The 55,191-nt window shown below is 71.7% G+C and carries 58 protein-coding genes, 2 tRNA genes, 1 pseudogene and 1 riboswitch (2 of these 62 only partly in view); of the genes and pseudogenes, 38 read left to right on the forward strand and 23 right to left on the reverse strand.

All coding sequences use genetic code 11. The features are described 5' to 3' along the window. From ABZ810_RS10575 to ABZ810_RS10605, 7 genes are all read left to right on the forward strand, one after another. On the forward strand, window positions 1–677 hold the 3' portion of the coding sequence (locus tag ABZ810_RS10575; protein ID WP_358401815.1) for an ABC transporter ATP-binding protein. 103 nt of this gene lie to the left of the window's left edge; 677 of the gene's 780 nt are visible here — the last part of the coding sequence; its start codon lies beyond the left edge, outside the window; it ends in the stop codon at window positions 675–677. Continuing rightward, window positions 674–3,337, forward strand: a complete 2,664-nt coding sequence (locus tag ABZ810_RS10580; protein ID WP_358401816.1) for an FtsX-like permease family protein — start codon at window positions 674–676, stop codon at window positions 3,335–3,337. Before ABZ810_RS10575 ends, ABZ810_RS10580 begins: the two co-directional genes overlap by 4 nt. Window positions 3,338–3,384: 47 nt before the next feature. Beyond that, entirely contained in the window at window positions 3,385–4,983 is a 1,599-nt protein-coding gene (locus ABZ810_RS10585) for a DUF2079 domain-containing protein (protein ID WP_358401818.1), read from the forward strand. A 366-nt stretch (window positions 4,984–5,349) separates the two neighbouring features. After that, a complete protein-coding gene (locus tag ABZ810_RS10590; protein WP_358401820.1) occupies window positions 5,350–5,985 on the forward strand; it encodes a hypothetical protein in 636 nt (211 codons plus the stop codon). Window positions 5,986–6,199: 214 nt separating this feature from the next. Then, on the forward strand, window positions 6,200–7,789 hold the full coding sequence (gene serA, locus ABZ810_RS10595) for a phosphoglycerate dehydrogenase (RefSeq protein ID WP_358401822.1): 1,590 nt from the start codon (window positions 6,200–6,202) through the stop codon (window positions 7,787–7,789). A gap of 317 nt (window positions 7,790–8,106) precedes the next feature. After that, window positions 8,107–8,235, forward strand: a complete 129-nt coding sequence (locus ABZ810_RS10600) for a hypothetical protein (protein WP_358401824.1) — start codon at window positions 8,107–8,109, stop codon at window positions 8,233–8,235. Between the two features lie 169 nt (window positions 8,236–8,404). After that, complete coding sequence (locus tag ABZ810_RS10605; protein ID WP_358401826.1) at window positions 8,405–9,082, forward strand: (2Fe-2S)-binding protein; 678 nt, start codon at window positions 8,405–8,407, stop codon at window positions 9,080–9,082. Between the two features lie 7 nt (window positions 9,083–9,089). Here the strand turns inward: ABZ810_RS10605 and ABZ810_RS10610 are convergent, their stop codons facing one another. Together ABZ810_RS10610 and ABZ810_RS10615 are read right to left on the reverse strand one after the other, a co-directional pair. Then, window positions 9,090–9,857: a CbtA family protein gene (locus ABZ810_RS10610; protein ID WP_358401828.1), complete on the reverse strand. Its 768-nt coding sequence runs from the start codon at window positions 9,855–9,857 to the stop codon at window positions 9,090–9,092. Beyond that, entirely contained in the window at window positions 9,857–10,081 is a 225-nt protein-coding gene (locus ABZ810_RS10615; RefSeq protein WP_358401829.1) for a CbtB domain-containing protein, read from the reverse strand. The genes ABZ810_RS10610 and ABZ810_RS10615 overlap by 1 nt, the downstream gene beginning before the upstream one ends. A 29-nt stretch (window positions 10,082–10,110) precedes the next feature. Next, window positions 10,111–10,254: riboswitch (cobalamin riboswitch) on the reverse strand. 164 nt (window positions 10,255–10,418) lie between these two features. Here ABZ810_RS10615 and ABZ810_RS10620 point away from each other — a divergent pair. From ABZ810_RS10620 to ABZ810_RS10635, 4 genes and pseudogenes are all read left to right on the forward strand, one after another. Next, a complete protein-coding gene (locus tag ABZ810_RS10620; protein ID WP_358401831.1) occupies window positions 10,419–11,489 on the forward strand; it encodes a 3-isopropylmalate dehydrogenase in 1,071 nt (356 codons plus the stop codon). 174 nt (window positions 11,490–11,663) lie between these two features. Next, the gene (locus ABZ810_RS10625; RefSeq protein WP_358401833.1) at window positions 11,664–12,767 is read left to right on the forward strand and encodes a branched-chain amino acid aminotransferase; all 1,104 of its coding nucleotides are present in this window, start codon (window positions 11,664–11,666) and stop codon (window positions 12,765–12,767) included. A 258-nt stretch (window positions 12,768–13,025) separates the two neighbouring features. Then, entirely contained in the window at window positions 13,026–14,603 is a 1,578-nt protein-coding gene (gene cimA / locus ABZ810_RS10630; protein WP_358401835.1) for a citramalate synthase, read from the forward strand. Window positions 14,604–14,636: 33 nt separating this feature from the next. Further along, a pseudogene (locus tag ABZ810_RS10635) lies at window positions 14,637–14,936 on the forward strand (GNAT family N-acetyltransferase); the annotation flags it as partial. 118 nt (window positions 14,937–15,054) lie between these two features. On the opposite strand, the gene ABZ810_RS10640 reads toward ABZ810_RS10635, so the two are convergent. Both ABZ810_RS10640 and ABZ810_RS10645 read right to left on the reverse strand, forming a co-directional pair. Then, window positions 15,055–15,441, reverse strand: coding sequence for an antibiotic biosynthesis monooxygenase (locus tag ABZ810_RS10640; protein ID WP_358401837.1), 387 nt, complete (start codon window positions 15,439–15,441; stop codon window positions 15,055–15,057). A gap of 86 nt (window positions 15,442–15,527) precedes the next feature. Continuing rightward, window positions 15,528–17,300, reverse strand: coding sequence for a cyclic nucleotide-binding domain-containing protein (locus ABZ810_RS10645; protein ID WP_358401839.1), 1,773 nt, complete (start codon window positions 17,298–17,300; stop codon window positions 15,528–15,530). Window positions 17,301–17,547: 247 nt separating this feature from the next. Here ABZ810_RS10645 and ABZ810_RS10650 point away from each other — a divergent pair, with 247 nt between their 5' ends. After that, a complete protein-coding gene (locus ABZ810_RS10650; protein ID WP_358401840.1) occupies window positions 17,548–17,847 on the forward strand; it encodes a hypothetical protein in 300 nt (99 codons plus the stop codon). Between the two features lie 9 nt (window positions 17,848–17,856). On the opposite strand, the gene ABZ810_RS10655 is transcribed toward ABZ810_RS10650, so the two are convergent. Further along, a complete protein-coding gene (locus tag ABZ810_RS10655) occupies window positions 17,857–18,588 on the reverse strand; it encodes a GNAT family N-acetyltransferase (RefSeq protein WP_358401842.1) in 732 nt (243 codons plus the stop codon). 257 nt (window positions 18,589–18,845) lie between these two features. Then, window positions 18,846–19,781, reverse strand: a complete 936-nt coding sequence (locus ABZ810_RS10660) for a GntR family transcriptional regulator (protein ID WP_358401844.1) — start codon at window positions 19,779–19,781, stop codon at window positions 18,846–18,848. A 339-nt stretch (window positions 19,782–20,120) separates the two neighbouring features. Between ABZ810_RS10660 and ABZ810_RS10665 the strand changes: the two genes are divergently transcribed. The 4 genes from ABZ810_RS10665 (at window position 20,121) to ABZ810_RS10680 (ending at window position 23,455) form a co-directional block, all read left to right on the forward strand. Further along, entirely contained in the window at window positions 20,121–20,477 is a 357-nt protein-coding gene (locus tag ABZ810_RS10665; protein ID WP_358401846.1) for a hypothetical protein, read from the forward strand. A gap of 334 nt (window positions 20,478–20,811) precedes the next feature. Continuing rightward, entirely contained in the window at window positions 20,812–21,213 is a 402-nt protein-coding gene (locus ABZ810_RS10670) for a hypothetical protein (RefSeq protein WP_358401848.1), read from the forward strand. Window positions 21,214–21,441: 228 nt separating this feature from the next. After that, complete coding sequence (locus ABZ810_RS10675; RefSeq protein WP_358401850.1) at window positions 21,442–21,828, forward strand: hypothetical protein; 387 nt, start codon at window positions 21,442–21,444, stop codon at window positions 21,826–21,828. A gap of 85 nt (window positions 21,829–21,913) precedes the next feature. After that, window positions 21,914–23,455 (forward strand): cellulose binding domain-containing protein, encoded by a 1,542-nt coding sequence (locus ABZ810_RS10680; RefSeq protein ID WP_358401852.1) that lies wholly within the window; start codon window positions 21,914–21,916, stop codon window positions 23,453–23,455. Here the strand turns inward: ABZ810_RS10680 and ABZ810_RS10685 are convergent. Continuing rightward, on the reverse strand, window positions 23,452–23,898 hold the full coding sequence (locus tag ABZ810_RS10685; RefSeq protein WP_358401854.1) for a hypothetical protein: 447 nt from the start codon (window positions 23,896–23,898) through the stop codon (window positions 23,452–23,454). The genes ABZ810_RS10680 and ABZ810_RS10685 overlap by 4 nt on opposite strands. A gap of 143 nt (window positions 23,899–24,041) precedes the next feature. Here ABZ810_RS10685 and ABZ810_RS10690 point away from each other — a divergent pair, with 143 nt between their 5' ends. From ABZ810_RS10690 to ABZ810_RS10705, 4 genes are all read left to right on the forward strand, one after another. Further along, the gene (locus tag ABZ810_RS10690; RefSeq protein ID WP_358401856.1) at window positions 24,042–24,806 is read left to right on the forward strand and encodes a fumarylacetoacetate hydrolase family protein; all 765 of its coding nucleotides are present in this window, start codon (window positions 24,042–24,044) and stop codon (window positions 24,804–24,806) included. Beyond that, window positions 24,806–25,441: a DUF2461 domain-containing protein gene (locus ABZ810_RS10695; RefSeq protein WP_358401858.1), complete on the forward strand. Its 636-nt coding sequence runs from the start codon at window positions 24,806–24,808 to the stop codon at window positions 25,439–25,441. Before ABZ810_RS10690 ends, ABZ810_RS10695 begins: the two co-directional genes overlap by 1 nt. Window positions 25,442–25,563: 122 nt before the next feature. Then, a tRNA-Gln gene (locus ABZ810_RS10700) sits at window positions 25,564–25,635 on the forward strand. Between the two features lie 140 nt (window positions 25,636–25,775). Next, window positions 25,776–25,848: transfer RNA gene (locus tag ABZ810_RS10705), tRNA-Glu, on the forward strand. 212 nt (window positions 25,849–26,060) lie between these two features. Here ABZ810_RS10705 and ABZ810_RS10710 read toward each other — a convergent pair. After that, a complete protein-coding gene (locus ABZ810_RS10710; protein ID WP_358401860.1) occupies window positions 26,061–26,462 on the reverse strand; it encodes a MerR family transcriptional regulator in 402 nt (133 codons plus the stop codon). A 59-nt stretch (window positions 26,463–26,521) separates the two neighbouring features. Between ABZ810_RS10710 and ABZ810_RS10715 the strand changes: the two genes are divergently transcribed. From ABZ810_RS10715 to ABZ810_RS10735, 5 genes are all read left to right on the forward strand, one after another. Beyond that, entirely contained in the window at window positions 26,522–27,337 is an 816-nt protein-coding gene (locus tag ABZ810_RS10715) for an MBL fold metallo-hydrolase (RefSeq protein ID WP_358401862.1), read from the forward strand. Window positions 27,338–27,686: 349 nt separating this feature from the next. Then, window positions 27,687–27,974 carry a hypothetical protein gene (locus tag ABZ810_RS10720; protein WP_358401864.1) on the forward strand — a complete coding sequence of 96 codons (288 nt, stop codon included), beginning with the start codon at window positions 27,687–27,689 and terminating at the stop codon, window positions 27,972–27,974. 119 nt (window positions 27,975–28,093) lie between these two features. Continuing rightward, entirely contained in the window at window positions 28,094–28,270 is a 177-nt protein-coding gene (locus tag ABZ810_RS10725; protein ID WP_358401866.1) for a hypothetical protein, read from the forward strand. 403 nt (window positions 28,271–28,673) lie between these two features. Further along, a complete protein-coding gene (locus ABZ810_RS10730) occupies window positions 28,674–29,465 on the forward strand; it encodes a GAF and ANTAR domain-containing protein (RefSeq protein ID WP_358401868.1) in 792 nt (263 codons plus the stop codon). Between the two features lie 30 nt (window positions 29,466–29,495). Further along, window positions 29,496–30,242, forward strand: a complete 747-nt coding sequence (locus tag ABZ810_RS10735; RefSeq protein WP_358401870.1) for a GAF and ANTAR domain-containing protein — start codon at window positions 29,496–29,498, stop codon at window positions 30,240–30,242. 187 nt (window positions 30,243–30,429) lie between these two features. Here ABZ810_RS10735 and ABZ810_RS10740 read toward each other — a convergent pair whose 3' ends face one another. After that, window positions 30,430–30,786 (reverse strand): STAS domain-containing protein, encoded by a 357-nt coding sequence (locus ABZ810_RS10740; protein WP_358401872.1) that lies wholly within the window; start codon window positions 30,784–30,786, stop codon window positions 30,430–30,432. Window positions 30,787–31,346: 560 nt separating this feature from the next. On the opposite strand from ABZ810_RS10740, the gene ABZ810_RS10745 reads away from it, so the two are divergent. Then, window positions 31,347–31,688, forward strand: a complete 342-nt coding sequence (locus ABZ810_RS10745) for a hypothetical protein (protein WP_358401874.1) — start codon at window positions 31,347–31,349, stop codon at window positions 31,686–31,688. Window positions 31,689–31,817: 129 nt separating this feature from the next. On the opposite strand, the gene ABZ810_RS10750 is transcribed toward ABZ810_RS10745, so the two are convergent. Then, window positions 31,818–33,899, reverse strand: coding sequence for an NB-ARC domain-containing protein (locus tag ABZ810_RS10750; RefSeq protein ID WP_358401876.1), 2,082 nt, complete (start codon window positions 33,897–33,899; stop codon window positions 31,818–31,820). A 133-nt stretch (window positions 33,900–34,032) separates the two neighbouring features. Between ABZ810_RS10750 and ABZ810_RS10755 the strand changes: the two genes are divergently transcribed. Further along, entirely contained in the window at window positions 34,033–34,998 is a 966-nt protein-coding gene (locus ABZ810_RS10755; RefSeq protein ID WP_358401878.1) for a PP2C family protein-serine/threonine phosphatase, read from the forward strand. Here ABZ810_RS10755 and ABZ810_RS10760 read toward each other — a convergent pair. Further along, the gene (locus ABZ810_RS10760) at window positions 34,979–35,710 is read right to left on the reverse strand and encodes an SDR family NAD(P)-dependent oxidoreductase (protein WP_358401879.1); all 732 of its coding nucleotides are present in this window, start codon (window positions 35,708–35,710) and stop codon (window positions 34,979–34,981) included. The genes ABZ810_RS10755 and ABZ810_RS10760 overlap by 20 nt on opposite strands. A gap of 97 nt (window positions 35,711–35,807) precedes the next feature. Here ABZ810_RS10760 and ABZ810_RS10765 point away from each other — a divergent pair, with 97 nt between their 5' ends. After that, the gene (locus tag ABZ810_RS10765; protein ID WP_358401881.1) at window positions 35,808–36,449 is read left to right on the forward strand and encodes a TetR family transcriptional regulator; all 642 of its coding nucleotides are present in this window, start codon (window positions 35,808–35,810) and stop codon (window positions 36,447–36,449) included. A 73-nt stretch (window positions 36,450–36,522) separates the two neighbouring features. On the opposite strand, the gene ABZ810_RS10770 is transcribed toward ABZ810_RS10765, so the two are convergent. Further along, window positions 36,523–37,143: a TetR/AcrR family transcriptional regulator gene (locus tag ABZ810_RS10770; protein ID WP_358401883.1), complete on the reverse strand. Its 621-nt coding sequence runs from the start codon at window positions 37,141–37,143 to the stop codon at window positions 36,523–36,525. Window positions 37,144–37,199: 56 nt separating this feature from the next. Next, window positions 37,200–38,195 carry a DUF3068 domain-containing protein gene (locus tag ABZ810_RS10775; protein ID WP_358401885.1) on the reverse strand — a complete coding sequence of 332 codons (996 nt, stop codon included), beginning with the start codon at window positions 38,193–38,195 and terminating at the stop codon, window positions 37,200–37,202. A gap of 249 nt (window positions 38,196–38,444) precedes the next feature. On the opposite strand from ABZ810_RS10775, the gene ABZ810_RS10780 reads away from it, so the two are divergent. Together ABZ810_RS10780 and ABZ810_RS10785 are read left to right on the forward strand one after the other, a co-directional pair. After that, on the forward strand, window positions 38,445–38,633 hold the full coding sequence (locus ABZ810_RS10780) for a hypothetical protein (RefSeq protein WP_358401887.1): 189 nt from the start codon (window positions 38,445–38,447) through the stop codon (window positions 38,631–38,633). A 92-nt stretch (window positions 38,634–38,725) separates the two neighbouring features. After that, window positions 38,726–40,483: a sigma-70 family RNA polymerase sigma factor gene (locus tag ABZ810_RS10785; RefSeq protein ID WP_358401889.1), complete on the forward strand. Its 1,758-nt coding sequence runs from the start codon at window positions 38,726–38,728 to the stop codon at window positions 40,481–40,483. On the opposite strand, the gene ABZ810_RS10790 is transcribed toward ABZ810_RS10785, so the two are convergent. After that, a complete protein-coding gene (locus ABZ810_RS10790) occupies window positions 40,484–41,641 on the reverse strand; it encodes a hypothetical protein (RefSeq protein WP_358401891.1) in 1,158 nt (385 codons plus the stop codon). Window positions 41,642–41,836: 195 nt separating this feature from the next. On the opposite strand from ABZ810_RS10790, the gene ABZ810_RS10795 reads away from it, so the two are divergent. Continuing rightward, a complete protein-coding gene (locus tag ABZ810_RS10795) occupies window positions 41,837–42,277 on the forward strand; it encodes a hypothetical protein (RefSeq protein WP_358401893.1) in 441 nt (146 codons plus the stop codon). A gap of 48 nt (window positions 42,278–42,325) precedes the next feature. Here ABZ810_RS10795 and ABZ810_RS10800 read toward each other — a convergent pair whose 3' ends face one another. From ABZ810_RS10800 to ABZ810_RS10830, 7 genes are all read right to left on the reverse strand, one after another. Then, window positions 42,326–43,060, reverse strand: coding sequence for an alternative oxidase (locus tag ABZ810_RS10800; protein ID WP_358401895.1), 735 nt, complete (start codon window positions 43,058–43,060; stop codon window positions 42,326–42,328). Between the two features lie 173 nt (window positions 43,061–43,233). Next, window positions 43,234–43,638 (reverse strand): NUDIX domain-containing protein, encoded by a 405-nt coding sequence (locus ABZ810_RS10805; protein ID WP_358401897.1) that lies wholly within the window; start codon window positions 43,636–43,638, stop codon window positions 43,234–43,236. 4 nt (window positions 43,639–43,642) lie between these two features. After that, window positions 43,643–43,954, reverse strand: a complete 312-nt coding sequence (locus tag ABZ810_RS10810) for a DUF202 domain-containing protein (protein WP_358401899.1) — start codon at window positions 43,952–43,954, stop codon at window positions 43,643–43,645. Continuing rightward, complete coding sequence (locus ABZ810_RS10815; protein ID WP_358401901.1) at window positions 43,951–44,343, reverse strand: DUF202 domain-containing protein; 393 nt, start codon at window positions 44,341–44,343, stop codon at window positions 43,951–43,953. Before ABZ810_RS10815 ends, ABZ810_RS10810 begins: the two co-directional genes overlap by 4 nt. A gap of 139 nt (window positions 44,344–44,482) precedes the next feature. Beyond that, complete coding sequence (locus ABZ810_RS10820) at window positions 44,483–45,112, reverse strand: MerR family transcriptional regulator (RefSeq protein WP_358401903.1); 630 nt, start codon at window positions 45,110–45,112, stop codon at window positions 44,483–44,485. A gap of 95 nt (window positions 45,113–45,207) precedes the next feature. Next, window positions 45,208–47,607 (reverse strand): glycoside hydrolase family 3 C-terminal domain-containing protein, encoded by a 2,400-nt coding sequence (locus tag ABZ810_RS10825; RefSeq protein WP_358401905.1) that lies wholly within the window; start codon window positions 47,605–47,607, stop codon window positions 45,208–45,210. A gap of 150 nt (window positions 47,608–47,757) precedes the next feature. Then, window positions 47,758–48,471 (reverse strand): IclR family transcriptional regulator, encoded by a 714-nt coding sequence (locus ABZ810_RS10830; protein ID WP_358401907.1) that lies wholly within the window; start codon window positions 48,469–48,471, stop codon window positions 47,758–47,760. Window positions 48,472–48,568: 97 nt separating this feature from the next. Between ABZ810_RS10830 and leuC the strand changes: the two genes are divergently transcribed. From leuC to ABZ810_RS10850, 4 genes are all read left to right on the forward strand, one after another. Then, the gene (leuC, locus tag ABZ810_RS10835) at window positions 48,569–49,966 is read left to right on the forward strand and encodes a 3-isopropylmalate dehydratase large subunit (protein WP_358401909.1); all 1,398 of its coding nucleotides are present in this window, start codon (window positions 48,569–48,571) and stop codon (window positions 49,964–49,966) included. Window positions 49,967–49,985: 19 nt separating this feature from the next. Next, on the forward strand, window positions 49,986–50,573 hold the full coding sequence (leuD, locus tag ABZ810_RS10840; protein WP_358401911.1) for a 3-isopropylmalate dehydratase small subunit: 588 nt from the start codon (window positions 49,986–49,988) through the stop codon (window positions 50,571–50,573). A 105-nt stretch (window positions 50,574–50,678) separates the two neighbouring features. After that, a complete protein-coding gene (locus ABZ810_RS10845; RefSeq protein ID WP_358401913.1) occupies window positions 50,679–50,912 on the forward strand; it encodes a hypothetical protein in 234 nt (77 codons plus the stop codon). 155 nt (window positions 50,913–51,067) lie between these two features. Further along, window positions 51,068–51,346 carry an HU family DNA-binding protein gene (locus tag ABZ810_RS10850; protein WP_131900547.1) on the forward strand — a complete coding sequence of 93 codons (279 nt, stop codon included), beginning with the start codon at window positions 51,068–51,070 and terminating at the stop codon, window positions 51,344–51,346. 58 nt (window positions 51,347–51,404) lie between these two features. Here the strand turns inward: ABZ810_RS10850 and ABZ810_RS10855 are convergent, their stop codons facing one another. Then, window positions 51,405–51,608, reverse strand: coding sequence for a hypothetical protein (locus tag ABZ810_RS10855; protein ID WP_358401915.1), 204 nt, complete (start codon window positions 51,606–51,608; stop codon window positions 51,405–51,407). Window positions 51,609–51,617: 9 nt separating this feature from the next. Continuing rightward, entirely contained in the window at window positions 51,618–52,283 is a 666-nt protein-coding gene (cofC, locus tag ABZ810_RS10860) for a 2-phospho-L-lactate guanylyltransferase (RefSeq protein WP_358401917.1), read from the reverse strand. 148 nt (window positions 52,284–52,431) lie between these two features. On the opposite strand from cofC, the gene ABZ810_RS10865 reads away from it, so the two are divergent. The 3 genes in view from ABZ810_RS10865 to ABZ810_RS10875 are tightly spaced (at most 13 nt apart) and all read left to right on the forward strand, a layout consistent with a single transcriptional unit that may run on beyond the window. After that, entirely contained in the window at window positions 52,432–53,250 is an 819-nt protein-coding gene (locus tag ABZ810_RS10865) for a lysophospholipid acyltransferase family protein (RefSeq protein WP_358401919.1), read from the forward strand. Then, window positions 53,247–54,257: an NAD(P)H-dependent glycerol-3-phosphate dehydrogenase gene (locus ABZ810_RS10870; protein ID WP_358401920.1), complete on the forward strand. Its 1,011-nt coding sequence runs from the start codon at window positions 53,247–53,249 to the stop codon at window positions 54,255–54,257. Before ABZ810_RS10865 ends, ABZ810_RS10870 begins: the two co-directional genes overlap by 4 nt. Before the next feature lie 13 nt (window positions 54,258–54,270). After that, window positions 54,271–55,191 carry the 5' portion of an aminotransferase class I/II-fold pyridoxal phosphate-dependent enzyme gene (locus tag ABZ810_RS10875; protein ID WP_358401922.1) on the forward strand. 357 nt of this gene lie beyond the right edge of the window, so the window shows 921 of its 1,278 coding nt (coding positions 1–921); the start codon lies at window positions 54,271–54,273; the stop codon falls past the right edge of the window.

Genomic DNA, 55,191 nt, shown 5'->3' on the forward strand with positions numbered 1-55,191 from the left:
GCGCGGGCGCCGGTCTCGTGCACGCCCTCCGCGAGGTCAGCCTGTCGGTGCGGGCCGGCGAGTTCGTCGCGGTGATGGGCCCGTCCGGCTCCGGCAAGTCGACACTGCTCACCCTCGCGGGCGGGCTGGACGCGCCGACCGGCGGCCGGGTCCTCGTCGAGGGCGCCGATCTCGGCGCGCTCGGCCGGGCCGGCGCCGCGGCGCTGCGCCGCCGCGGCATCGGCTACGTCTTCCAGGACCTCAACCTCATCCCGAGCCTGACCGCGGCCGAGAACGTCATGCTCCCGCGCGAGCTGGACGGCGTCCGCGGCCGGCAGGCACGCAGGGAGGCCGCCGTCGCGCTCGAGGAGGTCGGCATCGCCGAGCTCGCCGGCCGGTTCCCGGACGAGATGTCCGGCGGCCAGCAGCAGCGGGTGGCGATCGCCCGGGCGCTGGTCGGCGACCGCCGGCTCGTGCTCGCCGACGAGCCGACCGGCGCGCTCGACAGCCAGACGGGCGAGGACGTCATGCGCATCCTGCGGGCGCGCTGCGACAAGGGCGCCGCCTGCCTCATGGTCACCCACGAGTCGCGGCACGCGGCCTGGGCCGACCGTGTCGTCTTCCTGCGCGACGGCCGGATCGTCGACGCGACCGGCGCCCGCCCCGGCCCCGAGTCCCTCCTCCAGGAATCCCGGTGAGAGGCCGCGGCAGCGGCTACGCCGTCGCCCTGCGCGTCGCGCGCCGCGACGCCCTCCGCTCCAAGGGGCGCTCCACCCTGGTGCTCGCCATGATCGGCCTGCCGGTCATGGCGATCGTGGCGGCGTCGGTGTTGTTCACGACCGGCGACTGGTCGCCGCGCGAGTCGCTCCCCTACGACCTGGGCCGGGCCGACGCGCGCATCGGCGACGCGGGCCGGAAGCCCGTCCAGCAGGATGTCGACGACCGCGCGTTCACCGCCGGCGGCAGCGGTGAGGTCGGCGGCGAGCCCTGGACCACCGCCGAGATCACGCAGCGGGTGCGGGCCAAGTACGGGCCCGGCGCCAAGGTGCTGCAGTACTCCGAGGGCACTTCGATCGCGTTCCGCACCGAGCGCGGCATCCTGCGCGCCGATGTGACCGAGACCGACCTGCGCGACCCGCTGGCGTCCGGCCTGCTCAGGGTCGTCCGCGGCCGGGCCCCCGCGACGCCCGGCGAGGTGGCGGTGTCGGACGGGTTCACCGGACGCGGGTTCGCGATCGGCGCGACCGCCGTCTCCGATCGCGACGGTTCGCGCAAGCGCGTGGTCGGCGTCGTCGAGGACCCGCGGGCGCCCAGGACCGAGCTCATGACGGCCCTGCCCGGCGCGTTCGCCGGCACCGCGGGGCCGGGCGGGGCGGAGGGCGGCCGGCGCTGGCTCATCGGCGTGGGCGGGCCGGTCACCTGGGCGGACGTCCTGGAGTTCAACAAGTCCGGCCTCACCGTGCTCTCCCGTGCCGTGGTGACGGACCCGCCCCCGCCGGGCGAGGTCCCGCTCGGCGGCGCCGCGGCGGACTCCGCCGCGCGGAGCGCCACGCTGGCGGTCGGCGCGATGATCGTGGCGATGATCGTGCTGGAGGTCGTCCTGCTGGCCGGTCCGGCGTTCGCCGTCGGGGTGCACCGGCAGCGGCGGCAGCTGGCCCTGGTCGCGGCCGCCGGTGGCGACCCCCGGCACCTGCGCGCCGTCGTGCTGGCCGGCGGTGTCGTCATCGGCGCCGTGGCCGCCCTGCTCGGCGCCGCGCTCGGCATCGGGCTCGCCGCCGCGGCCCGGCCGCTGTTCGAGCTGCGCACGGGGGAGATCATGGGCCCGTTCGAGGTCCCGTGGCTGCTGGTCGCCGCGCCGATGCTGCTCGGCGGGCTGAGCGGCCTGGCCGCCGCCTACGCGCCCGCCAGGCAGGCCGCCCGGATGGACGTCGTGGCCGCGCTCGGCGGACGCCGCGACCAGGCCCGCACCCGCCGCGGCTGGCCCATCGCGGGCGGCGTGCTCATCGCGGGCGGCGTCGTGCTGTCCATGGTCGGCGTGCGCCTGTTCCAGGAGTTCGGCGCGGCGCTCGGCGCGGTCGCCATCATCATCGGCTGCGTCATGATCGGCCCGTGGGTGGTCGGGGCGGCCGGGCGGGGCGCCGGGTGGCTGCCGCTCCCGCTGCGCCTGGCGGTCCGTGACGGCTCGCGCAACCGCGGCCGCGCGGCGCCGGCGGTGGCGGCGATCATGGCCGCGGTGGCGGGGATCACGGCGCTCGCCATCGGGGGCGCGAGCGACTTCGACCAGAACCGCCAGGAGTACCGCGAACGGCTGCCCGAGGGCACCACGATGATCCAGGCCGTGTCGTTCACGCCGGGGCGGCCGAGCGCGGCCGGGCCGGTCTCCCAGGCGATCGCGCGGGAGATCCCCGGGGTGCCGGTCGTGCCGCTGCGGGTGCTGCCCGGGGTCAACCGGGTCTGCCTCGACGAGGACACGGGGAAATGCCCGTTCGTGGAGTTCGACCACGTCTACGACGGCGGCGAGACGATCACGATCGACACCGTCGTGGGCGGCGCGCGCGAGGCCCGGCTCCTGCTCGGCCGGGACGATCCCGCGGTCAACGCCGCGCTGGCGGCGGGCAAGGTGGTGCTCTTCAACGTCAAGCCGCCGCCCGGCGGCACGGTCGGCGTCTCGGTGCGGCACTTCGTGAACGACGAGGACAAGGTCCTCAGGAAGGTCGGCCCGGTGCCCGCGGTCGCGGTCCCGCAGGCGGCGAACGTCCGCGTCCTGGCGCCGCCCTCCGTCGCGGCCAGGGCCGGGATCCCGGCCGAGGTCGAGGCGTTCGGCATCGACCGGGCGGACCACCGGCTGACCCCGGACCAGCAGTCCCGGCTCCAGGAACGGGTCGAGGGGCAGGGCGGCGGCGAGGTCTACACCGAACGCGGCTTCACCGAGTCGTTCGGACAGGTACTGCTGTTCCTCGGCCTGGCCGGTGCGCTGATGGTGCTCGGCGGCTCGCTGATCGCCACCGGCCTCTCGGCCGCCGACTCCCGTCCCGACCTGGCGACCCTGGCGGCCGTCGGCGCCCGGCCGCGGACCCGGCGGCTGCTGATGATGGGACAGGCCGGCTTCGTCGCGATCCTGGGCTGCTGGCTGGGCATCCTGGCCGGGCTGGCGCCCGGCATCGCGGTCGCCCGGCCGCTCACCAGGGCCGAGGGCGTCGAGGGGCGGTCGCTGGACGCGGCGGGCCACGGGACCATCGTCGCCATCCCGTGGGAGCTGCTCGCGGGCATCGGCGTCGTGGTGCCGCTGATCTCGATGGCCGCCGCCGGGCTCTGCACCCGGTCGCGGCTGCCCATGGCACGGCGGGTGGCCGGATAGTCACCCGAACCGCCCGGCCACGCGCGAGGCTGGTAGCCTCCTGGCGCGTGGCTGAGGCGGTCCTGGCGGACGGAAAGACGGACGGGGCTCCGGTGCTCCGCGGACCCCGCGGAATCCCGCGGCCGCCGGTGCCGCTGGTCGTGCTCATCGCGGCGGCGGCGGTGGCGTACGCGGCGTACTCGCTGGCGCGGATCCACACGTTCCGGGCGAGCACCTACGACCTGGTGATCTTCGACCAGGCGATCCGCTCGTACAGCGGCTTCGGTCTCCCGATCGCCATGGTCAAGGGCGTGCACAACGGCTTCGGGCCGGACTTCTCCATCCTCGGCGACCACTTCTCGCCGATCCTGGCCGTGCTCGCGCCCCTCTACTGGATCCACGACGGCCCCGAGACCCTCGTGGTCGCCCAGGCGGTGCTGCTCGCGCTGGCGATCGTGCCGATCTGGCGTTACACGAGCCGCCGGGCCGGCGCCCCGTCGGCCTACCTGGTCTCCGGCGCCTACGCCCTGTCGTGGCCCATCGCCGAGGCCCTGGCGTTCGACTTCCACGAGGTGGCCTTCGTGCCGCTGCTGTCGGCGCTGCTGGTCGAACGGTACGACGCGGGCCGCAAGGGCCAGGCCGTCCTCGCCGCCGGGCTGCTCCTGCTGGTCAAGGAGGACATGGGCCTGCTGCTCGCCGGGTTCGGCCTCTTCCTGCTCACCCAGCGCGGGGAGCGCCGCAACGGGGCGCTGTTCATCGTCACGGGCATGGTCGCGACATGGGTGTCCTCGCGCGTGCTCATCTCGGCGTTCGGCGGGGACGACGACTACTACTGGGCGTACGGCGCGTTCGGGCCCGACCTCCCCAGCGCGGCCCTGCACCTGCTGACCCACCCGTGGGACGCGGTGACCATGCTCGGCACGCCGCCGATCAAGCTCAGGACGATGGCGCTGCTCGTCCTGCCGCTGCTGTTGCTGCCGCTGGCCTCGCCGCTGACGCTCATGGCGGTGCCGCTGCTGGCCGAACGTATGCTCGCCGACCGGATCGCCAACTGGTGGGAGCCGCGCTACCACTACAACGCCTTCCTGATCGCCGTCCTGTTCATGGCCGCCATGGACGGCGCCGCCCGGCTCCGCCGCCTGCTCGGCCCGCGCCTGCGGCGCTCGCGCGAGCCGTCGCGGACGTCCACGGGGGTGCCGGCGCGGCCGTTCCCGCGGGTGCCGCCCCGGCCGGTCCTGCGAGCGCTGCCGGCGGCGGGGCTCCTGATCGCGGCGGCCCTGACGGTGCCGTCCTTCTCGTTCAGCGAGTTCGCCAACGACACGTTCTTCCAGCGCAACGAGCGGGCGAAGGCGGCGGCCGCGGCGGTCGCCCTGGTGCCCGACGGCGCCCTGGTCGAGGCGGTCAACCCGGTCGGCCCGGCCCTGTCGCCGCGCACCCGCGTGCTGCTGTGGGACTGGCAGCCGCGCGACGCGCCCTGGGTGGTCGCCGACACCCGCAGGCGGCAGTTCCCGTTCGCCACCCGCGACGAGCAGCTACGGCGGGTCGACCAGCTGGTCGCCCGCGGTTACCGGCGGGTCTTCCAGCGGGAGGGCTTCGTGGTGCTGCACCGGCCGGGCCCGGATCCGGCGGTTATTCCCGTCAGCCCGCGCACTCAGGTCAATCATTAGCGCGATGCCCGTGTCCAACGCCCCCTTGGACGGAACACGCAGTAAGCAGAATCGATCACGATAGTCAGAAAGCGAGTGAAGGTGTGACTCTCGCCTATGCCCTACACTTTTGCCGCAGATTGCCCGATACTGGAGGAAAGCCGCTGCGGATGCGGCACGTCCTACGTACCAGGGCATCCACGCAAAGGTGACCGCACCCGTGGTGGCGGTGGGGCGGAGTCATGAGTGGCGATCATCACCGGACGACAAGAGCCGAGATCCTGACCGGAGCGGCGGAATTTATTCCCCTTCCCGCAAAGGTCAAGGCAGGTAATTCCCTGAACGCCGATGCCCGCCCGGGGGCGCTCATTGGCAGGGAGTCGTGACGTGGCGGCGGCCGATCGGTCCGTCCGGCGCTGGGAGACCTGCGGACGGGCCTGGATAGCCCTCCTGCGGCACGTCTGGGCGGCCGGCCAGGCCGGCATGGAAGAGCGCGGCCCGATCATCGAGGGCCCGCCGATCCTCTTCGAGATCGCCTCGCTGAGCTGGGAGGACCCCATCCTCCGCGAGCACGGCGACGGCGCGCGGATGTCGCGCTGGTCACAGGACCGGCCACGGCGCACCCTGCACAGCGAGTTCGGGGAGCGGCTGCGCGACCTCAACGGCGTCCACCAGCTGCACTGGGTCGCCGACCTGTTGCGGTCCCGGCCGTGGACGACCAGCGCGTGGATCTCGCTGACCGTGCCGGGGGAGGACGCCGACACGGTGCCCACCCTCGCGGCCCTCTCGTTCCGGATCCGCGACTACCGGCTGATCATGACGGCGATGTTCCGCTCGCAGAACGTCTACCGCGGCTATCTCTCCTACATCCCGCTGCGCGGGATCCAGCTGGAGGTGGCCGACGACCTCGGCCTGCCGCCGGGGCCGCTGCGGGTGTTCATCGACGTCCCGCACATCGAGGTCGCCGACGCCGGCGGGGCCGCCACGGTCCTCGCCTCCGTGCCGGAGCCCAACGCGGCGTGATCGGGAGCCGCTCGATCGGAGGCCTCGAGACCGGGACTCGTCTCGGTCTCGAGGTGGACGGGCGAGGATGAAGTCCAGCGAAACGGCTGTACGGGGACGTGTCGCCGTGTCCGTCGGGAGGGCATCGGAGGGGGACTAGACTGTCCTTGCGCGGGGGCACGACGGGGTGGACTCGCAAACTCACCTGCACACTCCACATTCGAAGGACTGTTCCTTGAGCAAGCCTGTCGTCCTCGTCGCCGAAGAACTCTCCCCGGCCGGCATCGCCGTGCTGGAGTCCGATTTCGAGGTCCGCTCCGTCGACGGTGCCGACCGCGAGCAGCTGCTGCCGGCCGTCGCCGACGTCGACGCCCTGATCGTCCGCAGCGCCACCAAGGTCACCGCCGAGGTGTTCCAGCACGCCAGGAAGCTCCGCGTGGTCGCCCGCGCGGGCGTCGGCCTCGACAACGTCGACGTCGAGGCGGCCACCAAGGCCGGCGTCATGGTCGTCAACGCGCCGACCTCCAACATCGTCACCGCCGCCGAGCACGCGATCGCGCTGCTGCTGGCGACCGCCCGCAACGTGCCGCAGGGCCACGGCGCGCTCAAGCAGGGCGAGTGGAAGCGCTCCAAGTACACCGGCGTGGAGCTTCAGGGCAAGACCGTCGGCGTGCTCGGCCTCGGCCGCATCGGCGTGCTGGTCGCCCAGCGCCTCGCCGCGTTCGACATGAACGTGATCGCCTACGACCCGTACGTGCAGGCCGCCCGCGCCGCCCAGCTGGGTGTGAAGCTGGTCACCATCGACGAGCTGCTGCGCGAGAGCGACTTCATCACCGTGCACCTGCCCAAGACGCCCGAGACCCTCGGTCTCATCGGCGACAAGGAGCTGCACCAGGTCAAGCCCGAGGTGCGCATCGTCAACGCGGCCCGCGGCGGCATCGTCGACGAGGCGGCGCTCGACCTGGCGATCAAGGACGGCCGGGTGGCCGGCGCCGGCATCGACGTGTTCAGCACCGAGCCGTGCACCGACAGCCCGCTGTTCCACCACGACAACGTCGTGGTCACCCCGCACCTGGGCGCCAGCACCCACGAGGCGCAGGAGAAGGCGGGCACCCAGGTCGCCCGCTCGGTCAAGCTCGCGCTGTCCGGCGAGTTCGTACCCGACGCGGTCAATGTCCAGGGCGGCGCGGTCGCCGAGGACGTCAAGCCCGGCCTGCCGCTCGCCGAGAAGCTCGGCCGCATCTTCACCGCGCTGGCCGGCGGCGTGCCGGTCCGGCTCGACGTGGTGGTGCGCGGCGAGATCACCGGCCACGACGTCAAGGTCCTGGAGCTCGCGGCGCTCAAGGGCGTGTTCGTCGACGTGATCGAGGAGGCGGTGACGTTCGTCAACGCCCCGCTGCTCGCCCGCGACCGCGGCGTCGAGGTCACGCTCACCACCAGCGAGGACTCGCCCGACTGGCGCAACGTGGTCCAGGTCCGCGGCACGATGGCCGACGGCGAGGTGATCTCGGTCTCCGGCACGCTCACCGGGCCCAAGCACATCGAGCGGATCATCGAGATCAACGGCTACGACATGGAGCTCCTGCCCACCGAGCACATGGCGTTCTTCACCTACACCGACCGTCCGGGCATCGTCGGCGTGGTCGGCAAGCTGCTCGGCGACACCGGCGTCAACATCGCCGGCATGCAGGTCGGCCGGGCGGCCAAGGGCGCGCAGGCGCTGATCGCCCTCACCGTCGACTCCGCCATCCCGACCGAGCTGGTTGACGGCATCAAGGCCGAGATCGGCGCCGAGATGGGCCGCCGGGTGGACCTCGAGTCCTGACCCGCGCTGTCAGGCCGTGATCCCGTCCGCGACGGGATCACGGCCTTCGTGTTTCCGCAGGTAGCTCGGCCGTTCGTCTCATCATGTGAGAACATCGGCCACCGGTCGGGACACCTGCCGGGACCGGAGGTACCGTGGATTCCAGTCATGCGGCGCTTCGTGGTAATCCTTCGCTGCCGCAGCGGGGCCTGAACGGCAGGCCGCCACCCGCTGCGGAGTGAGGTGACGGCCGTAAGTCCTGTTCGGTGTCACACCGTGCGAACCACGGTGGCCGAGCACCCCGGCACAGCAGCAACCGCATTTACGGAGCGAAGCCCATGAACGAGACTTTCAACGCCGCGCCCGCCGACGAGCCGGCCGCGCCCGCCCGCGACCAGGACGAGGCCTCGCGAGCCCTGCAGATGGCCCTGGACCGCCGCGACAACGGCGGCCTGCCCACCAGCTGAGGCTCGCGCGGCAGACGAGACCCGCGCGGCTGAGGCTCTGCGCGGCGTCTGACGACCCGCGCGGCCAGACTCACCGCGACCGCCGTGGCCGGATGACCGGCCGCGGCGGTCGCGCGTTACGTTGGAGTCCGCCCGGGAGCGGGAGCGGCGAACGAGCGGAGGGAGAGGCGTGACGATCGCGGTCACCGGCGCGCTGCGCGAGGCGGCGAAGCTCGGCCCCTACTTCTCGATCGTCACCGATCCCGACGAGGAGGCCGACCCGACCTGGCGGCCGCTGCCGGAGAAGGATCCCGAACGCCTGCTCGGCCTGGTCGACGCCTACGCCGAACGGCTCGGCACCGGCGAACGCCGGGTCGCCGCGTCGATCCTCTTCCAGGGGCTGGCGTCCCGGCTCTGGTCGCCGGCGGTCGCCGCGGCCGCCCTGGGCGCCGTGCCGGACCTGTCGAGCCTGCACTGGCGCTGGGCGCCGGGGGCGCCGGTCGCCCTGTGGCTGGCCGCCCCGTCGAGCCTGCCCGGCGACCCGGCGGACGCCCTGCACGGCACGGTCGTACGGGGCCAGCTGATGCCGCTCAGGGAGACGATGCTCCAGACCGTGGGGCTGGCGGACGGGCTGCTGTGGGGCAACGCCGCGTCGGCCCTGGCCGGAACGCTCCGCGCGGGAACGCTCCGGCCGGACCTGGCCACACCGCTGCGCGCCCTCGTCCGCGACCTGTTCGCCCGTGCCCCGCTCGCGGGCACGGGCACGTTCGAACAGGGGCGCGGCTTCGTGCGGCGCAGCTGCTGCCTCTACTACCGGGTGCCGCCCGGCGGCGAGATGTGCGGCGACTGCGCGCTGCTGCCCCGCTGACCGGTGGCTATCCCTGGACGGGCTCGGCTTTCGAGCCCGGGGCCGGAGCGGACGGCGCCGCCCGCCGGAAGGCCCGTTCGGTCAGGGCGCCGAACAGCAGCCCCAGCGTCGACCACAACACCACCTGGATGCCCAGCGAGGCGACGCGGAAGTCCCAGAGCACCGTGGCCGGGAACCCGTCCGCCACCGCGTCGGGCTCGGGCGTGAGGCGGTAGACGAGCGCGACGACGACGGCGAAGCCGACCGCCGCGACGATCGTCGCGTTCCACGGGCCCAGCCGCGGCAGCAGGCGCCGCTGGACGATCACGGCGGCCGCCGTCGCGAGCAGGCCGAGCGCGACCATGCCGAAGTAGATCGCGGTGCGCTCGCCGATGGTCTCGGGGTCGCCGACAGCCGGGGGAGTGGGCGGGTACTTGAGGAACGGCACGACCACGACCGCCGTGAAGCCGCCGACGGCGACCAGGGCGGCCGTCGCGCGGGCGCCGAGCGCGCCGAGCCGGCCGTACGCGAACGCGAACGCGATGGCGAAGAGCCCGCCGACCGCGACGCCGTAGACCACCATGGCCGTGATCAGGCCGGTGGTCTTCTGGACGGTGCGGCTGACGACCTCGGGCTCCTCGGCCGCCGCGCCGGCGTGGTCGTGGGCCGCGCCGGCCTCCTCGAAGGCGATGGCGTGGCCGACCTGCGGTTCACCGTAGATCCAGGCGATCAGGAGGGCGAGCGCCGCCGCCGCGACGCCGACGAGCATGCCGCGGATGAGAAGTGAGCGCATCATCAGTGGCAGGGGAACCCGAGCAGGTGACGGCCGTCGTGCGTGAACTCGTGCACCCAGGTGCCGCCGAAGAGCGAGGTCGCGCCCTGTTCGGCGCCCACGAAGTAGATGAGCACGAGCGCCAGGACCAGGGCGAAGACCGCCCAGGGCAGGATCTTGCGGACGGGGACGCGCAGCGGTACGGGCTGCTCCGGTGCCTGCGACGACGGCACGGCTGACTGGGCCATGGGGTCTCCTCACGGGGTGCACTCGCCCCGGTGACGGGAGGACGACAGGTCAGTTCCTGACTCCCGGGGCCCTGACGGGAGGGCCCCGGACACAGTGGCGGGACCGTCCTGGAGTCGCACCAGGTTCCTGCGCACTGTCGCCTCGTTTGTGAACTTGTCGGGGAGAGCGTCCCCTTTGCCGAGGCGCACCGTCAAGTCGGCGGAGGGTGACAAAGACCCAGCCCCGGAACGATCAGGGCGGCCGCGGCCGGCGCGGGACGTGGGGGAGGGCCGAGACGGCCATCTCGGATCGTGAGACCGATGCTCACGAACTGAGACGTTGCGGTAGAGTGCGCGCATGGTTTCCCGCAACGTCCGTCTGGCCGTGATCGCCGGTGACGGGATCGGCCCCGAGGTCGTCGCCGAGGGGCTCAAGGTCCTCGAGGCCGTCGCCCCCTCGTCCGGCCTCACCTTCGAGCAGACCCCGTACGACCTCGGCGCCGCCCGCTGGCACCGGACCGGCGAGGTGCTGCCCGACTCGGTGCTCGACGAACTGCGCGGCCAGGACGCCATTCTGCTCGGCGCCATCGGCGACCCGACCGTCCCCAGCGGCACGCTGGAGCGCGGGCTGCTGCTGCGCATGCGGTTCGAGCTCGACCAGTACGTCAACCTGCGGCCGGTCAAGCTGCTGCCCGGGGCCTCCACCCCGCTGGCCGACGTGCAGCCCGAGGACATCGACATGGTCGTCGTCCGCGAGGGCACCGAGGGCCCGTACGCGGGCGTCGGAGGCGTGCTCCGCAAGGGCACCCCGCACGAGGTCGCCACCCAGGAGAGCGTCAACACCGCCCTCGGCGTCGAGCGGATCATCCGCTACGCGTTCGAGCAGGCCGCGGCCCGCCCGCGCAAGAAGCTGACGCTGGTCCACAAGGACAACGTGCTGACCTTCGCCGCCGGGCTCTACCAGCGTTACCTCAAGGAGCTCTCCGCCGAGTTCCCGCAGGTCGAGGTCGACTACAGCCACGTCGACGCGGCCACCATGTTCTTCGTCAACCAGCCGCGGCGCTACGACGTGATCGTCACCGACAACCTGTTCGGCGACATCATCACCGACCTCGGCGCCGCGGTGGCCGGCGGCATCGGGCTCGCCGCCTCCGGCAACATCAACCCCACCGGCGCGGCGCCGTCGATGTTCGAGCCGGTGCACGGCAGCGCCCCCGACATCGCGGGCCAGGGCAAGGCCGACCCGACCGCTACGATCCTGTCCGTCGTCATGCTGCTGGACCACCTGGCCACGATCGAGCCCGGTGCGGCCGAGGCCGCGCGGCGCGTCGAGCAGGCCGTCGCCGACGACCTGCTGGAGCGTCCGGGCCTGGGTGCGCGGTCCACGGCGCAGGTCGGCGACGCGATCGCGAAGCGAGTATCCGGCTAGGGGCACGCCTCTCTGGACTTACTCAGGGGAACTCCGGGCGTGCCTCGCGGCGCGCCCGGTTTTCGCGTGCGCCCCGTGATCGAGGAGCGGGACTGGACGAAGTACGACAATGGGCATTAAGGAATGCCGTACGGCAACGGGGCCGTGGTGGCGATCCGGGAGAGGACCGAGACGATGAGCACCACCCTTGACTTCGAGATCATCCCCAGCGAGCAGCCGACGCCGGCCGCGGAGCGCGAGCGCATCCTGGCCGACCCGGGGTGGGGGGTGCACTTCACGGATCACATGGTCACGATCCGGTACAAGGAGGGCAAGGGCTGGTACGACGCCCGCCTGGAGCCCTACGGGCCGATCCCGATGGACCCCGCCAGCCAGGTCCTGCACTACTCCCAGGAGCTGTTCGAGGGCCTCAAGGCCTACCGCCAGGCCGACGGGTCGATCGTCACGTTCCGCCCGTACGCCAACGCCGCCCGGATGAACCGCTCCGCCCGCCGGATGGCCATGCCGGAGATCCCCGAGCAGCTGTTCGTGGACGCGCTGGAGACCCTGGTCCGCACCGACCGCGACTGGATCCCCGGCCAGGAGGGGCAGAGCCTCTACCTGCGGCCGTTCATGTTCGCGACCACCCGTGCCCTCGGCGTCAACCGGCCCGCCGACGAGTTCCTCTTCATGGTCATCGCGTCCCCGTCCGGCCTCTACTACCCGCGCGGCATCAAGCCCGTCAGGGTCTGGCTGTCGCAGGACTACGTGCGCGCCGCTCCGGGCGGCACCGGTGAGGCCAAGACCGGCGGCAACTACGCCGCCTCGTTCGCCGGGCAGGCCCAGGCCGTCGCGCACGGCTGCGACCAGGTGGTCTGGCTCGACGCGCACGAGCACCGCTGGGTCGAGGAGGTCGGGTCGATGAACCTGATCTTCGTGTACGGGGAGGGCCCGAACGCGCGGCTCCTCACCCCGGCGCTCAACGGCTCGCTGCTGGCGGGGATCACCCGCGACTCCATGCTCAAGCTCGCCCCGGACCTCGGCATCCCGGTCGAGGAGGGCAAGATCAGCATCGAGGACTGGCAGTCGGGCTGCGAGAGCGGCGCGATCACCGAGGTCTTCGGCTGCGGCACCGCCGCCATCATCAGCCCGGTCGGCCACGTCAAGGGCGCCGACCGCGAGTGGGGCATCGGCACCGGCGAGCCGGGCGTGATCTCCATGAAGCTCCGCGAGGAGCTGATCGGCATCCAGTACGGCACCAAGCCCGACCCCTACGGCTGGGTCCACAAGATCGCGTGATGTCGTGCGGCGCCGGTCCCATCTCGGGGCCGGCGCCGCCGTCGTCTCGATATTTGAGATCGATGTCTTATCTGCTCGAACGGTGTGGCATGCTTGCTCGCATCATGCGCTACAGCCTCGTAATTATCGGCTGGCGCGCCGGCAGCTAACGGGACATCGCCGGCGCGCAGACCTCTCACGTCCGTGGGGGGTTTTTTGCATTCCAGGACCCGTTCCCGGGCGAGTGCACGCGCCAGCCAGACCCCGAGGGGGATTTCGATGCAGGGCGACGGATTCCACGTCTACGACACGACGCTTCGCGACGGCTCGCAGCAGGAGGGCCTCAACCTCTCCGTGGCCGACAAGCTCGTCGTCGCGCGCCACCTCGACGAGCTCGGGGTCGGCTTCATCGAAGGCGGCTGGCCCGGCGCCAACCCCAAGGACACCGAATTCTTCCGGCGGGCTCGGACCGAGCTCGACCTGAAGCACGCGCAGCTCACCGCGTTCGGCGCGACCCGCCGGGCCGGTGTGCGGGCCGCCGACGACCCTCAGGTGGCCGCCCTGCGCGACTCCGGCGCGCCGGTCGTGACCCTTGTCGCCAAGAGTCACGACAGGCACGTCGAGCTGGCCCTCCGCACGACGCTGGAGGAGAACCTCGCGATGATCCGCGACACCGTCTCCCACCTGCGTGCGGAGGGCCAACGAGTCTTCCTGGACGCCGAGCACTTCTTCGACGGCTACCACGCCAACCGCGCCTACGCGCTGGAGGTCGTACGGACCGCCGCCGAGGCCGGCGCCGACGTCATCGCGCTCTGCGACACCAACGGCGGCATGCTCCCCGACGAGCTCGCCGACGTCGTCCACGAGGTGGTCTCCGCCGGCGCCCGCGTCGGCATCCACTGCCACGACGACTCCGGCTGCGCCGTCGCCAACTCGCTCGCGGCCGTCCGCGCCGGGGCGACGCACGTGCAGGGCTGCGCCAACGGCTACGGCGAACGGTCCGGCAACGCCAACCTCTTCACGGTGATCGGCAACCTCCAGCTCAAGCGCGGGATGCGCCTGGTGACCGACGGCCAGCTGGCCGAGATGACCCGGATCGCGCACGCGGTCTCGGAGGTCACCAACGTCACCCCCAGCTCGCAGCAGCCGTACGTGGGCCTGTCGGCGTTCGCGCACAAGGCCGGGCTGCACGCGTCCGCGGTCAAGGTCGACCCGAACCTCTACCAGCACATCGACCCGGCCGCGGTCGGCAACGACATGCGCATGCTGGTGTCCAGCATGGCCGGGCGCGCCTCGGTGGAGCTGAAGGGCCGCGAGCTCGGCTACGACCTGTCCGGCGAGAAGGCCAAGCACGTCGTCGACCGGGTCAAGGAGCTGGAGTCGACCGGCTACACCTTCGAGGCCGCCGACGCCTCGTTCGAGCTGCTCCTGCGCGAGGAGCTCACCGGCGTCCGGCAGCGGCACTTCGAGGTCGAGTCGTGGCGTGCGATCGTCGAGCGGCGGCCGGACGGCTCCATGGTCAGCGAGGCGACCGTGAAGCTGCACGCCAAGGGCGAGCGGATCGTCGCCACCGGCGAGGGCAACGGCCCGGTCAACGCCCTCGACAACGCGCTGCGCATCGCCCTCGGCCGTCTCTACCCCGAGCTGGCGCGCCTGGAACTGGTCGACTACAAGGTCCGCATCCTGGAGGGCACGCACGGCACCCAGGCCCGTACGCGCGTGCTCGTCGAGTCCAGCGACGGCAGCCGGGAGTGGGGCACGGTCGGCGTCGAGGACAACGTCATCGCCGCGTCCTGGCAGGCCCTTGAGGAGGCCGTCACCTACTGCCTGCTGCACGCCGGCTACGAGGCCGGCTGATCCCTTCGATGCCGCGCGCGGGAATGTCCGCCGTGGAGCGGGCATGACAGGGGCATGAGCAGAGAGATCACCGACAACGCCCAGCTGAGCCGCTTCGAGATCCACGAGGACGGGGTGCTCGCCGGGTTCGCCGCGTACGAACGGCACCCCGACCAGCTCGTCATCACCCACACCGAGGTCGAGCCGGAGTTCGAGGGCCAGGGCATCGGAAGTGCCCTGGCCCGCGGCGCCCTCGACCATGTCCGCAAGGACGGCCTGACGGTGGTGCCCAAGTGCGCGTTCGTCAAGGGTTGGATAGAGAAGCACCCCGACTACCAGGACCTGGTCGCCTGACGGCTGTCAGGCCGTGGGCTGGGCCTGACGGCTGTCAGGCCGTGGGCTGGGCCTGACGGCTGTCAGGCCGTGGGCTGGGCCTGACGGCTGTCAGGCCGTGGGCCGGGGCTGACGGCCGTCAGGCCTTGGGCTCGGCGCTCTGGATGACCTCGAACGACCAGAGCTCGGCGCCGGCGGCCGCGGGGCCGCCGTGACCGTGGCCGTGCCCATGACCCTGTCCAGGGGCCTGGCCGTCGCCCTGCCCCTCCTGGGGCTTCGCCTCGGCGGCGGCCTGGGCGTGGCCGTGCTTGAACGCCTGGCTCTCGGTCCAGCGCTGGAAGTCCTCCTCACTGCGCCACTGGGTGACGACCAGGTAGCGGTCGAACCCCTCGTCGGGCCGGAGGAGCTGGAACCCCTCGAACCCCTCCGCGGACTCGACCAGGCCGGCCCGGCCCGCGAAGCGGCGTTCCAGCTCCTCCCGGCGTTCGGCCGGGACGGTCAGCACGTTCATCTTGATCACGGACAACGCCGGGACCCCCTCGGTTCGCGTGGTGCGCGTGGTACTGCCGAAACGGTAACGCGCACCCGCGGCGAGCCCGCCGAGGGGGTCGGTCAGACGGCGCGCAGCGACGAGCCGCCCGCGACGTACATCCAGCCGGTGAGGGCGGACTCCTTCACGCGGATCTCGACCGGCCGGTAGAAGGCCGGGTCGACGAAGCCGGGGCCCTGCTGGATCACCGACTCGTACACGAACGTGGAGGCGATGAAGCCGAGGTCGGCGACGGTCTCGGCCAGGGTGGCCTTGAGCACCGGAGCCTCGAGCAGCCGCGCGGTCTGGATGATCGCGCTGCCGGAGACCCCGCGCGGGTCCCAGGTCACCGGGCCGACGTGCAGCGCGACCCGCAGCTGGATCCGGGTCGCCTCGCTCGCCCGCCGGTTGTGGCGCCGCAGCCCGGCCTCCAGCCGCGCCAGCATCGGGTCGACGACCGAACGGGTGGGGGTGTCGGGCGGCACGATGATGAGGGCGCCGTCGCCGCGGTCCTCCTGGTAGTAGTCGGCGTGCCCGAGCCCGGAGCCGGCGAGGGCCTGCTGCACCATCGCGTACATCGACTCCCGGACGATCATCCGGTCGTCGTCGTCGCGGCCGTGCCCGCCGAACCCGGCGATGTCGGTGAGCAGGACCGAGCAGTTGCCGCCCGACCAGGCCGGCGGCGGCTGGTGCACGAACGACCCCGGCCGGCCGTACGGACCCGATCCCGCGAACGGAGGGGCCCCCGCGAACGCACCGGGCCCGCCGAAGGGTGCGGGACCCCCGAACGGAGCGGAACCGCCGAACGGGCCGTGCCCGCCGACGGCGCCGGGGCGGCCGAACGGCTCGGCCCACAGGGGCGGGCCCTCCCAGACGGGCGTGCCGGCCCACGACGGGACGTCCGTACGGGCGGGCGCGGGCGTCCGGGGCGGGACCTCGGTGAGCCGGTCGTAGATCTGTCTTTCCAGGATGGCCTGCACCCGGGGGTGCTCGTTCAGGAACTCCAGGAACGCGTCGGTGCGCGTCTGGATCGCGCTGACCTCGGTCTCGGCGGTGACCATGGCCGAGCGGGCCCGCACCAGCAGCGCGGCCCGCTCACCGATCAGGTCGCCGGGGCCGCGCAGCGCGATGTCGCGGACGCCGTCGGGTCCGTTGACCCAGACCTTCGCCCAGCCGGACAGGATGACGATCACGTGCTCGCCCGGCAGCCCCTCCCGGCACAGGACGTCGCCGGGCCGGTAGGCGGCCTGGTGCGCGCGGGCCCGCATCGCGCGCTGTTCCGTGGCCGTGAGCGCCTGCCAGAACGACGGCCGGAGCTCGGTCACCGCCTCCCGCGGCCCGCCGGAACCGGCCATGTGCGCCGCGTTCTGCACCGGGAGGTCAGGGGTGTGCGTGTTTCGTGCAGGCATTCGCTGCACCACCGCGTCCCGGGTGGGCGTGGCGGAGGTGTCGGCGTGCCCGTTCCCGCCGGTGACCGCGGCCACCGTCCAGGAACGTGCCTCGTGGGACGTCGTGTCGCCGGCGCCGCCCGCCTGCCCGGAGGGCGGCGCGCCGCGGCCCGCGGAGCCGCGGCCCGGCCGGAAGATGGTCGTGAGCGGCCGTGTGAACGCGAGCTCGTCGCTCGACTTGAGCACCCGGATCTCCTCGACCGTGGTGGCCAGCGAGCGGCCCTTCCTGGTCAGGGCGATCTGGTCGTAGGTGAACCCCGCGATGGGCACGGCGACGAGCGCCAGCAACGCCGCGATGATCCCCCGTACTCCGCCGACCAGGACCGACCCCATGATGACCAGCATCGAGAGAACGATGACGGCCACCGACAGGCTGGCCTTGATCTTCGGGACTCGTACCTTGTTCACTCCGCCTCCCTTCCCCGGGGGAGGGAGCCCGGGGCCCTGCCCAGGCTCGGATGGAGCAAGCGTAGAACGGGGCGCATACGATGTACATGCAAACAGCGCATAAAATTCTGTTGCAACTTGCACGCGATCAGACTGACCTGAGATCGACATGTGATGTTCAGGCAGGTTTCCCTGACATAGAGTGCGGGAACCATTTGATTCAGATGCATGCGAACAACGGACGTTCGATGTGGAGGCGAACCCGCTCATGAAGAACTCCGGAGCAGCCTCCGGGACGCACAGCGCGCGCCCGTCCGGACGGCGCGAGGCCGATGACCGGGACACGGCCACTCCGGTCCCGGTGGGGGAGCGGGTCACCGTCAACCTCAGCCTCAAGGCGCGCGATGCCCTCGAAGAGATCATGGCTCTCACCGGCATCAACAAGACCGACAGCATCAGCCGTGCCCTGGTCGTGTACGCCGAGATCGAGCGCATGGCCGGCAACGGCGGCTCGATCTACTGCCGCGAGAGTCCCGACGGCGACCTCATGAAATGGAAGATCGTCTGACCTGATCCATCAGTGCCAGGGGCGCACCACGCCCAGCATCGTGCCGACCACCAGCAGGACGGCCATGCCCGCGCCCGCCAGCACGTTCACGCCGCTCACGGCGTTCGGAGCCGGCTCGAGGGCGTGCCTCAGCGGTGGCGCCTTCCGCCGTGGCCTCCTGACGCCCGCCGACGGTGACCGCTCGGCCGGGGACGCCGCCTGTGCGGGCAGGGGTTCCTCGGTGACGATCCGCGGTGTGCCCGCCCACGGCGCGCGCCGGATGCGCTTCTGGAAGAGGGCTCCGGACGGGCACTGGTCGGGCGTCTCGCGCAGGGCGACGAACTGGAATCCCTGCCGCGAGTAGTAGGCGTGAAGGCCGTGGTTGTCGCTCCACACGTCGATGCGGATCAGCTTGGCCCGGGGTCTGACCCGCCGTCCCCGAAGCTCCGCCCAGCGGATCAGCTCGGCGCCCAGCCCGGTGCCCGCGTACCTCCGGTCGATCACCAGCCGGTGGATGTAGACCGCCTCGTCCCGGCGCTCCTCCTCGTTCCAGAGATCGGCGCTGCCGGACGTGTTGATCGTGACCGAGGCGATGGGGCTCCCGCCGTCCCACAGGATCCACGTCCGTCGGCCGACGACCCCCTCGGTGACCCGGTCGTCACGGGTCTTCAGATCGGGCCACGGGCTGTTCCACTGCTTGGTGTCCTTCTCCTCGCGCAACCAGTCGCCGGCCGAGTCGATGAGCTTGATGATCGTCGGCACGTGCTCATCCCGGGCGAGTCTGATCTGGTAGCGCGGGCCGGGCCGAAAGTGCTTCCCCCGTAGGCGGATCCGGAGACCGCGGATCCTGGCGATGGCGTTCACGTGGTGTCTGCTCCGAAAGTGCGCGCCCCCGCCTCGTCCGGTCCCACGGGTGCCGGACGCGGCGGCGGGAACGGAGAAGCGGGGGTACCGGACATGGTGTGCCGCCCGCCCCGGCGAGGCTTTCCCCCGGCCTGCCGGATCGGGCGGTCGTGCGGTCAGGTGCCCTTGCCTCCGTTCGGAGAACGGCTGGGTGACTTCGAGGCGGTCGCGGCGGGCCTGTCGCCCTTCGTGGACCGCCGTCCGTCCTCGGACGGGGTGGTGTCCTTGGACGGGGTGCGGTTGGGTCCCTGGACGACGGCCTCGGGGACGTTGCCCACGTTGTAGTGAAGGCGGTTGCGGTCGGCGGGCCACACCGTCACCGTCAGCCGGAACGGCTGGCCCTGGTCGGAGTACGCGGTGCGTATCGTCTCGAAGACCACGTCGGCCGCGGAGTCGCCGAGCGCGAAGAAGCGCTTCTCGTTGTCGTTGGGCGCCCGCGCGGTGATCTCGTCGTGATAGCCGGCCTCCTTGTAGCCCAGCGTCTCCCCGAGGTACTTGACCGCTCCCTCGGGGATGTCACGGGCCTCGAGGAGCTTGTTGGCGCCACCGTCCAGGACGAAGGCCAGCGGGTAGAAGGACGTCTGGAGGGACCACGGCTCCTTGTCGAGATAGATCTCCTGGTGGCGGGAGACCACCTGCGTTTGGAGGTTCACCTCGAGGTACAGCGCGAACCGCTCCTTGACGAGCTGGACCTCCACGCGCGGCTCCGACGTGGAGGGCGTGCGGTTCTGCACGGCGGCGTCACGCTTGTACCACTGGCCCTCGCCGCCGCCCGGGCCGACGCCCAGTTCGGTGGCGGACAACGTGACGTGCACCGGTTCGGGCCGGAACACGACGAACGTTCCCTTGCCCTGCTCGGAGATGACCTGGCCACGGTTGGCCAGGAAGTCCAGGGCCTCGCGGATCGTGTTCCGGGACGTGTCGTACTGACTCTGCAACTCGCTCTCGGGCGGGAGCTTGCGGCGACCGCCTTCCCTGTCGCGCTCGAACTCTCCGTTCTTGATACGAGCGAGCAGGTCATCGGCCACTTCGCGCCAGCGTCGCGCTGCCATCCGGTCCGCTCCTTTCCCCGCCGTACGGGGTGAGACTCGCGCGTCGCGCCTCGGGTTCGTCCCCTGGAGTCAGATCTTCTCTCTCGTTGCGACTGTCTTGCAAGTAGATGATCGAGAGGAGGCGAACCAGTACGAGGTGTTTAGTTCTCACAAAAAGGGTATCACTGGACTAGTTAACTTGTAGGTACAAGTGAATCAGTCAATCAGTGAGGCGAGTGGGAAAACGCTACCAGCCGGGTGACTCGATCATCGGGATTCATGCGATGAACGAATGAGTGATCAGGCGGGATTCGCGTAGAGGGTGGACGACCTAAGGAGAGGTCGGTGGAGAGAAGCCGGGTGGAAGACACCCAAGTCCCGAGCGGGGACCTCACGTTGACGGAGGGGGCCCCGACGACCAGGGCGGACGTCACTTTCGTCACTGAGAAGGTGCTCGCCGACCCCGCCGCCGGCGAGCCCTCCGGAGCCGGCGCCCCGGGTGCCGCCGAGCCGGGTGCCGCCGAGCCGGGCGACGTGCTCCTGGCCTTCGGCCTGGTGGTCGTTCTGGGATTGGTGAGCCTGGGGGTGACCGTGGCGGCCGGGCTGTGGCTCGACACCTCCGCGGTACTGACGCTGTTCTGCTCGGCGGCCGTGTTCACGGTGGTCTGCGTTGCAGGTGTGTTCGTGTCCGGTCTCTCGAGTTCCAGACGTTCCTGAGTGCGTGGTGACGCGTGGTGCGGGGGAAAGGGGGCGGACGCCGATGGCCGGATCCGGCCAACGCTCGTCCGTCCGTAATTCCCGTGCTCTGACCCACTGCCGGTGAAAGGAGGAACGCGCTCCGTTTCAGCAGGCCAGGTGGATCCCATCGGGTGGAATTTCGTTCGTCTGGCCTGATCAGTACTTCCGACCGCGCGGGATCAGTGGCGGAAGGGAAGCGAGTTGCCGATGTGGCATGTGCCCGATTCGGCTCGCGATCAGGGGACGGAGGGAAAGGGACATCGTGCAATTTTTCCCTCATAATGCTTGCAAAGCTGCAGAGAGGGACATTGTCGTGACTGTTCCCATCCGCCCCCTGCCACACGTCCTCCCGCAGGTAGACGCGATCCGCGGCTACATCACCCAGGTGGCCGCAGCGTTGGACGCCCGGGACTTGGACGTGCGGAATGTCTGGCTGGACCCCATGAACCCCCGCGACGCCACCTTCATCCTGCGCAGCCGCGCGGTGGTGTGGAACGAGTCGGAGGGCTTCGTCGCCGGTGAGTTCGTGTCCGGTGCGCAAGGAGAGCGCACCGTGCTGGCCGATCCGGTGAAACTGGGCGGCGGTGTGCTCCTGGCACCCGGCCACGCCGCCTGGCTGATCGCGAACGACCGGGTCGAGGCTCCGGCCGCGTACCGGGACCACGGGTCCGTCCGGGACGGGCTCGACGACGCGCTGGCCGCCTACGAGATCTGACCCCGGCCGCCGGGGCGGCACGAGCCGCCCCGGCGGATCGCCGGCGCCGAGATATCGAAATGAACGGCTACGATGGGTAGTCGCCCGTTCGCTGACAAACTCGGGAAACTTGGGTAAAGCGGTGGCGGAAGTCGGAGGAGGCCGCCACCATATGTATCCATGGCGGTGGTGCGCGCTGCGCCCACCGGCTCCCCCTTACTTGAGCAGACCGACGTCCGGAGTGATCGCATGCCCGTCCGACCCTGGCGCCTGGACTCCGCCGGGCGCCTGTCGGAAGGTTCGCTCGCGGACCTGGCCTACCAGTTCGGCGACCAGCACGAGCGTGAGGGCGACCTGGAGCAGGCCGCCGAATGGTTCCGCCGTGCCGCCCAGTCGTCCACCCGCCCCGACGCCGCGCTGCGGCTCGGCGGCGTGCTCGGCCGCCTCGCCGACGAGCAGCCCGCCGAGGGCGCGCCCGGCACGTCCGAGCAGCTCCTGGCCGAGGCCACCCGCTGGCTCTCCGGCGCCCAGGGCGCGACGACGCCCGACGCCATCGAGCTCATCACCGACATGCTCAACCGGCACCAGCGACAGGCCGCCCGCCGCGGCCTCGAACCGGCCGGGGTGCCCGGCTGAAGGCGAAACGCCGCTTATGGCGTGAACCGAATCGCCTCGTCCGTCGTCGGACACCAGTGAGATCGACGCACTGGAAGGTGACGAGGTGAGCGGTCAGGAGCCCGGGTACGTTCCCCCGGACCACAAGACAACCGCGGAGTTCGCGATCCCCGGCAAGAAGGACGCGGGGGCCGAGTCGACGATCGTCGACCAGCCGGTCGACGACGTCCCCGCCGACCTCGCCGCGACCTACGAGGACCCGCCCGAGGACGATGTGCCGGGCGCCGCGTCCGGGGTCACGGCCCCGGCACCGCCGGCGACCCTGACGGACTTCCCGGTGGACGACACGGTGGACGACACCGTCGGCGACCCGCCGGCGACGCTGACCGACGTCGCGATCGAGGCTCCGGTCACGCTGACCGACGTCACGGTCGACGAGCCCGCGACGGTCACCGACTTCCCGGTGGACGAGGGCGGCATCCCCGACATGCCGGTCGCGGGTGGCCGGTTCATGGCCGTCCCCGCGGAGCCGGCCGCCCCGCAGCCGAACGAGCAGCCGGTCGTTCTCGACAAGCCGACCGGGGCGCCCGGCCAGACCGCCGCCTTCGAGCAGCCCGCCGGCTACCCGCAGTCCGCCGTGTTCGAGCAGCCCGCTCCCTACGAGCAGCCTGCGGGGCATGAGCAGCCTGCCGCCTTCGAGCAGCCCGCGGTGCCGGACGAGCAGCCGACCGCGCCGGGCGAGGACGCCGCACTGCCGGACGAGCACGACCTCTGGACCGCGCACTTCGGCGCGCAGGAGGAGGTCCAGCCCGGCCCGCCGCCGGTCCCGCAGGCGGCCGCCGCGGTGCCGTTCCTCACGCCGCCGACGCCCGACGTCCACCAGCAGGCCGCCTCGCACCAGCCGCCGCCCCCGCAGGAGGCGCAGCAGCAGCCGGTCGCGTCGCCCTCGGGCGGCATCCCCCCGCAGCAGTTCGCCGCCCCGCCGCCACCACCGCCCGGGATGGCCATGCCGGGCGCGACCGGGCCGACCGGACGCGGCAAGTCGCGCAAACCGCTCCTGCTGGCCGGTGTCGTCGCGGCGGTGCTGGTGGTCGGCGCGGGCGCCACGGCCGCGATCCTGCTCATGGGCGACGGCGGATCCAGTTCGACGTCCGCAGGAAGCCCGGCCACGTCGAGCGTTCCCACCCCGGCCGCCAGCGCGACGCCGAGCGGCACCACCGCCGCGACACCCGCGCCCACCGCGAGCGCCGGCGCGACGGGCCAGCCGACCGCGCCGGGTCAGCAGCCGCCCGCGCCGGTCGTCCCGACCCCCACCGCGCCGCCGGTGGGGCCGGTGGTCAACGGCAGCGGGATCACCTACCAGCTCATGCAGCGCGATCCCGGCTACTTCGAGGGACGGTTCGTCTTCACCAACCGCACCGGCAAGCCCATGAAGACGTGGAAGATCACGTTCGACGCGCCTGGTGCCAACGTCAAGAACATCTGGGGCGGGCGGCTCGTGCGCCGCGGCGACAAGGTCGAGATCCAGAACCTCGACGGTGCGCCCCCGGTGCCGCCCGGCGCCACCTGGGAGATCCAGTACGGCGCCGCGGGAACGGCGGCCGACCCCAAGGCCTGCAAGATCAATAACAAGCCCTGCGGGTTCTAGGAACCTGATTCGGCGACCGCCGCGAACCGGCCCAGGATGAGGCTCCACGCCTCCTCGAACCCGGCCGCGGCGTTCGCCGGGAGCTTGTCGACGCCCCGGTGCTCCAGCTCGACCCGCGTCAGGTTGGGGCCGAGGGCGGCGAAGCGCACCTCGACCTCGGTGCCCGGGGCCGGCGGCACCTCCCAGGTGAGGGCGAGCCGGGCGGAGGGCTCCCAGACGGTGATGTGGCCCCAGTCGTGCTCGGTGCCGTCGGCCCAGGACTCGTGCACGCGGCCGCCGAGCGACTCGGCCATGTGCACCGAGTGGGGTCTGCCACCGCCGAACGTGAAGGGACGTCCCGGCCACCAGCTGCCGATGCGCCGGACGAACACCTCGAAGGTGTGGGCGCGGTCGCTGCGGACGATCGTCACCTGCTGGACGGGCTCGGCGTTCGGCTGGGCCATGTGCGGGGGAACCTTCCCGGCGGCATTTTTCGGGGTCTGGGGGCATCTGCCTACGATGCCGTCCATGCTTCCAGCCCCGGCCGGAGAAGGGTAGCTTTCCGTGATTTCGGGCGAGGTTCCGGGGGCGTACTAGGCTCTTGACCATGCGTATCGCGAGGTTCACCGCCGAGGGCGGCATGGGGTTCGGGGTCATCGAGGAGAACACCATCGCGGTGGTCGCGCCGCATCCTTTCGGGGACCTGGAGTTCAGTGGCCATCGGTTCCCGCTGCAGGATGTCCGGCTGCTCTCCCCGTACCTGCCGAGCAAGGTCGTCGCGATCGGCAAGAACTACGCCGAGCACGCGCGCGAGATGGGCGGCGAGCCGCCCGCCGAGCCGGTGATCTTCTCCAAGCCGGCGACCGCCGTGATCGGTCCCGGCGAGGCCATCGCCTATCCCCAGAAGCTCAGCGAACGGGTCGACTACGAGGGCGAGCTGGCCGTCGTCATCGGCCGGCTGTGCCGGGACGTGCCCGCCTCCCGCGCCGGCGAGGTCGTCCTCGGCTACACCTGCGCCAACGACGTGACGGCCCGCGACCTGCAGAAGAAGGACGGGCAGTGGACGCGGGCCAAGGGCTTCGACACGTTCTGCCCGCTGGGCCCGTGGATCGAGACCGAGGTCGACCCGTCCGACCTGGCGATCACCACCACGGTCAACGGCGAGGTCCGCCAGGAGTCCCGTACCTCCCAGCTCATCCACGACGTTCCGACGCTGATCGAGTACGTCTCGCAGGTCATGACGCTGCTCCCCGGCGACGTGATCCTCACCGGCACCCCCGCGGGCGTCGGCCCGCTGGAGATCGGCGACGAGGTGACCGTCACGGTCGAGAACGTGGGGAGCCTCACCAATCGCGTGATCGCGCGCGACTGATGGCGTTCACCGGCTTCGGCGACCAGGCCTTCGCGTTCTACGAGGGCCTGCTCGCCGACAACACCAAGGCCTACTGGCTCGCGCACAAGGAGACCTACGAACGCCACGTGCGCGAGCCCATGATCGAGCTCTTCGCCGAGCTGGAGCCCGAGTTCGGCCCGGCCAAGATGTTCCGCCCCTATCGCGACGTGCGCTTCAGCAACGACAAGTCGCCCTACAAGACCCACCAGGGCGGCCACGCGGGCGACGGCTTCTACTTCCAGGTCGACGCCGACGGCCTGATGGTCGCCGGCGGGATGTACGGCCCGACCCCCGAGCAGCTCCGCCGCTACCGCGCCGCGGTCGACGCGCCCGCCACCGGAAAGCGGCTCGAGGCCATCGTCGGCGATCTCCGTTCCGCCGGGATGGAGATCGCCGGAGACCGCCTCAAGACCCGGCCGCGCGGCACCCCGGACGACCATCCCCGCCTGGACCTGCTCCGCCACCGCTCGCTCTACGCCCATCTGGGCTGGCCCGCCGACCCCTGGGCGGCCACGCCGGAGGTCGTCGACCGCGTCCGAGAATCCTGGCGCCGCCTCCGCCCGCTGGTCGACTGGGGTGCCGAGCACATCGGCCCGCCGGACTTCACCCGATAACGACCGTTCAACGACCCTGGCCGTCCCGCCAAACCGTTTTGGTCCAGGTCCCCGGGTCCTGTATTCTCTTCGAGGCGCGAGCGACCAGCAGGTCTTCGGATCTGAGGGCCGCTCTACCACACTGGGGTATGGTGTAATCGGCAGCACGACTGATTCTGGTTCAGTTAGTCTAGGTTCGAGTCCTGGTACCCCAGCTGAGTCGCCCGATCTCGATCGGTTCGGCTCTTCTCCTGGGAGAGACGGTTTCGCGAGAAGCCGGTTCGAACAGGGGGACATCGTCCGGTAAGCTGGGCGAGGCCCGAGCGAGAGATCGCAAAGGCCGAAGAAAGATCAAGCCCCCGTCGTCTAGTGGCCTAGGACGCCGCCCTCTCAAGGCGGTAACGGCGGTTCGAATCCGCTCGGGGGTACGCACGGAAACGCAGGTCAGACCACAAGTCTGAGCCTGCGTTTTGCGTTTCCAAGATCGCGATAGCAGCCGACCGTCGTCCCCACCATCCGGGCCGTCGCTGGCCCGACCGAGCACGGGCGTCTTCGGTCAGGGACTCCAGGTTCAGGGGATTGCTGGGCGTTCCGGTGCCTGCCGACCGGCCCCCATCGAGGGGGTTGCCTCCGCCGCCGGTCAGGCGGCAGTTTCGGGGGCGTAGACGTTCCGGACGGCGCGCCTGAAGTCCGGGCACTCGACGAGGGGTTCGTGGGTGCAGGTTGCGGCGTGGCGAAGGCTTTCCCGCATGCGGACGAGTTGGTCGATCTTCTCGTCGAGGTCGTGGACCTTCGCCGCCATGCCCGCGCGCATTCGTTCATTGTCTTCGGGACGGGCCGCGAGAAACCGGCTGATCTCGCGCACTGTGAACCCGGCTGCGCGCGCGCAGGTGATCAATCCGAGCCTTTCGAGGACCTCTGGCCGGTAGGTGCGGCGCAGTCCGTTGCGGCCGGTCGGCTCGACCAGGCCTTCCTTCTCGTAGTAGCGCAGCGCGGACGGCGCCAGTCCGGTGCGCGCCGCGACCTCGGCGATGTCCAGCAAACCACTACCCATGATCCACCCTTGACTTGAAGTGCGCTTCAAGTCGCAGTCTAGGCGGCATGAACATTCACCATCTCAACTGCGGCTCCGTGCGCGAGATCGAGGCCACCTACGACGGCCCGCCACCCGCGCACGCGGTGAACCACTGCCTGCTGATCGAGACCGGCGAGGGTCTGGTGCTCGTGGAGACGGGTCTGGGGCTCGGTGACGTGCGCGACCCCGACGGAACGCTCGGCACCGAATGGGTCGAGATGGCGCGCCCGGTCCTGAAGGAAGAGGAGACCGCGATACACCAGCTCCAACGTCTGGGCTTCTCCGCGAGCGACGTTCGGCACATCATCGTCACCCATCTGGACGTCGACCATTGCGGCGGGCTGCCCGACTTCCCCGACGCCAAAGTGCACGTGCTGGCCGCCGAACTGGAGGCCGCGCTGGCGCAGGCGCCCAGCCGCCGCTACCGCCCCGCCCACTGGGCGCACGGCCCTGCCTGGGCCACCTACCAGCCGGCAGACGCGAGCCAGGAGAAGATCCGGGACTGGTACGGCTTCACCGCGATCCACCCCGAGGGCCTGCCAGAGGAGATTTTGATGATCCCGCTCGGCGGCCACACCGCAGGACACGCCGGCGTCGCCGTGCGAGACGGTGACCGGTGGCTGCTGCACTGCGGCGACGCGTACTACTACCACCGCGAACTCCAGCCGTCACCCCACCCGCACCCGCTTCTGGACATCGTCCAGACAAGCTCAGAGGTCCATCACGACCTCCGCCTTGGAACGCAGGCACGGCTGCGAGAACTCGTCCGAGACCACGGCCACGAGGTCACCGCTTTCTCGGCCCACGACCCCTGGGAATTCGCGAACCTCAGCCGATCTTGACCGATCCCACCGATCCCACCGGGCCGGACCAACCGGGATTGCGACGTACCGGCGGCGCCACGAACCACATCGGGCTCGCATCGGCCCTGGACAACGCGGTGCTCAGCCCTATCGACCACGAGCGACGTCGACGGACGGCATGACCGGCGATCTCGAAATCTCCACGGTCCAGGGGGTGCCACTCGCCCGGCGAAGGAGAGCCGGGCGAGTGGCCGCCGCCACCCGGCGACTGGCAAGTATTGCCGGAACCGGCCAAGCTTAGGGCAAGGCACCGCCACAGCTCATCGAGCAGACGCTCACTCCTCGCTGCTCCCAGCTCCCAGCTCCCCGATCGGAGGGGTGCCGCCCGATGACCGATCAGCCCTCCACCTCGACGTCCACGCACCCGCCGCAGGCGGAAATCGCCGCTGAACTGGCCCGCACCGCGCAGGAACTGATAGCCGACGCCCAGCGACTCATCCAGGAACGGGCCCGCCACGCCGCCCGCGTTCACTACGCCATGGCAACGAACCTGGAACGCCTGGCCGACCTGGCCGATCCAGCCGCCGCCGACCTCATCGCCGACTACCGGCAACGCTCGCAGCGCCACCGCACCACCGCGGACCAGATACGCGCCCGACACCATCACGCCCGATGACCCGCCGACCCATGACCTTCGTCTCCCTGCAAGCTCCCAGCACGAAGTGCGCCGTCGACCGTCGTCAGCGGGCGCGGTCGTTAGGGTGGCATGACCGTCTCTGAGAGGAATCTCAATCGTTGAACGGCTCCGCTGCCGAACCTCAGAACCATCCCGAAGACGAAACTGGCTGGTTCGATCTCATCTCTCCCACCGACGAGATCTGGGGGCTCGTTGTGGTCGCCCTGGTCGTGTTGCTGGTGGTGCTTTGCGCGGGCCTTCTGACCCACCTAGCACGACGGCGCGCGCGCGGCTGAGTTCTCGCCGCAGGCGGCTCGGCGCCTCACCGATGAGGGTGAGTGATCGGAGTCAGCCAGATCCTCTGTGAGGCGGCCGCAAACCGACTTCGCGGTCTCTGCCTCTGGCCGCCGGGCCGCCGCGGACTGAATCCGCGCAGCCACCTCCTTGTCCATCGGCGCCTTGCTCATGCTCGACCGATACCCCACCGATGCCCGTCGGCGTGTTTCTGGTCGGGGGGCGGAGGACCTTAACGGTGACGGCGCGGATGCGAGCTGGGGAAGTCTCGCTGTGAATGCTCGGTCAAAGCCGGTTTGGCCGGGGTCGGGGAGCGTACTGTCCTAGCTGGAAGCGAGAGCGCGGCGACGCGTGGTGACGTTTCCGTGTGAAGGGAACTGGCCCGCGGACGCCGGTGGAATGCAGATGGCTGTGGACAGGGACCGCGTGGTCGCGGTGCGGGCGGCGATTGCCGAGCAGGCCCGCCTGGATGGCATGCCCGTGTCGGTGGTGCATGTGTGCCGGGCGGCGGTGCAGCTGACCGGGGCGGAGGGGGCCGGCGTTTCGACGATCAGCAGTCGTTCGGGGATGTTCGAGCCGGTCCAGGTCACCGGCCCGCTGGGTGAGGCGCTGTCTGAGCTGCAGGTCACCTTGGGGGAGGGCCCGGGTGTGACCGCGCTGGCACAGGACCGGCCGGTGCTGGTGCCCGATCTGGACACTGCGGGCACCCAGCATCGCTGGCCGTTGTTCGCGTCAGGGGCGATGCTGGCCGGGGCGGGCGCGATGTTCGCGTTGCCGCTGATGGCCGGGAAGATCGCGGTCGGGGTGCTGGAGATCTACCGGTCCGTCGCGGGCTGGCTGAGTGAGCGGGAGCTGACCGACGGGCTGCTGCTGGCCGACGCCGCCTTGCTGCAGCTGGTGACCGACGCAACGGCGGAACAGACCGGCCCGCTCCCGCCGGCCGCAGGGCCGGACGCGGACGCGTTCATGGACCGCTGGCCGCAGGTGCATCAGGCGACCGGGATGGTGTCGGTGCAGCTGGACACCGACCTGGCCAGCGCCTTCCTGCGGCTGCGCGCCCGCGCTTTCGCCGATGGCCGCGGCCTGCGTGAGGTCGCCGACGATGTGGTGGCCCGGCGGCTGCGCTTCACCCCAGATCCCGACCCGCCCGATTCCCCTCCTGCCGCCGGCCCGGCGGTGCCTGAACCAGACCTGTGACCCGCTCCCCACCGGAGGAAGGCAAAGATCATGTTGGAACGACGGACGGCCGAGACGTTCGTCGAGCTCGTCGACACCTTGGTGGTCGGCTTCGACGTCATCGACCTGCTGCACATCCTGACCGAACGCTGCGTCGAGCTGCTGGGCATCGACGCGGTGGGCATTCTGCTCGCCGATCAGCGCGGCGCGCTGTCGCTGGTGGCGGCCTCCACCGAACAGGCACGGCTGCTGGAGCTGTTCCAGCTGCAATCCGAAGAAGGCCCCTGCCTGGACGCCTATCACGGCGGCCACCCGGTCAGCTGCGCCGACCTCGCCGCCCAGCCGCAGCGCTGGCCTGCCTTCACCGCCGCCGCCGGACGTGGCGGGTTCGCCGCGGTGCACGCGCTGCCGATGCGGTTGCGTGACCAGCGTCTGGGGGCGATGAACCTGTTCGCCGCCGCCCCCGGTGGCCTGTCGGCCGAGACCACCGCGATCGCCCAGGCGCTGGCCGACGTGGCCACCATCGGCATCCTGCATGAGCGGGCCCTGCGTCAAAGCTCTGTGGTGACCGAGCAGCTGCAGGGCGCGCTCAACAGCCGGGTGGTGATCGAGCAGGCCAAGGGCGTGCTGGCGGAGATCCACGGGATCGAGATGGCCGAGGCGTTCACCCTGATGCGCGACTTCGCCCGCGCCCGCAACCGCAAACTCACCGAGGTCGCCGCCGCGGTCATCGACCGCGGCCCCGACGGGGTGGAGCTCCGCTCCCGACGCGCCTCCGCCGACGCCGATCCGGAGTAGAGGCGGAGGGAGGACACCGCATCGCAGGCCGGGCACGGCGGTGCGCGGTGTGCGCTCATGAGCACGCCTGCATCCGCTGCCCGATGCCGCGCATCGACCCACGGCAACGCCCCCGGGCCCGAAGAGATCATCACCAACCTCACAGAACGCAGCCAGAACCAGGCGAAGACCGTGGTCTGTCGCCGGTTCAGTCCGGCAGGGTGCGGACGACGTCCAGGCGGCGCCCCAGGCCGGTGATATCCAGGATCCGGGTCAGCTGTGCGGCGGGGGCGACCAGCAGCAGACGTCCGCCGTGGGCTTTGGCGGTCTTCCACGCTCGTACCAGTGCGTTGACTCCGGAGGAGTCGCAGAATTTCACGCCTGACAGGTCCACTGCGATCAATGAAGAGGAGGACAGCGCGGCGGCGAAATGGCTGTTCGCCAGGTCCACCGTGGTCAGATCGAGTTCGCCGGTCAGACGGAGGCGGGTCCAGCGGTTGTGGGTGTCGGAACGTATGGACAGTCGGGCGGGTGAACCATCGTGTCCGGAGACGGTCAGGGTCATGATGGGAGGGCCTCCGCCCATGTGAGGGACGGCCGCACACTCCTCGCGTGCAACCCCACATCTAGAATCCAGGTCCTGGTTGACCTGCCCGTCCAAGTCCCGCTCAACCGGCCTGTGACCTGGTCGGCCATGATCGAACAGGTGGTCATGCCCGGTCAGGGCATCGATGGGTGGACTTCCGGTGGCTCAGGTGGAGGCGCCGACTTCGGTGCGCGGCCCGGCCCCATAAAGAGAAAGGACGGTACTCGGATCAGTGATCCTATTGCGCCGCTCGACAAGAGACGGAATCTGCTGATCGAATGATCGCTTCAAACGATCATGGGGTGACCGTCTTGACGTGGCGCCGAGGTCGGAGGCCTTGAGAACGACGCGCCAGACGTAGCGGCGGATCAGGACATGCCGGGGTTCGGCTCGTCCCGCTGAGGAATAGAAGGGCCGAGTGCCAGTGGATGTCCGAGTGTGATCCTTTGGAGGGTGATGCAGTGACGATTGACGAGGGAGTGCCTGCTCCTGCCGGAGCGGTTGAGACCGCTGAGCAGATTCCGGACCGTTACCTGGGGATGCTGGAGGCGTTGGCGGCCCAGGCGGGTGAGCACGGCGGGCTGGCGGTGACGTTGTTCTTCGGTGGGGGCGTGCTGACCGGCACGCTGATCGACCTGGCGCAGTGGGAACATCTGTGGCTGGAGGCGATCGCGACCACACAGCCCCGGCTGGCCGACGGCCTGCGCAAGGGCCTGGCCGCCAACCGCGCCGAGGGGGCCGCCTCCAGCGGCCAGGAGGCTGACTCGTTCCTGCACATGAAAGACGCCACGCTGATCACAGGGAAGGCGACACGGCCGGTCGAGCTGTGGCGCGGCCGGGCCTCTGCCGTCACCGGGTGGACGCTGGGCCGCTACACCTGACCTGGGCACCACACCGGTTTCGCGGTGCTGCGGGCCACCGGGCCACGGCCCTCGCCAGGGCCCGGGTCGGCTACGACAACCCCGCCCCGCGACAGAACTGAGCCACGCGACGCGGGCTGGTCGGCGGGTTCACGGTCGCAGGGCGTAGTGGATGGCTTCCTGGCGGGTGAGCTCCCGGCCTTCTTGGTAGGCGCGGTCGTAGGCGGCGTTGCCGAGGGCCTGTCTGGCGTCGGTCTCGGCGGTGGTGACGCGGAGCGCCGCGAGCTCCTGGAGGCCGAGGCCCGACGACTCGGCCAGGCGGTGGGTGATGCCGAGCAGCCGCGCACCGCGTTCGCTGCTGCCCAGCGCGACGGCGGTGCCGGCGAGCGCGTCGATCGCGAGGGCCTGGCCGAGGGTGTCGCCGATGCGCACCTTGGTCCGCAGCGCGGCCAGGGCATGTCGTTCGGCGTCCTTGGGGCGGCCGGCGGCGAGCTCGGGGTTGACCTGGTAGAAGTCGCAGTAGGAACGCAGCCATTCCTCGCCGCTCTCCTGGCTCAGCGCTCGTGCCTCCTCCAGCTTGCCGAGCGCGGCGTCGACGTCGCCCAGCCGCAGGAGCGCCGTGCTGAGCAGGATGAGGGCGACCAGCAGCCCGGCGACGTGGTCGGGGCGGTGCCGGTGCAGGTCGGCGGCCGCGCGCAGATTGCGGGCGGCTTGGCCGGGGTCGCCGAACAGCGCCTGCTGCAGGCCGATGATCAGCAGCGAGTAGGACAGGTTGTCGTCGTCGCCGAGCCGTTGGGCCAGGTCGTGGCTTTCGGCGGCCTTGGCCGCGGCGGTCTCCGGCTCGCCCAGCGCGACGGCGACCCAGGCACGGCTCCACAGGGCGCGGGAACGTTCGGGGGTGGGGTCCGTGCAGACGGCCAGGGCCCGGTCCAGATGGTGGGCGCCCTCCTTCTGGATGTCGGCGATCCAGAGGAAGATCAGCCGTCCGGCCAGGTCGAGGGCGGCGTGGTGGCGTTCGGGCTCGGACAGGCCGTGATCGAGCGCGGCGCGGACGTTGGGCATCTCGAGCCGCATCCGTTCCATCTCGGGGATCTGGTCGGGCCCGTGCCAGGCCCGGTCGAGACGTTCGGCCAGTGCGAGGTAGTGGTCGTGGTGCCGCCGCCGGACGGCCGGCTCCTCGCCGAGCAGGCGCAGCCAGCCCCGCCCGTACTCGCGCAGGGTGTCCAGCTGCCGGAACCTGGGTCCGTCCGGCATCGCACGGCTCAGCAGGATCGACTTGTGCCGCAGGGCGGCGAGCACCTCGGTGACCTTCGCGGCCGGAAGCCGCGGGTCGGCGCAGACGTGCCGGGCGGCATCGGCGTCGAACTCGCCGGGGAACACCGACAGCCGCGCCCACACCAGCCGCTCGGCCGGGCTGCACAGCTCGTGGCTCCACCCGATCGCCGTGCGCAACGACTGGTGCCACGGCGGGTCGGCCTCCGGGATCGCGGCCTCGGTGTCGCCGAGCACGGCGAACCGGTCGTCCAGCCGGTCGGTCAGCTCGCGCAGCGTCAGCTCGCCGAGGCGGGCGGCGGCCAGCTCGATCGCCAGCGGCAGCCCGTCCAGCCGCCGGCACAACCGCACCACGTCGGCCCGGTTGTCGTCGGTGACCTCGAAACCGTCGACGACCGCGCCGGCGCGGTCCGACAGCAGGGTCACCGCGTCCTCGCCCGCCGAGGCGGGTGCGGCCGGGCCGCTGGGGACCAGGAGCGGGTCGAGGGTCATGAGCCGCTCGCCCGGCAGGTCGAGCGGGCGACGGCTGGTGGCCAGGATCCGCAGGCCCGGGGCGGCGGCGAGCAGTGTCTCCACGACGTGCGCGCACGTGTCGACCAGGTGCTCGCAGGTGTCGAGCACCAGCAGCAGCTCCCGGTCGGCGAGGTAGTCGGTGACCACCTCGATCACCGGGCGCGTCGTCTGGTCGACCAGCGGCAGGACCTCGGCGATCGCGTACGGCACCGACTCGCTGTCCTCCACCGGTGACAGCTCCACCCACCACGCCCCGTCGGCGAACCGGTGGCCCAGCTCCGCGGCGGACCGCAGTGCCAGCCGGGTCTTGCCGACCCCGCCGACCCCGGTCACGGTCACCAGCCGCGATCGGCCGCACAGGCGCCAGAGCCGGGTGAGCTCGTCGCGGCGACCGACGAGCCGCGTGGTCTCGGCGGGCAGACGCCCGAGCCGCACTTCTCCGGTCACCGTGATCATCGCCCCAGGTCGTCGGGCCGCTCCTCGAGACCAGCTTGCACGAATCGCTCGCACGGTTTCACCAGGAGTGAGAAATTGACTCCGAACGGTGTCGGGCTTCAGCGCTCCAGCAGGGGAGGCGAAGGTGCGCGCACAGTCGGACCGTCGCTCGGCTCGCCGCTGGATTCTCGTGGTGCTCGTGGTCGAGGCGGTCGTCGTGCTGGCCACGATCTTCACCCCGGTTCCCGCGGCCGTGCTGCTGGCCGGGCCGCTGGTGGCCGTCAGCGGCTGGGCCGGCACCGCCGCTCGTTCCCAGTCCCGCACGAAACGGTCGCTGGCGGAGACCACCGCCTCCCTGGCCCGGATGACGCACATCGCCGACGTCACCCAGCGCGCGATCGTCCGCCCTCTCCCGTCCGAGCTCGGCGGGATCACCCTGGCCGTCCACACCCGGTCGGCCACCCACGGCGCCTTGATCGGCGGTGACCTGCACGACGCCGTGGCGACCCGGACCGGTACGCGGCTCCTTCTCGCCGACGTCAAGGGCCACGGAATCGACGCGGTGCCCCTGGCCGCCTCGGTGCTGAGCGCGTTCCGGCACAACGCCGCCGCCGAACACGACCTGAGCCGCCTCGCCCGGATCATCGACGCCCACATCGCACCCGAACTGGGCCCGGAGGACTTCGTCACCCTGCTGCTGGCCGACGTCGTCGACGGCGAGGTCCACCTGGTCAACTGCGGCCACCCGCCGCCCCTGCGCATCGGGCGCCACCGCGTCATGCACCTGGAGCCGCCGGCGCCCTCCCCGCCGCTGGGCCTGGCACCCGAACCCCGGCTGCACCGCGTCCGCCTGACCACCGCCCACCGTCTGCTGTTCTACACCGACGGCCTCACCGAGGCCCGCGACCCGCGTGGCGAGGCGCTCGCCCTGGACACCATCGCCGAGCCCGTACGCACGGCACCCGATCTCGACCAGGCCCTGGACAAGATCCTCGACCTGATCCGTTCGCGGGCCGTGAACGACGACCTCACCCTGCTCCTGGCCCAGCCAACCCCGGCCCCTGTGCCGGCACCGGCGCCTCGTGCGGAGGTCAGGGGGCCAAGGCGTTGAACACCGCCTCGGCCCGATCGCGTGCGGTGTACATGTTCCAGGCGGTGGCCGCGATGTCGTCCGGGTCGAGGGTGTGCCCGTCGACGTTGCCGTACTTGTCGGGGGACGCCTTCACCATCGCGTGGATGTCGCCGCGTTCGACGAGGCCGCCGATGGTGAGCGTCCCGGCGTAGACGCCGCGGTCGGTGAGCGCGGCGTTGAGGGTCAGGGCGTAGTTGCGCAGGGCCGCTGAGACGAGTGCCAGCTCGCCCAGCGCGGGCATCGGCACCACCGAGCTGAGGCCGCCCGCGAACAGCAGCCCGCCCGTGCCGCGTTCGATCATGCCGGGCAGCACCGCGCGGACGGTGTCCACCGCGGGGTAGAGCCAGTCCATCGCACTGCGGACGCGGTCGGAGCCGGCGTCCAGGATCGGTGTCGGCGCGCTCGCCGGATCCGCGCCGAACGCGCCGTAGTAGAGCACCTCGACCGCGCCGAGCCGTTCGGCGATCTCCTCCAGGACGGCGGGGAGCCGGTCGCCGCGCACGTCGGCGGCGAACGCCTCGGCCTTGACGCCCGCGTCGGCCAGCGAGCGGACGTAGCCCTGATGGCGGGTGGCGTCGCGCGATACCAGTGCCACCGGACGGCCCTCCCGGCCGAAGCGGTGCGCGATCGACATGCCCAGGCCCGGACCGGTGCCGATGACGACGACGGTCCCGGTTGCCGCTGCGTTCATGGTGCGTCCTCTCCGCATAACTTGAGGGTGTCCTCAACTTGTGAGACCGACGGTAGCACATAAATTGAGGGCAACCTCAACTTCGTATGATGGACCCATGCCGACCGGATCAAGGCCGCTGCGGGCCGACGCCGCGCGCAACCGCGACAAGCTGCTGGCCACCGCCGTGCGGGTGTTCGGCGAACGCGGCCTGGACGCGCCGCTGGAGGAGGTCGCCCGCGGTGCCGGGGTCAGCATCGGCACGCTCTACAACCATTTCCCGACCCGCGAGGCGCTCCTGGACGCGGTCCTGCCCCACCGGATCATCGCCCTCGACCAGGTCGCCGCCGCCGCCCTCGCCGACCCCGACCCCTGGAACGGCTTCGTCCGCTTCGTCGAGGGGCTCTTCGAACTCCAGTCGCAGGACCGCGGTCTCAACGACGCCCTGGCCCGCCGCACGCCGCTGTCGCCCGAGGTGCTGGCCGCCTGCCACCGCGGCTTCCGGCACGTGGACCGGCTCATCGAACGAGCCAAGGAGAGCGGGGCGCTGCGCGCCGACTTCGAAGCCTCCGACCTGGCCACCCTGATCTGGGCGATGTCACAGGTCATCCGCCAGGCCATGGACACCGCCCCCGACCTGTGGCGGCGCTGCCTGTCCTTCTTCCTGGACGGCCTGCGAGCGGACGCCGCCCACCCCGTCCCCGTCCCCGCCCTGACCCCCGAACAGCTCGCCGCCGTCCTGCAGGGGCCCGACGACTGACCGCCGGCTGGATCCCTGAAGCCTGGACCGACCGGGCCGGCTCGGGGCTGTCCCGGGCCTTGCGGCCGGCCCGTCAGTCGTCGTCGACGTAGGCCGACAGGCCGGCCCAGCAGATCTCGGTGTAGTGCTCCACCAGCTCGGCACGTGTCATGGAGGGCTCGGCCAGCCACCAGTGCCCGAGCCGTTCTCCCACGCCGGAGACGGCATGAGCGAGCGCCTGGAGGCGGCGTTCGGGGATCCGCGGAGCGGAGCTGCGCAGGACGTCGGCGATCGCGTTGATGGTGCTGAAACGCAGGGCGGCCAGGTCGTCGCTGTAGTCGGCGGGCAGCACGGTGTTGCCTCCGAACAGCAGCAGCCAGCGCCCCGGGTTGGACTCGAGCGCCTCGAAGAACGCCTCGGCGCCCTTGGCCAGCTTGACGCGAGGCTCGTCGTCGGGGGCGAACGCGGTCAGCAGGCTCTTCTCGTAACCGGCTCGGGCACGCTGGACGCAACCCAGGTACACGCCCTCTTTGGTCCCGAAGTGCTTGTAGGGAATGGGGCGGGTGACCCCCGCGGCCCGTGCGATGTCCTCCATCGTGACGGCGGCGTAGCCGTTCTCGACGAAGAGCTTCTCGGCCACGTCGAGGAGCTGGTCGCGGCGGGCCGGCAGAGGCAGGCGCTTGGTGCCCTTGGCCGGTGCATGCCTGGTCCCCACGGAACTCACACTACCGTCGCGAGCGGGCGACCCCTTGACGTGGACGCGGACCGCGGTCACTTCCCGGGGACGGCCGGGGCCGGGGCGTCCGAGGACCCCTGCTGGTGATGCTGGCCGCGCCGCCGCCCCGGCCGGACGGAGAGCAGAACGGCGGCGACGAGCGCCACGACTCCCACCGCCAGGGCGATCAGCGGGCCCGTGGTCCGGATGAGCGCGATGTCGCCGGCGCTGTCATCGGAGGTCGCGGCGGCCTCGCGGCGGGTGCGGTCGTCCATGCGCAGCGTGATGTCGGCGATCGTGAGGCGGTCGACGCCGTCCTTGGTGCGCAATGTGGAGACGGCCTGCTGCTGCCGGTCGACCGGAGCACCGGTACGCGGGTCGACCCAGGTCGTCACCGTGGCCCGGTACACGCGGTCCACGTCATAGGCCTTGCCCGCGGGCAGTCCCAGGAGTGTGCCGGGCAGTTGCCTGACCTGGCCGACGGGCGTGGGGTCGATCCGCTGCACGAACGTGTAGGCGGTGATGCCCTCGACCTTTCGCGTCCCTTCGAACCGCGCCGGCCACGTGCGGCCGGTGGCGGGGTCGAAAAGCGGATACGAACGTCGCTCGACGTTTCCGATCGGCCAGATCAGCCCGAGCCCCGACTGCTTGACCGAGGTGTTGCGATTGATGGCCGCACCGCAGCAGTTGCGCAGCTGGGAACTCTTCCGGTCGATGGCCATGCGCCACTCGCGAAGGTCGAGGTCGGCGCCGGTGGTCGCGTCCTCGACGACCGAGAAGGTGTCCCAGATGGCGACGGTCGAGGTGCTGGGGCCCGGCGCGCCCCGCAGCGTGCTGGTGGCGACCACGTTGGCGTTCTCGACCACTTTCATCTTGCCCACGTCGAGATACTTTGCTCCGCTGCCGACGAGCGTGCTCCTGGCGTACCGGTCGTCCGGCACCACCATCAGACGGTCCGCGAGGTAGAAGCGCATCATCGGTGCCAGTGCCAGGCTGAAGCAGCCCAGCACGAACAGGGCAGTGCCCGCGGTGGTCTTGTTCAGGAATCGCATCGGGGGACCTCAGATCTGCGCCCGGAGCCGCTTCGTTCTGGCATCGCGAACTAGAACACGTGTCAGAAAGGTCCCTCAAATTACATCATGTAGCTTTTCGGTGGAAGAGGGATCCAGGCGCGAGATCATCCTGGTCATACCGGCCGGTCTGAACCACCCGGGGAGTTCGAGCCGCATTTCTCTATTGCGGGATGGCCTTCTCCGGTCACGGGTGTCCGCCGCGGACGCCGTTCAGGGGCGGTTCGCGAGGTGGGCGCCCAGGCGGCGGATGGCCTGCGCGCCCCGGAGCGCGGCATCGCCGGCATGGCCGCGATCCTCTCCGCCGGCCACGGAACGATCGCCGCGTTCCACCACGTCCATCTCGCCTGCGCGATCATCTCCCTCGCCGCCGCGGCCGTGGCGGCGCTGCTCCCGGCCCCCGTTCTGTCAGATCGTTGACAAAAGCCAGCTGAGAGACGCGCCACTGGACACATTCCAACGTGTTGCGCCGCGGACAAGAATCGCTCCGGCAAACCTGTGCTGGAGGTCCGGTGCCCAACCCGCAACGCGATCACGACCGCAGGCTCGCGGACGGCCTCCGCGACCAGCGGCCGGGGGCGGTCGCTCACGTCTACAACGAGTACGGCCCGCGCCTGTTCGAATACGCCGAGGCCCTCCTTGACGACCGCGACCTCGCCGTGGACGCCGTGCGCTCCGCCCTCCTCGTCACCCGCACCAAGGACCTCCCCGACGACCCCCGCTTCCGCGCCTGGCTGTACTCCCTGGTCCGCGACGAGTGCCTCGACCGCCTGGGCGAACGCCCCCGCCCGCGCCCCCGCCCGGCACCGCCCGCCCCGTTCCACGTCCCGCGCACGGCCGACCGCCTGATCTTCCACTACGCGGCCGACGACCTGGAACGCGAACTCACCGACCTCAAACACCACCACGGCCTCGCCATCCTCGAGGTCGCCGAGGTCCTGGGCATCACCGTCCAGCAGGCCGCCGAGATCGAGGCCGGCGCCGCCGCCCACACCCCACCCCCGGACGCCGCGGCCCAAGCCGCCCTCACGGCCAACGCCTGGGGCGAAGCCGTCCGCCAGGAGAACGGCTCCCTCGAGGACACTCCCCACCTCGCCTTCGACACCTCCACCCAAGCCACGCGCTCCGCCCCATCCGCACCGGCTGCGTCGGCCGTGCCGGTCGCGTCGCCCGCGGTCGCGTCGCCCGCGGTCGCCGCGCTGGCGGCCGTCGCGCGCGTTCCGTCGTCCGAGGCGCCCGTTCAGGCTGCGGTGTCCGTTCAGCCTGCGGCAGCGGCGCCGGTCGTGGCCGCTACGTCCGGTGGCGTGTCGCCTGCGGAAGGGGTGCTCGCTCAGCCTCCGGCACCCGTTCAGCCCGAGGCGCCCGTTCAGGCTGGGGCGGCGGCCGCCTCGTCTGGCGTCGTGTCTTCTGCGGAACGGGCGGCCGGCTCGAATGGGGCGGTCGCGTCTCGTGCGGAGGGTCCGCGAGCGAGGGAGGGCGGGGCGACCTCGGCGGCTGCGGCCGCCGTCGCGGCCGAGTCGGCTTCACGGTCTGGGCGGCGGGCCGCGTTGGCGGTGGAGGATCTGTCGGCGCATCCGGATGATGTCCGGGTCGCGGGGGCCGCGCGGCCTGTGAGGCGGGCCGCGGGTGGGCCTCGGGCCACGGTTCGGCCGGGGAAGCGGCGCAAGAGGCTGGCGGGTGCGGCGGCTGGGGCGGTCGGTGTCGTCGTGCTGGCGGCGGGGGCGCTGTCGCTGATGGCGTTGCAGCCGTTCGCGGACGGGGAGGGGCAGCGGCTCGGGCCGCAGACGGCCTCGGGGCGCACGCCCGACACGCGGTTCGAGACGCCGACCTCGCCGGCCGTGGCGCCGCCGCCGGTGTCGCCCGAGCAGAGTCCTTCTCCGAAGAAGCCCAAGGACGAGGAGTCGCCACCGGCGACGAGGCCGCAGACCAAGCCCAGCAGCAAGCCGAAGGGCGGCGGGGCGCGCGTGTCGGCGAACGGGTCGCTGCGGGTGAGCGACGGGAGCTGCCGTGGGGTCGCCGCGCCGATCACGCGGAGCTGCACGGTCTCGCTGACCGCCGTCGGCGGCTCGGTGCGGTGGTCGGTGAGCGGTGTCGATCCGGGCATCGCCCGTGTCTCCGCCGGGGGGAGCGGGACGTTGTCCAGCGGGCGGAGCACGTCGGTGCGGGTGACGATCACTCCGACGGTCAGCTGCTACGCGCGCGGGTTCGGCAGCGCCACCGTGTCGTTCTCGCCGGGCGGGAGCGCGCGGGTCTCCTACACGTGCTGGTGATCAGAACCAGGTCTCCGAACGCAGGATCGACAGGGCGTCGGCCGGGTGCAGGGACGGCGGCCGCAGGTCGGTGTCGCGGTCGCCGATCCGGACGATCTTGCCGGTGGGGCCGACCGTGCAGGTGACGCCGGGCGGCCACGCGCCGAAGAGCAGGCCGACGAGGTTCGGGCTGCGGCGCAGGAGATAGGCGACCTCGTGGTGCGGCGCGGAGATCCAGTACGTGGTGGCGCCCCGGCCGCGGGTGGGGCTCAGGTCGGGGTTGGCCTGCTCGGCCTCGGCCATGAGCTGGTCGAGCTCCAGGTGCCGGGACGCCTCCTGAACGGTCGCGCAGACCTGGAGGTGCGGGAACGCCTGGTCGAGCGTCTCGTCGAAGTCGCCCTCGAACAGCCGGTTCAGCTCGTTCCGCGTGATCACGACCTTGGCGTCGCGGGTCAGCAGCTCGACGAGGACCGCGCGGACGAACCCGTTGGCGCCGGCGCCCACCACGCCCAGGCCGAGCGGTCTGGCCAGGCCTTCGGCCACGCCCAGCGCGGTGGGGGAGGGCGGTGACGGTTCCGGCCGCGGGGACGGGAGGCGCAGGGCGGGAACGGCCACCGGGCGCGTGAGCACCTGGTGGAACGCGAAGGCCAGGAGGAGCAGGACGACGGCCACCACGGTCGGCAGGATTCCGCGCGGGATGCCGTGGGTCGTGTCGGCCGCCTGTGCCACGGGGGTGGAGAAGGTGGAGCTTCCCGTACGGGGTGTCGTGGAGACGGAGCCTCGGGGAGAGGGCGGCGTCCGGGTGGCCGGGGCCTTGTGGAGGGAGGGCGGCGCCTGGGTGGGGAGCGGCGCTCTTGCGGGGAGCGAGTTGGTGGTGGGGACGGAGGTTCGGGCGGCCTCGCGGGTGGCTTTGGGCGCGGAGGGTGTGCGGGGGCGGGCCTTCTTGACGGGGGTGCGTGGTCTTCTGGTGTTACCGGCCTGGTCCTTCCGGATGGACTCGCGGAAGGCGCGGCCGAAGTCGGGCCGGTCGGCCATGAGTTCCTGTTCCAGGTTGCGGCACAGGGAGGAACGGCCGAAGTGTTGTTCGGCGGCGCCGCGGAGCTTCCCGCAGTCCGCCGCCGCGGGAGGCGCGCAGAGCAGGAGCAGCAGGAACGTCAGGAACGCCGTACGTAGCGCCACGGATGGCCACCTTCCCCCGATGGTGTGTGACCGATGAAAGCAGGGGGCCGGAGGGGGCGCGGGCGGCCGACACGGGGGATGGGTGATCCGTGATCACTCCGATACCGACGGTGTGCGCGGCTGACGGGCGAGCCGTCCGTCAATTAGGGTCGTCGGGCCAAGGGGGTGCGGGTGCGCCGCACGAGGGGACGGAACGTGGCACAGGAGCCGGCGGAGACGCTCGCGGAGAAGATCGAATGGCTGATCCAGAACATGTGGCCGGCGGAGGTGCCGCAACCTCGTAACAACGTCGAGACCGCGGCGGCGATCCACCGGGTCACCGGGGAGGACATCTCCTCCACGACGGTGTGGAAGCTGCGGACGGGGCGGCAGGACAACCCGCAGCTGCGGACGCTGACCGCGCTGGCGCACTTCTTCAACGTGCCGATCGGGTACTTCGGGTTCCAGGGCGAGGACCACCCGATCGACGACGACCTCACGTTCAAGGCGCTGCGGCGGGAGGTCGAGACCGGGGTCGTGCGGCCCGAGGTGCTGCGCGCGCTGGTCGACCTGTCGCCGGAGGCGCGGTGGGTGGTGGACGAGATGATCCTCGCGGCGGCCGAGGCCGACCGGCGGCGGCACAAGCGGTCCACCTGAGACGTCCGCGGGCCCCCGCCGGCCGGCGGGGGCCCACGACGGGGAACGTCACGCGGGGGCGTCCTGGAAGCGGGGCGCGCGCATGTTGACCAGGCTGTCGAGCTTGTGCACGCGCTCGTCGTGGCCGATCTGGCGGAGCAGGTCGGCGAGCGAGGCGTGGTGGCCGTACTCGGCGGCGTACGTCGTGGGCGCGGGCATGGTCTCGAACTCGGGGTGCTCGGCGACGAAGTCCATGTACTCGTGCTCGGCGTGGTCCTCGAAGTCGGCGTTGAGGCGGTAGCTGAGCTCGGGCCGCACGAGGAACAGCAGCCAGGAGACGTGGTAGTAGAAGAACGCCACCAGCCAGGGCGCCACCCGGTGCAGCAGGAACGACTGCCGGCGCCCTTCACGCTGGACGAGGTCCTGGAGGATCAGCAGGTGCCACTGCTCGTTGTCCTGCTCCTCGCGGGTCTCGACGATCCGCTCGTACACCCGCTTGGCGAGCGCGGAACGGCGGCGGTTGCGGGAGAGCGACAGGTAGCCCATGCGCTCCCAGGCCTGGTAAGGGACGCGGGCGATGAACTCCAGCATCGTGAACTTCACCAGGGTGCGCTCCCGCCCGTACACCAGGTCCATCTGCTTGAAGAGCATCCGGGCGAGGAGGCCGTAGCGCAGGCGCGGCGCCTCCAGCGTTTCGATCTGCGCGGCGCGCAGTTCCCAGGCCGAGAGTTTGGGCGGGCCGCCGTGCGGCGTGACGCCCGTTTCGAACGGGGCGGGTGCGGCGGTCGTGGCGGTGGCGGTCATGGTGTCCGTCCTTCGCGGTCGTCGTCGAGTCGCCTCGATCGTCCGCGTACGGAAAGGGGCGCCGCGTCGGCCGGGGAGAGGCTCCTCGGGTACACCGGCGGTCAGCCGCCCGGCCGCGCCCGTACGCCCCGCGGCCTAAGGGATCTTCCCTAGGGGTGCGCCCGCGGGCGCGTCTAGGCGAGCAGGAGGCCGTTCTCGTCGGCCAGGTCCAGCGCGGCCAGCGACGCGGGGGCGAGCAGATGCCGCTGCCCGTGGCCGAGGTAGCGGAGTTCGTCCACCTCGCCGGCCGGTGCGAGGTCGCCCCGGTGCGCCGCGGTGAAGCAGGCCATCCGCACGTACGCGAAGTCGGGCTGGTCGTGGGAGGCCGCGCGGATGACGCCCAGCGGGCGGAAGGTGGCCGGGTCGAGGTCGACGGCGAGTTCCTCGCGCACCTCGCGGGACAGCGCCGACCAGTCGTCCTCGCCCGGCTCGCGCTTACCTCCCGGGAGGTAGTAGAGGTCGCGGCCGCGCGACCGGACGGCCAGCATGCGTCCTTCGTCGGCGTGAATCCACGCCACCACGTCCAGGTCCACGTTCACGCGGTCAGTCTCCCAGGGCGAAGACGACGCCGAGCGTGGCGAGGAGCAGGGTGACGCCGGTCGCCAGCAGGACCGAGCCCGGATCGGCGACGGGTTCGCCGGCCCGCAGGCTGTGCCCGCGGCGGCGCTGCTGGACACGGGCGCGCCGCAGGTGCAGGGCCGCGGCGCCGCAGACGACGGCGGCGGCGAGCAGGGCGCCCGCCGTGGTGGGGGCGAAGCGTGCGCAGAGCAGGCCGGCGACGATGATCGACAGGATGGTCCGCGACCAGGCCAGCGTGGTGCGCTCGTGCTGGGCGCCCCGGTCCCAGAGCGTCATCGGGTGGCCAGCACGGCGGCGACCAGCGCCACGGACGTGACGGCCAGCCCGTAGGAGATGATCGGCGCGAGGGTCGGCAGGGGAAGCGTCTCGGCCCGGCGCAGCGCCCGTTCGGTGCGCAGCCAGCGGCGGAACGCCAGCGCCGCGATCAGTGCCCCGACCACGGAGAACCCGGCCGCGAGCCCGTGCCGCAGCGGTGCCGCCAGCAGCTGCCCGCTCAGCGCCAGCCCGATGCCACCGGCGATCATCGCCAGCGCGGTGCGGATCCAGGCCAGGAACGTGCGCTCGTTGGCGAGGGTGAAACGCGGGTCGGGGTCGGTGCCCTCGGCGAGCAGACGGTCGGTCCACCGGCCTGAGGCGGCGGGATCAGGGGGGTCGCTCGCGGTCATCGATCACCTTGGGGTTCGGCACGGTTTCGAACCCTTTGATGGTATGTGCGAAGCCATTTAACGACCGAATCGATGTGAATTTAAATTCCGACCCGAATTGTCGGAAACAAAAACGTCGGCGCAGGTCGGGCGGTGCGGGTCAGTCGGCGTCGTAACGGCGTGCGGACGCGTCCTCCTGGGCGAGCCGGTGCAGGGCGGTGAGCACCTGCTCGTAGAGCACGGTGGACACCAGCATGGAATGCACGGTGCGGCTGCGGGGCGCGTCGCCGGTGACGCGGCCGATCTCGTGCTCCGCGACGTCGTGCGCCGCCTTGACGTACGGGCGCAGGTCGGTGAGCGTGATCGGGAAGCCCAGCCGGCGCAGCGCGACGAAGGTCTGGGCGAGCAGGTCGCGGGCCGGCGCCCCGCCGGCGACCCGCCAGCCGAGCTCGCGGATCAGCGCGTCGACGTCCTGGCGGGCGGCGCGCCAGTGCGGGTCGTCGGGCGGCAGCACGTGCGGGCCGAGGGCGTGCTGGGTGGTGCCGAACAGCTCGTGCATGCCGATCTTGTCGTCGTCGACCGCGCTGACGATGCGCTTGATCGCGGCCACCGGGAGGTCGCCGACCTCGCGCAGCGCGCGGATGAGGCGCAGGCGTTCGAGGTGCCGGTCGTCGTATTCCGACCGGGTGCTGCTGGCCGCGGAGCCTTTCGGCAGGAGTTCCTCCCGGATGTAGAACTTGATCGTCTGAACGGTGAGGCCGCTGCGGTCGCTGAGCTCGGAGATCTGCACGACGCACCCCCTTGGCTGGATACCAACACTATCCAGGACTCCATACTGGATACCGCTGCTATCCAGTCAGAGGGTGGCATGCCGCGCACTCAGCGTCAGGTCGCCGCCGCGCCGACCGTTGCGCCGAGGCGCAGATCGGTGATCGACCGGCCGACCCGCAGGGTGTACGGAGCGGCGAGGCGTTCGTCGAGGGCGATGCGCACGGTGGCCTTCTCGCCGGCGGCGGCCTCCGCGACGGCGAAGCCCGCCAGCGCGCCCGGCCGCCCCGGCGCGCCCGCTCCGCTCGCCGCCTCGGCTCCGCTCGCCGTGTCCGCGGCGTTCGCCGCGTACGCCTGGACGATCTCGCGCCCGGCCCGGTCACCGGCGTTGCGCACGACCACCTCGGCGACGCCGCCGGAGACGGTCACCGACTCGTACTCCCAGGTGGTGTAGCCGAGGCCGTGCCCGAACGGGTACGCCACGTCCGCCGCGTCGTAGTGCCGGTAGCCGATGGCCGTGCCCTCGGCGTAGTCGAGCACGCCGCCGACCGGCCGTGGCGACAGGATGCCGCCCTCGCTTGCGGGGAACGTCGTGGGCAGCCGGCCGCCCGGCTCGGCCGCGCCGGTGAGCACGTCGGCGATGGCGTCGCCGCCCTCCTGCCCGGGCAGCCACGCCCACACCACCGCGGCGACCTCGTCGCGCCACGGCATGAGCACCGGCGCCCCGGCGTTGACGACCACGACCGTGCGCGGGTTGGCGGCGGCCACGGCCGAGACCAGCTCGTCCTGGCGGCCCGGCAGGGCCAGCGTGTCGCGGTCGAAGCCCTCGCTCTCGACGTCGTCGTTCGTGCCGACGACGACCACGGCGACATCGGCCGCGCGAGCGGCGGCGACGGCGGCGGCCAGCTCGTCGTCCTCGGGCAGACGCGGCAGGTGGTGGCCCAGGGTGAACGCGGCGCCGAAGACGTTCCGCCGGACGGAGTGCACGACCTCGACCGGAAAGTCCCGCCCGGCGGCGAGCGTGACCTCGACGCGGTGCTCGGGCGGGCGCATCAGGCCCTCCACCGGGTCACCGCTCTCCAGCGAAAGCCGGACGTTCTCGGTGTGGTCGCCGAACGTCACCTCGTAGGAGCCGACGCCCGCGATCGAGAACGTGTGGACGCCGGACTCGGGCACGCTGAACGTGGTGCGGGCCCTGATGGAGCGGGTGCCCCTCGGCAGGCCGTCGAGGAAGATGAAGTGCGCCGCCCGGCGGTTCTCTGAGTGGAGGAGCGCGCCGTCCCCGTCCAGGTAGTCCAGGCGCAGGCCGGGCTCGCCGGTCTCGGGGTCGGAGGCCTGGTCGATGGGCAGGCCGGCGAGACGGCGGTGCGGGTAGACGCCGGCGTGCACGTCGATCGCCGCGCCGTCGCCGAGCCGGCGCCGCAGCCCCTCGTACGGCGTGACGACGTGCTCGGGGTTGACGTGCGCGCTGCCGCCGCCCTGGGCGCTGAAGCGCAGCACGTTCGGGCCGAGCAGCGCGATCCCGGGCGCGCCGGCCAGCGGCAGCACCCCGTCGTTGGACAGCAGGACGAGGGAACGCGCCGCGAACTCGCGGAGCTGCTCGCGCGCGTCGTCCGGAGTGGAGACCGGCGGGGGAGCGGGGAAACCGTCGAGCGCCCCGACGCGGGCGGCCAGCCGCAGGACGCGCAGCACCTTGTCGTCGATGAGCTCCTCGGCCACCCTGCCGTCGCGGACCGCGGCGGCGAGCCTGTCACCCCACGGGCTGTGCGGCAGGCCCGGCATCTCCAGATCCATGCCGGCGTTCGCGCTCTCCTCGGTCGAACGGATCGCGGTCCAGTCCGACACCAGCACGCCGTCGAAGCCCCACGCGTCCTTGAGCAGGCCGGTGAGCAGCGCCCGGTTCTCGGTCATGGTGACGCCGTTGACCTGGTTGTAGGCGGCCATCACCGCCCAGGCGCCGCCCTCCTTGACGGTGTCCTCGAACGGTCTGAGGTAGAGCTCCTCCAGCGTCGCGGCGTCGATCCTCGCGTCGTAGGACATGCGCTCGGTCTCGGAGTCGTTGCCCACGAAGTGCTTGACCGTCGCCGCGACCCCCGTCGACTGCACGCCGGTGACGAAGCCGACGCCGACGCGGGCGGTGAGGAGGGGATCCTCGGAGTAGTTCTCGAAGTGCCGGCCGCCCACCGGGGTGCGGTGCAGGTTGATGGTGGGCGCGAGCTGGACGTGCACGCCCTTGTCGCGCGCCTGCGCCCCGTTCAGCCGGCCGGTGCGCTCGGCGAGCGCCACGTCCCAGGTCGCCGCGAGCGAGGTCGGGCTGGGGAAGAGCAGGCTCGGGCTGCGTTCGTCCCACGCCGTGCCGCGCACGCCGCTGGGACCGTCGGAGAGCACCACCCGGCGCAGCCCGATCTTGTCGATCGGGCGCAGCGTCCAGAAGTCCGCGCCGGTCAGCAGGCCGACCTTCTCGTCCAGGGTGAGCCGCTCCAGCCGCCTGCGCAGCTCCAACTCGTCGATGCCCATCGGACCTCCTCAGGACCGGCATGCCCGGCTGAGACCGACTCTATGAGCCCGAACGGGCCTGGCCGAAGCCGGTGGAGGGCGCCGGCGCCGGGGCGCGGGCTCCCTGCTCCGGGGGCGAACTCGTGGGGCGGGCCTCGTGTGATGGAGGTCTCAGACGCTGCGCATGGACTCGGAGATCTTGTCGGCGGCGGCCGTGACCGGGCCCGCGTGCAGGCGGCCAGGGGAGCGGGTCAGGCGTTCGAGCGGGCCCGACACCGAGACCGCGGCGATCACGCGGCCGCCGGCGCCCCGTATCGGCGCCGAGACCGAGCCGACGCCCTGCTCGCGTTCGCCCACGCTCTGGGCCCAGCCGCGGCGGCGGACCGAGGCGAGCGTGGTGGCCTCGAACTTGGCGCCGCGCAGGCCGCGGTGCAGGCGGTCGGGCTCCTCCCAGGCCAGCAGGATCTGCGCCGCCGAGCCCGCCGTCATGGGCAGCGCCGCGCCGACGGGGATCGTGTCGCGCAGGCCGCTGGTGCGCTCGGCGGAGGCGACGCACACCCGGACGTCGCCCTGGCGGCGGAACAGGGAGGCGCTCTCGCCGGTGAGATCACGGAGCTGGGCCAGGATCGGCTGGGCGACGGCCAGGAGGCGGTCCTCACCGGCGGCGACGGCCAGCTCGGCGAGGCGCGGGCCCAGGATGAAACGGCCCTGCGTGTCCCGGTGGACGAGACGGTGGTGCTCCAGCGCGACGGCGAGGCGGTGGGCGGTGGGGCGCGCCAGGCCGGTGGTCTGCACGAGCTGTGCCAGCGAGGCCGGGCCGGCCTCCAGGGCGTTCAAGACGAGAACCGCTTTGTCAAGTACGCCGACTCCGCTAGAGTTGTCCATGTCTTGATATTGCCGTCTCGTAATTTGAGATGCAAATCGGGTGGACACCGGACCGGCGCATCGGCGCGCCGGGCGAACACACGGATGAGGTGGAGCGATGGGCCGCACATTGGCCGACAAGGTGTACGACGCGCACGTCGTGCGACGTGCCGAGGGCGAGCCGGATCTCCTCTACATCGACCTTCACCTGGTCCATGAGGTGACGAGCCCCCAGGCGTTCGACGGCCTGCGCATGGCGAACCGCACGATCCGCCGGCCGGACCTGACGATCGCCACCGAGGACCACAACGTCCCGACCACCGACCTGCTCAAGCCGATCGCCGACCCGGTGTCGCGCACCCAGGTCGAGACCCTGCGCAAGAACGCCGCCGAATTCGGCGTCCGGCTGCACCCCATGGGCGACGCCGGCCAGGGCATCGTGCACGTCATCGGCCCGCAGCTGGGCCTCACCCAGCCGGGCATGACGGTGGTGTGCGGCGACTCGCACACCTCCACGCACGGCGCGTTCGGCGCGCTGGCCCACGGCATCGGCACCAGCGAGGTCGAGCACGTGCTGGCCACGCAGACCCTGCCGCAGGTCAAGCCCAAGATGATGGCCGTCACGGTGAACGGCTCGCTGCCCGAGGGCGTCACCGCCAAGGACCTGATCCTGGCGATCATCGCCGAGATCGGCACCGGCGGCGGCCAGGGGCACATCATCGAGTACCGCGGCCAGGCCGTGCGCGAGCTGTCGATGGAAGGCCGCATGACGGTCTGCAACATGTCCATCGAGGCGGGCGCCCGCGCCGGCATGATCGCCCCGGACGAGACCACGTTCGCCTACCTCAAGGGCCGCCCGCACGCGCCCGAGGGCGCCGACTGGGACCGGGCCGTCGAGTACTGGACGTCGCTGCGCACCGACGACGACGCGGTCTTCGACAAGGAGGTCGTCATCGACGCCTCCACCCTGACGCCGTTCGTCACCTGGGGCACCAACCCCGGCCAGGGCCTTCCGCTGGCCGCGTCCGTGCCGGACCCGGCCTCGTTCGACGACCCGATCGCCCGGCAGGCCGCCGAGCGCGCGCTCGACTACATGGGCCTGACCGCGGGCACGCCGCTGCGCGAGGTGACGGTCGACACGGTGTTCGTGGGCTCCTGCACCAACGGCCGCATCGAGGACCTGCGCGCCGTCGCGGAGGTCCTGGAGGGCCGGCAGGTCGCCGACGGCGTCCGCATGCTGGTCGTGCCGGGCTCGATGAAGGTCAAGAAGCAGGCCGAGGAGGAGGGCCTGAACGCGGTCATCTCGGCCGCCGGCGCCGAATGGCGCGAGGCCGGCTGCTCGATGTGCCTGGCCATGAACCCCGACAAGCTGACGCCCGGCGAACGCAGCGCCTCGACGTCCAACCGCAACTTCGAGGGCCGCCAGGGCCCCGGCGGCCGCACCCACCTGGTGTCGCCCGCCGTCGCCGCCGCCACCGCCGTCACCGGCCGCCTGACCGCGCCCGCCGACCTCTGACCCGAGAGGACTTCCCACGATGGAAGCGTTCACCACGCACACCGGGCGCGCCGTGCCGCTGCGCCGCAGCAACGTCGACACCGACCAGATCATCCCGGCGGTCTGGCTCAAGCAGGTCAGCCGCACCGGCTTCGACAAGGGCCTGTTCTCGGCCTGGCGCGAGGACCCGGAGTTCGTCCTCAACCAGCCGCGATACGAAGGTGCCAGCATCCTGGTGGCCGGCACCGACTTCGGCACCGGATCGTCCCGCGAGCACGCCGTCTGGGCCCTGCAGCAGTACGGGTTCCGCGTCGTCATCGCGCCGCGCTTCGGCGACATCTTCCGCAACAACTCCACCAAGATGGGGCTGCTGCCGGTGATCCTGCCGGCCGAGACCGTCGAGGCGCTCCAGGACCAGGCCGAGAAGGACCCCACGGCCGAGATCACCGTCGACCTCGGCGCGCGCGAGGTGCGCAGCGGCGACATCGTCGCCGCGTTCGAGATCGACGACTACACCCGCTGGCGCCTCCTGGAGGGCCTGGACGACATCGGGCTGACCCTCCGGTACGCCGACGACATCACCGAGTTCGAGTCGAGCCGCATTCCCTGGCTGCCGACCACGGTCTGACCTGCGGCGCCGTACCTCACGGCGACCCCTGCTTCACGAGCGTGTCCCCGCACGGAGGAGAATCTCCTTTGTGCGGAGACACGCTCGACCGTTTGGGGGGCTCCATTGAGCACGCGCCCGTGGACCGGGCCCGAATGGGACGATCCGGCGCTGACCGACCTCGCGCTGAGGCTGCGCGAGGCGCATCGGCTGGTCGCACCACTGCCGCAGGCACCCCGGAGGAGGCTCACCCGGCACCTTCTGGCGATCACCGACCTGGCCAAACGCGACCCGGATCTGGCGGCCCGAAGGCTGGACACGTTCCTCGCCGATTTCCGTGGAACCCCGCAGGGGCAGTAGCTTTCGAGAGGCCGGGGAAGATCCGGCGCCTGGCGAGACGGGGCGAAAACGACAAAAACGTCAGCGACACGGCAACTCTTGCTGTCCAGTGATTGTGCCGATGCCGCGACTCCCTTAGTTTCGTTCGGGCAAGGGGGGAACAAGAGGAGTGACCCATGAACAAGCGTGAGCTGGTCGACGCCATCTCTGACCGGCTGGGCAGCAAGAAGGCCGCAGCCGAGGCCGTCGACGCGATCCTGGAGACGATCCAGACCGCCGTCGCCAAGGGCGACAAGGTTGCGATCACCGGGTTCGGTTCGTTCGAGAAGGCCGACCGGCCTGCCCGCACGGCCCGCAACCCCGCAACCGGAAAGACCATCCAGGTCCCCGCGACGTCCGTGCCCAAGTTCAAGGCGGGCGCCGACTTCAAGAACCTGGTTGCCGGCAAGAAGTAATCACCCGTGGCAGCGCCCGAGCCGTTCGTTCGGCTGGGGCGCTGTCGCGTTTCCGGGGTCAGGAGGGGAGCGGGAAGGTGCCCAGCGTGATCACGGTCACCCGCTCGGACTCCATCGCCAGGTTGACCCGCTGGCCGAAGCGCAACATCCGCAGGCCGCCCGCGTCGAACGCGGCCGCGTCGAACGGCAGCTCGGTGCCGTCGTCCAGGAGCACGCTGCCCGAGCGCGTCCCGGCGTCATAGGTGCGTACGGTCCCCTGCATGGCAGCACACTATCCGGTGGACGCGCCGATGAGATCGGCCACGGCGGCCGTGCGCGGGCCGGTGCCCAGCGCCAGCGCGGCGTTGAGATCGTCCACCGTGTCGACGTCCCTGCGGACGCTGTCGATGCCGTCCAGCAGCAGCTCGCGAGCCCCCTGGGAGCGGTGGGCCAGGCGGGAGTCGCCGCCGAACGCGGGGGAGAACGGCACGCCGGGCCGGGCCGCGTAGAGTGTGGTGCCGATCCCCGCGGCGTCCGGGACGAACGCCACCGGCGCTCCGGCGGCCGCGTCCAGCACGGCGGCCAGCTCGGCGGGCCGGAGGGCGGGAAGATCCGCGGAGAGGGCGCCCACGCCGGTGTGCGGCGCGTTCTCCCGGGAACGCCGGGCACCGTGGACGAGAGCCGGGTTCAGCCCGGCGTCCGGTTCGTCGGGGACGATCCTGGCGCCCAGGGCGCCGAGTTCGGCGGCGGGCAGCGGATCGTCGGTGACGACGATCACATCGTGGACCCGGTCGCACGCCAGGGCGGCGGCCACCGTGTCGGCCGCGACGGCGAGGGCGAGGGCCTGCCGGTGCGGGCCCGCGGCGGCGGACAGGCGGGTCTTGGCCTTGGCGAGGACCTTCACCGGCACGACGATCGTCCACCGGAGGCGAGGCGCGCTGAACTCTGCTGTAGACATGGCAACTCGACACTATGCGCACGCAACCGCGACACTTGAGGACACCCCTCGTTCACGAGCGGGTTTCGACCGAGGAGGGCACCAGAATGGGCGAGCGGAGCGGGCGCTCCGGCGGGCGCGGGGGATCGTCGCCCCGCGGGGAGGACGCATGAGCCATCAGTACTCGCCCGCGTGGCGGAAGCTCACGATCGTCATCCTGCGTCCGCTGCTCTACGGGCTGCTGAAGCGGGACTGGCGCGGCCAGAAGAACGTGCCCAGGAAGGGCGGCCTGATCATCGCCGCCAACCACATCTCCGAGTCCGACCCGCTCGCCCTCGCGCACTTCGTCTACGAGGCCGGCCGCTACCCGGTCTACCTGGCCAAGTCGACGCTGTTCGACGTGCGGTTCCTCAAGACCGTGCTGCGCGGCACCGGCCAGATCCCGGTCTACCGCGACAGCTCCGACGCGGCGCTGGCGCTCCGGGACGCCGAGCAGGCGCTGGTCGACGGCGAGTGCCTGATGTTCTATCCCGAGGGCAGCTGCACGCGCGACCCCGACCTGTGGCCGATGACCGGGCAGACCGGCGTGGCGCGGATGGCGCTCACGACCGGTGCCACGGTCGTCCCGGTGGCGAGCTGGGGCGCCCACGAGCTCCTGCCGTACAAGAAGGGGGAACACAGCGGTCTGCGGGGGAGCCTCAAGAAGGGGTTCCACCCGTTCCCGCGCAAGACCATGCAGGTGATCGCAGGGCCGGCCGTCGACTTCTCCAAGTACGAGGGCGAGCCGCTCAGCAAGGCCGTGTTGCGGGAGGCGACCGACGACCTCATGCGGGCCATCGCCGACCTGCTCGGCGAGTTGCGCGGGCAGGAGCCCCCCAAGGAGCTGTACGACCACCACAAGGCCCAGGAGGAGCGGCGCGGGCCGCTCGACGGGGAGACCGGCGGCGACGAGCCGGCCGGCGGCCCGGAGAGCGGAGCCGCCTCGTGACCGCGCGCACCGCCGTGATGGGCGCCGGATCGTGGGGCACCGTGGTCGCCAAGCTGCTGCGCGACGCGGGCGGCGACGTCACCCTGTGGGGCCGCCGGGCGGAGATCGTCGAGTCGGTCAACGAACGCCGCGAGAACCCCGAGTACCTGCCCGGGATCGAGCTGCCCGAGGGGCTCAAGGCCACCCTCGACCCGGCCGAGGCGCTGGACGGCGCGGAGTTCGTGGCGCTGGCCGTCCCGGCGCAGACGCTCCGCGAGAACCTCACCGGCTGGGTGCCCGACCTGCCCGCCGACGCCGTCATGGTCAGCCTGATGAAGGGCATCGAGCTGGGCACCTGCCGCCGCATGTCGGAGGTCATCCAGGAGGTCGCGGACGTGCCCGACGACCGGGTGGCGGTGTTCTGCGGGCCCAACCTGGCCCGCGAGATCGCGACCGGGCAGCCCGGCGCCGCGGTGGCGGGCTGCGCCGACGAGGACACCGCGCAGCGCCTCCAGGCCGCGACGATGACGCCGTACTTCCGCACCTACACCTCCACCGACGTGATCGGCTGCGAGCTGGGCGGCGCGGTCAAGAACGTCGTCGCGCTGTGCGTCGGGATGTCGGTCGGGCTCGGCTTCGGCGACAGCACCCAGGCCCTGCTGATCACCCGCGGGCTGGCCGAGATCACCCGGCTCGGCCGGGCGCTGGGCGCCGACGAGCACACGTTCGCCGGGCTCGCCGGGATGGGCGACCTGGTCGGCACCTGCATGTCGCCGCTGTCGCGCAACCGCACGTTCGGCGAGAACCTCGGCCGCGGCATGACCCTCGACCAGGTCATCGCGGTCACCAAGCAGACCGCCGAGGGCGTGAAGTCCTGCGAGGCCGTCCTGGAGCTGGCCCGCAAGCACAACGTCGAGATGCCGATCACCGAGTCGGTGGTGAGCGTGCTCTACCACGGCATGCCGATCAAGGAGGCCGGCATTTCGCTCATCTCGCGTTCTCCCAAGCCGGAGCGCTACGGGGTGTGACATGCTGTGAACGATGCGTAGAGACACCCGAAGGCAGGGTGAGAACACCCGTGCCGTCCATCTGCCGTCGCCACCCGTTCCGCAGCAGTCTCCGGTGGGCCTGCCCGTCTGGCGTACCAGCGCGTTCGCCTTCGCCGGCGCCGCCGAGCACGCCGACCTGGTGAGCGACCGCGCGACCGGCTACTCCTACGGCCGGGTGGCCAACCCGACCGCGGACGCGTTCGCCGACGGCCTGGCCGCCCTGGAGGGCACCGGCCTGGGCGGCGAGCCGATCGAGGGGCAGGCGTTCGCCTCCGGCACCGCCGCGATCACCGCCGTGTTCCTGGCGTTCGCGCGCGCCGGAGCCCACGTGATCGCGCCCACGACGGTCTACGGCGGCACCCGCGACCTGCTCGTCGGGCTGTTCAACCGGTTCGGCGTCGACACCACGTTCGTCGACATCACCGACCCGGGCGCGGTGCACGGCGCGCTGCGGCCGACGACGCGGCTGGTGTGGGCCGAGACGCTCAGCGACCCCGGCCTGACCGTCGCCGACCTGCCGCTGCTCGCGGAGATCGCGCACGAGGGCGGCGCGCTGCTCGCGGTCGACTCGACGCTGGCGACCCCGGTCGTCTGCCGCCCGCTGGAGCGCGGCGCCGACCTGGTCGTGCACTCGGCCACCAAGTTCATCGGCGGTCACGGCGACGCCACCGGCGGCGCCGTGGCGGGCCGGCCCGAGCTGCTCGACGTGGTGCGCCGCGTCCGGGTCGAGACGGGCTCCGGGCTCGCGCCCGACGAGGCGTTCCTGCTGCGCCGCGGGCTGGAGACGCTGCCCGTGCGCGTACGGCGGCAGTGCGACACCGCCAGCCTCTTCGCCGCCGCGGTCGCCGGGCACCCGGGCGTCCGCGCCGTCGACTACCCGGGCCTGCCCGGCCACCCGGGGCACGACCTGGCC

Origin of the sequence: Spirillospora sp. NPDC047279 (assembly GCF_040643285.1) — a bacterium.
Lineage (GTDB): Bacteria > Actinomycetota > Actinomycetes > Streptosporangiales > Streptosporangiaceae > Spirillospora.

Coding starts and splice junctions, on each gene's coding strand:
- ABZ810_RS10810 (WP_358401899.1), bottom strand. CDS start 43,954: ATGACGCTCTGGGACCGGGGCGCCCAGCACGAGCGCACCACGCTGGCC.
- ABZ810_RS10865 (WP_358401919.1), top strand. CDS start 52,432: ATGAGCCATCAGTACTCGCCCGCGTGGCGGAAGCTCACGATCGTCATC.
- ABZ810_RS10775 (WP_358401885.1), bottom strand. CDS start 38,195: ATGCGATTCCTGAACAAGACCACCGCGGGCACTGCCCTGTTCGTGCTG.
- ABZ810_RS10735 (WP_358401870.1), top strand. CDS start 29,496: ATGTTGGAACGACGGACGGCCGAGACGTTCGTCGAGCTCGTCGACACC.
- ABZ810_RS10815 (WP_358401901.1), bottom strand. CDS start 44,343: ATGACCGCGAGCGACCCCCCTGATCCCGCCGCCTCAGGCCGGTGGACC.
- ABZ810_RS10650 (WP_358401840.1), top strand. CDS start 17,548: ATGAAGAACTCCGGAGCAGCCTCCGGGACGCACAGCGCGCGCCCGTCC.
- cofC (WP_358401917.1), bottom strand. CDS start 52,283: ATGTCTACAGCAGAGTTCAGCGCGCCTCGCCTCCGGTGGACGATCGTC.
- ABZ810_RS10740 (WP_358401872.1), bottom strand. CDS start 30,786: ATGACCCTGACCGTCTCCGGACACGATGGTTCACCCGCCCGACTGTCC.
- ABZ810_RS10720 (WP_358401864.1), top strand. CDS start 27,687: ATGACCGATCAGCCCTCCACCTCGACGTCCACGCACCCGCCGCAGGCG.
- ABZ810_RS10730 (WP_358401868.1), top strand. CDS start 28,674: ATGGCTGTGGACAGGGACCGCGTGGTCGCGGTGCGGGCGGCGATTGCC.
- ABZ810_RS10850 (WP_131900547.1), top strand. CDS start 51,068: ATGAACAAGCGTGAGCTGGTCGACGCCATCTCTGACCGGCTGGGCAGC.
- ABZ810_RS10625 (WP_358401833.1), top strand. CDS start 11,664: ATGAGCACCACCCTTGACTTCGAGATCATCCCCAGCGAGCAGCCGACG.
- ABZ810_RS10600 (WP_358401824.1), top strand. CDS start 8,107: ATGAACGAGACTTTCAACGCCGCGCCCGCCGACGAGCCGGCCGCGCCC.
- ABZ810_RS10675 (WP_358401850.1), top strand. CDS start 21,442: ATGCCCGTCCGACCCTGGCGCCTGGACTCCGCCGGGCGCCTGTCGGAA.
- cimA (WP_358401835.1), top strand. CDS start 13,026: ATGCAGGGCGACGGATTCCACGTCTACGACACGACGCTTCGCGACGGC.
- ABZ810_RS10855 (WP_358401915.1), bottom strand. CDS start 51,608: ATGCAGGGGACCGTACGCACCTATGACGCCGGGACGCGCTCGGGCAGC.
- ABZ810_RS10690 (WP_358401856.1), top strand. CDS start 24,042: ATGCGTATCGCGAGGTTCACCGCCGAGGGCGGCATGGGGTTCGGGGTC.
- ABZ810_RS10745 (WP_358401874.1), top strand. CDS start 31,347: ATGCTGGAGGCGTTGGCGGCCCAGGCGGGTGAGCACGGCGGGCTGGCG.
- ABZ810_RS10830 (WP_358401907.1), bottom strand. CDS start 48,471: ATGGACAACTCTAGCGGAGTCGGCGTACTTGACAAAGCGGTTCTCGTC.
- ABZ810_RS10825 (WP_358401905.1), bottom strand. CDS start 47,607: ATGGGCATCGACGAGTTGGAGCTGCGCAGGCGGCTGGAGCGGCTCACC.
- ABZ810_RS10760 (WP_358401879.1), bottom strand. CDS start 35,710: ATGAACGCAGCGGCAACCGGGACCGTCGTCGTCATCGGCACCGGTCCG.
- ABZ810_RS10695 (WP_358401858.1), top strand. CDS start 24,806: ATGGCGTTCACCGGCTTCGGCGACCAGGCCTTCGCGTTCTACGAGGGC.
- ABZ810_RS10620 (WP_358401831.1), top strand. CDS start 10,419: ATGGTTTCCCGCAACGTCCGTCTGGCCGTGATCGCCGGTGACGGGATC.
- ABZ810_RS10660 (WP_358401844.1), bottom strand. CDS start 19,781: ATGGCAGCGCGACGCTGGCGCGAAGTGGCCGATGACCTGCTCGCTCGT.
- ABZ810_RS10800 (WP_358401895.1), bottom strand. CDS start 43,060: ATGACCGCCACCGCCACGACCGCCGCACCCGCCCCGTTCGAAACGGGC.
- ABZ810_RS10615 (WP_358401829.1), bottom strand. CDS start 10,081: ATGGCCCAGTCAGCCGTGCCGTCGTCGCAGGCACCGGAGCAGCCCGTA.
- ABZ810_RS10715 (WP_358401862.1), top strand. CDS start 26,522: ATGAACATTCACCATCTCAACTGCGGCTCCGTGCGCGAGATCGAGGCC.
- leuC (WP_358401909.1), top strand. CDS start 48,569: ATGGGCCGCACATTGGCCGACAAGGTGTACGACGCGCACGTCGTGCGA.
- ABZ810_RS10685 (WP_358401854.1), bottom strand. CDS start 23,898: ATGGCCCAGCCGAACGCCGAGCCCGTCCAGCAGGTGACGATCGTCCGC.
- leuD (WP_358401911.1), top strand. CDS start 49,986: ATGGAAGCGTTCACCACGCACACCGGGCGCGCCGTGCCGCTGCGCCGC.
- ABZ810_RS10765 (WP_358401881.1), top strand. CDS start 35,808: ATGCCGACCGGATCAAGGCCGCTGCGGGCCGACGCCGCGCGCAACCGC.
- ABZ810_RS10610 (WP_358401828.1), bottom strand. CDS start 9,857: ATGATGCGCTCACTTCTCATCCGCGGCATGCTCGTCGGCGTCGCGGCG.